Here is a 56,664-nt window from a genome sequence, read left to right as displayed (position 1 = left end):
TTCGTGATACCAGGGGAATCGCCATGAATGCTGCAAAACTCATGACAATCATTTCATGGCAAATCAAATTTTTCCTGTTTTTGATCCATTAACGAGAAATTCTGCCATCTAAGTGCCTAAAAAAGCGAGTTGCTACCAATTCGAAGAATATCCGTTGCACAAAATATGTCTCAATAATACGAATACCGGGGTAAACCCTGATGGCAATGAAAAGTTAATAGATAAGACTAGATAAACATTTCAAAACAAAAGATTGCGGATTTTGAAGTTGTTATCCATAAAACAGCGCGGGTATTCGAGGCGGCACATGAAATCGACTGGCGAGACGCGAGCGGTGCATCGGGCAAGGGGGCGGTCGTGAATCCGGGCGACATCGTGCCGCTTGCGCTGCAGCCCGGCGTGGTTGCGTTGTCGTTCCTGATTGCGTTTTTCGGTTCGTATGTCGCATTGGTGGCCGCGGCGCGGATCCGCGCCAGCGCCCAGGATGGGGTGAACGTGCGCGGCTTCGTGCTGATCGCCGCCGTGTCCATGGGCGGTATCGGCATATGGGGCATGCACTTCATCGGCATGCAGGCGCAGCGGATGCCGTTCGAGGTCGGTTATGCCCTGTGGCTCACCTTGCTGAGCGCGGCGGTGGCGGTGGCGTTCTCCGGCATGGCCTTCTGGTATGTGGGGCGCCAGGCGTTCAGCCTGGGGCGTTGCGTGGTGGCCGGCGTGCTGGCCGGACTGGGCGTGGCGGCGATGCACTACATCGGCATTGGCGCCATGCGCATGCCGGCGATGTTCCTGTGGAACGTGGAGCTGGTGGCGCTGTCCGTGGCGGTGGCGATGGCCAGCGCGATCGCGGCGCTGTGGCTGGCGTTCAACGTCCAGCGCGAATGGCAGCGCGTGGCCGCCGCGGCGGTGATGGGGCTGGCGGTGTGCGGCATGCATTACACGGGGGCCGCGGCCGGCGTGGTGGTCTGTACGACGGCGCAGACATTCGCCGACGTGCAGGTGGGCGGCGTGGCCTTGCCCTATGTGGCGTTCGCCGGCGCGCTGGCGGTCTTGCTGGCCATGCGCTGGCAACTGCATCGCAGCTACCGCGGCCACCAGGACCGCACGGCCCGCCGCATCGATGCCCTGCTGCGCGAGACGACAACCGGACGGCCCGTGCGCGGCCATCCGGGCAGATGAAGGAATCCCGCCGCCGCGGCGGCGGGACGCAAGCGTGGCGTCGCGGTTGGACGCCGTTGATGAGTGAAGTCGTAACAACCTTATCTGGAGGCACAGCATGCTTACCCAATTGAAGAACTTCTGGCACGACGAGGAAGGCGCCACCGCCATCGAATATGGCCTCATCGTGGGCCTGATCGCGGTTGTCATCATTGGCTCGGTGTCGCTGCTGGGCGAGACGCTCAAGGGCTTCTTCGACACCATTCAGACGGAACTGAGCGCGGAAGCGCCGTAGTAGGGGGCCTGGCAGACGCTGGTCGGGCGCCCGCCCGAGGGCGCCGACGGCGTCGGCACGGAAGCAGGAGTGGAAAATTTGTTGAGGGAGCACGTGTGGTGGGCTGTTTATGTCGCCTTCAACTTGCTGGTCGTCTTTTACGATCTGCGCGTGCGCCGCGTGCCGAATCGGCTGCTGATCGCGGCGGCGCTGGCGCAGTGCGCCTGGCTGGCCTGGCACGCATGGGGCGTGCAGGCCACGCCGGCGGCCGGCGCGCGCGGCTGGTCCGATGCCGGGCTGGGTTTCGTGCTGGGCATGGCCTTCGTAATGCTATGGCGCATGCGCCTGATGGGCGCGGGCGACGTCAAGTACCTGGCGGTGCTGGGGCTGGCGATCGGCGCATGGCCCTGGCTGCTGGTGCTGGTCCTGGCCGGGCTGCCCAGTCTTGCGCATGCGCTGGCGCAGGGCTTTCAGGTGGTGCGCGACCCGCGGCGGCCGCGGCGCGGCATCCCGTACGCCGCCTATCTGGCCCTGGCCGCCATCAGTCTGGGGCTTATGCCGTCGAGTTCGCCCTGGTGTTCGTGGTGTTCTTCGTGGTTCTTTACGGCGGTTTGACCTGGGCCTTCATTTTCGCGGCGCAACAGTCGCTCAACCACGCGGCCGAGGAAGGCGCGCGCGCCGCGCTGCAGTGGCCCGGCAGCACCGCGCTCGAGCCGCGCGCGGCGCGCGCAGGCCAATTGGCCGGACAGTACGCCGACTGGGTGCGCCGCATGGGCGGCGCGCCGGCCACCGTCACGGTGTGCGGCAGCGGCGGACCGATCGGCGGCCTGGCGGCCGGCCCGTGCAGCGGCATTGCGTTGGCGGCCGACCAGATCGAAGTGCTGGTGCGCTATCCCTACGCGCAGGCGCCGCTGGTGCCGCTGTTGCCCGGCATGGGCGTGGCGGTGCCCGGCACGCTCAGCGCGCGCGCGTCGGTGCGCGTGGGCGGGCCGGTGGCCGCGGCGGGCGAGGGGGCCTGAGATGCGCGCCATTTCCTTTCCGCCCCGGCGGCGCGCCCAGCGCGGCGCGGCAGCCGTGGAGTTTGCGCTGGTGATCCTGCTGATGCTGGCGCTGATGCTGGGAGTGCTGGGCTATGGCGCCCTGTTCTGGGCCCAGCAGAAACTGAGCAAGGCGGCCGGCGAGGGCGCGCAGGCGCTGCTGCAGGCCAACCTGCGCGGCGCGGCCGCCAGCGGCGTGGCCGGCTGCGAGGCGGCGCGCCAGGAGGCGGGCTGGCTGGCCATCGAGTGCGTCAGCGAGACGCTGGACTGCGCCTGGACGGCCAGCGACGGCGGGCCGGCGGCGTGCGCGCAGGTGCGGGTCCGCTATGAACTGGCAGGCTGGCCGCTGCTGGCCACGCTGCGGGGCGCGGCCGGCGCCGTCCCCGGCGCGCGCGCCTGGTTTCCCGATGTATTGAGTGCGCAAGCCATCGTGCAGATCGCGCAGGAGCCTACGACATGAGTACCGTCGCGAAAATTGCCGCCGCCGTCCTGGCGCTGGTGGCGCTGGGGCTGGGTTATGCCGCCTTCATGCTGGCTACCCGTCCGGCGCCGCCGCCGCCCAAGCCGGTGGTGCAGCGCGCCAGCGCGGCGCTGCCGACCTACCCGGTGGTGGTGGCCGGCAAGCCCATCGCCGCGGGCGACCGCCTGGCCGCCGACCTGTTGAAGATCGAGCGCTGGCCGGTGCAGCCGGCCAATGGATACGCCGAATCCGAGGCGTTGCTGGGGCAAATGGTGCGCCAGGACATCCCCGCGGGCGAGCCCGTGACCGCGCCGATGCTGGCGCGCGGCCTGGCCCGCCACCTCGCGCCCGGCGAGCGCGCCGTCACCATCGCGGTGGACGAACTGAGCGGCGCCCAGAACCGCATCCTGCCCGGCGACCTGGTCGATGTGTTCGTGGTCATGGACCGCGGCATCGAGGTGCCTGGCACGCAGACCCGCCTGCTGCAATCGCGCATCAAGGTGCTGGCCTATGGCCAGCGTTCGGTCGACGGGCCGCCGCAGGGCGAGGAAAAGCCGTCTGTCGCGCAACGCGGCCAGCCGCCCGCGGCGCCGCGCAACGCCATGCTGGCGGTGCCGGTCGAACGCGTGAACGAATTGCTGCTGGCGGCCAAGGCGGGGCGCCTGCAGCTGGTGCTGCGCTCGCCCGAGGATGTCGACGTGCCGGACCTGGCGCTGTTTCCCGAGCGCGCGCCGGTACTGGCGCTGCGCGCGGGCCTGACGGCGGAGCAGCAGCGCGATGGCAAGGATGGCGTGAACCAGGCCTATGCGGGAGAAATACTGCCGCAACTGGCCGGGCCTACCGCCGCGCCCGTGCCCAAGCCGCGCGCGGCGGGCGGCGGGGGCGGACGCAGTATCGAGGTGGTGCGCGGCGGCGACGTGCAGGCAGTGCGCTATTGACGAACAGCTTGCCGCGCCGGCCGGCGCGGCATGACGCAGACAGGAAGCAGGGCGAATGAAACAGCATAAGGTCGGCAGGCACTGGGCAGGATGGGCGATGGCGCTGGCGTGCCTGGGCGCGGCCGCGCCGCTGGCGGCGCAGCCGGCGGCGGCTGGGGCCGCGCAGGCGCGCGAACTGCTGCTGGAGGTCAAGGGCCAGCAGCCGTTGCGCCTGGACGCCGCGCCGTCGCGCGTGGCGATCGCCGATCCGCAGGTCGCCGACGTCAAGGTGCTGGCGCCCGGCGTGGGCCGCCCGGGCGAGGTGCTGCTGATCGGCCGGCAGGCCGGCACCACCGAGCTGCGGGTCTGGAGCCGCGGCTCGCGCGACCCGCAGGTCTGGACCGTGCGCGTGCTGCCGCAAGTGCAGGCCGCGCTGGCGCGGCGCGGCGTCGGCGGCGGCGCGCAGGTCGACATGGCTGGCGACAGCGGCGTGGTCACCGGCATGGCGCCCTCGGCCGAGGCGCATCGCGGCGCGGCCGAGGCTGCCGCGGCCGCCGCGGGCGGCAACGACAAGGTGGTCGACATGTCGCAGATCAACACCAGCGGCGTGGTGCAGGTGGAAGTGAAAGTGGTCGAGCTGGCGCGCTCGGTCATGAAGGATGTCGGGATCAATTTCAGGGCCGACAGCGGCCCGTGGTCGGGCGGCGTGTCGCTGCTGCCGGACCTGGCCAGCGGCGGCATGTTCGGCATGCTGTCCTATACCAGCCGCGATTTCAGCGCGTCGCTGGCGCTGCTGCAAAACAACGGCATGGCGCGCGTCCTGGCCGAGCCGACGCTGCTGGCCATGTCGGGCCAGAGCGCCAGCTTCCTGGCCGGCGGCGAGATTCCGATTCCGGTATCGGCCGGCCTGGGCACGACCTCGGTGCAGTTCAAGCCCTTCGGCATCGGCCTGACGGTCACGCCCACGGTCATCTCGCGCGAGCGCATCGCGCTGAAGGTGGCGCCCGAAGCCAGCGAGCTGGACTACGCCAACGGCATTTCCAGCATCGACAGCAACAATCGCATCACGGTGATCCCGGCGTTGCGAACCCGCAAGGCCGACACCATGGTGGAGCTGGGCGATGGCGAGACATTCGTCATCAGCGGCCTGGTTTCGCGCCAGACCAAGGCCAGCGTCAACAAGGTGCCGCTGTTGGGCGACCTGCCCATCATCGGGGCGTTCTTCCGCAACGTGCAGTATTCCCAGGAGGATCGCGAATTGGTGATCGTGGTCACGCCGCGCCTGGTTCGCCCCATCGCGCGCGGTGTCACGCTGCCCTTGCCGGGCGCGCGCCAGGAGGTCAGCGACGCTGGCTTCAACGCCTGGGGCTATTACCTGCTGGGTCCGATGAGCGGCCAGCAGATGCCGGGCTTTTCACAGTGACGAACATGAAGACACACGCTCGCGAATGGGCGGCTCTGGACAAGAGCGCCTGCTTTCTCTTCTGTTCCGGCGATAACGACGTGGCGCAGCAGCTGGGCCATGCCATCGGCGACCTGGGCCTGCTGACGCAGGAACTGCCCGAGCCCGAACAGCTGGCGCGCCGTCTCGCGGACATCGACCCGCAGGTGGTGTTCCTCGACTTCACCGGCGGACAGGCCGATCCGGGCAAGTTGCTGCTGGCCGCCGACCTGGCGCGCGTGCTGGCGCGGGTGGCGCCGGCCGTGCCGCGCGTGGCGGTCGGCTATCTGGCCCAGCCGGACGGCGCCATTGCCGCCTTGCGCGCCGGGGTGAGCGACTTCGTCGATCCGTCGGTCTCGCCCGACGAGGTGCACGGCGTGGTGCAGCGGCTGGTCTCCAACCGCCGCATCGGCGGCGGCTCGGGCGGCGAGCACCGCAGCGTGCTGATCCTGGGCGCGCGCCCAGGCGTGGGCGCCAGCACGCTGGCCGTGCACATGGCGGGCCTGACGCAGGAGCGCATGGCGCAGGCGGCCCTGGCGCGCCAGGGCGCGGTGGCTGGCAAGCCGGCCCGCTCGGCCGAGGTCATGGCCGCGCAGTTGCCGCTGTCCGACCGCGTCGGCGTGCTGGACCTGGGCTGGCCGATCGGCGATTGCCTGCTTTACCTGAACATCAGCAGCGACTTCGATTTCGCCGAAGCCGCCCGCAACCTGAGCCGTCTGGACGGCACCCTGCTCAATTCGGCCATGGCGCACACCGCGTCGGGCGTCAGCGCGCTGGCGCTGCCGCGCGAGGTCGAGCAGGTGCGCGCGCTGTCGCCCAACGACTCGCTGCTGTTGTTCGAACGCCTGCGCCAGCACTACGGCACGCTGGTCACCGACGCCGGCGGCCTGGCCAATCCCGAGTTCGTCGCCAAGCTGGCGCGCGCCTCGCACGAAACCTGGCTGGTCACCGACCAGAGCGTCAGCGCCCTGGTCTCGCTGGCCGGCGCCGTGCAGGAGCTCGAGCAGTTCCACGTCGAGAAGTCGGCCCTGCGGCTGGTGGTCAACCGCTACGACGAACGCTATGGCATGAGCGCGGCGCAGATCGCCGAACGCTTCGGGCTGGAACTGGCCGGCACGCTGCCCGACCGCACGCTGCCGCTGATGGTCTGCACCAACCAGGGGCGCTTGCTGCACGAGCAGGCCGAACGGGATATCTACGTGCGGGCCGTGCAGACGCTGGTCGACCGGCTGCTGGCCGGCAGCGAGGCGCCGCGCGCGCGGCACAACAGCTGGCTGGCCAACTGGCTGCCCGGCGTGCATCGCTTAACCAATGTCGTTGAGAGCTGACACACATCATGATCATGCCGCCATCCATGGAATTCGGCGCCGCGGGCGGCGGCGAATTCATCGCGTCCGAACGCTTCCAGGACGTCAAGAACCAGGCCTACGAACACCTGCTGTCGCGCATCGAGGAACTCGGCGCCGAGTTCGGCCGCTGGACCCGCGCCGCCATCCAGGAATTCGTGGATATCGAGGTGGCCAGCTTCGTGCGCCTGCGCCGGGTGGCCATCAATGAGGGCGAGCTGGGCCAGGTGGCCGCGGCGCTGACCAAGGAGCTGGCCGGCCTGGGGCCGCTGGAGGACCTGCTGAGCGACCACGACGTCGAGGACATCCTCATCAACGGCAGCGACAACGTGTTCGTGTCGCGCCGCGGCGTGCTGGCCCGCGAGACCGTGCGCTTCTCCGACAACCAGCATGTGTTGCGCATCGTGCGCCGCATCCTGGCCCCGCTGGGTCGCCGGCTGGACGAGTCCAGCCCCATGGTCGACGCGCGCCTGCCCGACGGCGGACGCCTGAACGTGGTGATCGAGCCGCTGTCCGTCGACGGGCCCATGGTGTCGATCCGCAAGTTCCGCCAGGACCCGCTCAAGCCCAATGACCTGCTTACCCTGGGCTCGTTCAACGAGGACATCTTCCGCCTGCTCAATGCGGCGGTGAAAGGCCGCTGCAACATCCTGGTGTCGGGCGGCACCAGCTCGGGCAAGACCTCGCTGCTGAACGCGCTGGCATTCTTCATTCCCGAAACCGAACGCGTCGTCACGGTGGAGGACACGGCCGAGCTGTCGTTGAACCACCCGCATGTGGTGCGCCTGGAGGCGCGCCAGGGCGGCTTCGACGGCGCCGGCGCGGTCAGCATCCGCGACCTGATCCGCAACAGCCTGCGCATGCGGCCCGACCGCGTGGTGGTGGGCGAGGTGCGTGGCGCCGAAGTGATGGACATGCTGCAGGCCATGAACACCGGGCACGAAGGGTCCATGGCCACGATCCACGCCAACTCGCCGCGCGAATGCCTGTACCGGATCGAAATGCTGGCGGGATTCGCCGGCTTCCAGGGCAGCGAGGACAGCCTGCGCCGGCAGATCGCCAGCGCGCTGGACTTCATCGTGCAGATCGGGCGCCTGCCCAACGGCAAGCGGCGCGTCATTTCCATTACCGAAGTGACCGGCATGGGCGACGCGGTGATCGCCACGCAGGAGCTGTACCGCTACGAAGCCTATGCGACGCCCGACGGCGAGGAGAAGGACAACTGGGTGAGCCTGGGCATCCTGCCCCACACGCCCAAGCTGGCGCGCATGCGCAACGAATTGCGCGGCGCGGCGCCCGACAGCGAGCCCGAGGGCGGCGGCGGATTCTGGGGGCGCAGGCGATGAGCCTCATGGCCTGGCTCCTGGGCGCGCTGGCGCTGGCGCTGCTGGCGGCGGCGGCATTGCTGCTGCGGCAGGCGCGCGACGGCGCGCGCCGCCAGGCCAGCGAGGCCTTCCTGGAGCGCCAGCTCGAACTGCGGCCGGGCCAGCCCGAGGCCTCGCAGGCGCCCGCCGCGCGGCGCCGCCTGCCGATCTCGAACGGGGCCTGGCGGCAGCTGCTGCTGCGCGCCGGCGTCGAACCCACGCCGCGCTTTCTCGCCGCCTCGGTCGGCGCGCACGTGGGCGTGCCCGCGCTGGCCTGGCTGTTCGGCGGCTGGATATCGGCGGCGGCCGCCTTGTTGCTGGTCGCGCTGCTGTGGTACTTCCACCTCTGGCTCAAGGCCGACCGCCGGCGCCGGCGCATGGTGCATCAGTTGCCGACATTCCTGGACGCGCTGGTGCGCCTGATCACCATCGGCAACAGCGTCAATGCGGCGTTCCAGAATGCGCTGGGCAGCGTCGAGCAGCCGCTGCTGGAGGTCCTGCAGCGCGCCGACAGCCAGGTGCGCTCGGGCAAGGACCTGGACGCCGCCTTGCACCAGGTGTCGCGCCAGTACCAGCTGCGCGAGTTGTTCCTGGTGTCGGCCGTCATCGCGCTGGCCTTGCGCTTCGGCGGCCGCAGCGACCAGGTGCTCGAGCGCATGGCCGCGTTCATGCGCGACCTGGAGCAAGCGCGCGACGAATTGACCGCCCTGTCGGCCGAGGTGCGCCTGTCGGCCTGGATCCTGGCCTTGCTGCCCATCGGGCTGGCGCTGTTCATCATCATCTTCAACAACCAGCTGTTCATGGGCATGTGGCACGACCCCATGGGCTTTCGACTGCTGGTGTTCGCCATGCTGCTGCAGGCCGGGGGTTCGTACTGGCTGTATCGCATGGCCCGCTCGGTGTAGGACCCGCCATGGACAGACTGCTCGCCGATTCCCAGACCCGCATGCTGCTGGTGGCCGCGCTGCTGGTGCTGATGGTGGCCTGCGCGGTGGTGGGCGTGGCCCTGGTGGCGCGCGCCGGCCGCCAGCAACGCAGCCGCGCGGTCGTCGATCGCGCCCTGGCTGCGCGCGACGGCCACGTCGCCGAGCCGCCGCCGGCCGGCCGCATGGCCGCGGTGGCCAGCGCGGCCGAGCACGCCGGCGCGAAACTGGAGCACGGCAAGCTGGGCGACTCGCTGCTGGCCATCGACGACCGCAAGCTGATCGACGCCTGCGGGTTCCGCAATCCGGCGCGCGCCCGCGCCTGGTTCATGCTGGCGCGCCTGCTGCTGGCCGGCCTGGCGCCCCTGGCGGCGTGGCTGGTCTTGCGCGCGCGCCATGCCGAGATGCCGCTGGCCTATGTCGCGTGCGCCGTCTTCCTGGGCTTCGGGCTGGGCTGGATGGTGCCCAAATGGATGCTGCTGCGGCGCATCGCCAGGCGCCGCGAATGCGCCGAGGCGGAGCTGCCGCTGTTCATCGACCTGCTGCGCCTGCTGCAGGGCGTGGGCCTGTCGGTGGACCAGAGCATGCATGTGCTGATCCAGGATTTCCGCTCCGTCATGCCGGTGCTCGGCGGCGAGTTGAAGATCGCCGCAGAACAGTATGCCCGCGGGCGTACGCGCGAACAGTCGCTCAGCCGCCTGGCGCAGGGGTTCGACAACGACGACCTGAGCGCCATCTGCCGGCTCATCGTGCAGGTGGATCGCCACGGCGGCGCCGTGCAGGATCCGCTGGCGCGCTTCGCCGAGCGCGTGCGCGAGCGGCGCCGGCTCGAATTGAAGGCGCGGGTGGCGCGGCTGACGGTCAAGATGACCGGCGTCATGGTCGTGACGCTGCTGCCCGCGCTGCTGATCATCACCGGCGGCTCGGGCTTTGTCGCCTTGCTGCGCGGCATGTCGCAAGTCATGGGGGAAGGGTAATGAAACGATCACACCGTCTCGGCCTCGCGCTGGCGGCGGCCGCGCCGCTGCTGCTGCTGCTGGGCGGCTGCCAGACCAGCAACGTCGATACGGCCATGCAGCTGATGCAGCAACAGCAGCAGGAACAGGCGCTGGCGCAGCAGCGCGAGGACGCCGACGAGCGCAAGCGCCTGGCCGCCAAACCGGAGCTGGCGCTGTCGCTGATCCGCGAGGCGCAGCGGGAAGGGCGCTACTTCGCCTCGCTGGCCTACCTCGATGCCTACCGCCAGAATTTCGGCGACTCGCCCCAGGTGGCGGTCATGCGCGCCGACGCCTTGCGCATGACGGGCCAGATCGCGCAAAGCGAAAGCGCCTACCGCGCACTGACCGGCACCGACCAGGCAGCCGCCGCCTGGCATGGCCTGGGCCTGCTGGCCGGCGGTCGCGGCGACTTCGACCAGGCGGCCGACTACCTGGCACGCGCGACGCGGCTGCGGCCCACCGACGCCAACATGCTCAACGATCTGGGCTATGCGCTGCTGCGGGCCGGCGATCCGCGCGGCGCGCGCCTGCCGCTGGGGCAGGCGGCCGAGCTGGCGCCCGCCAACGCCAAGGTGCTGGGCAACCTGGCCTTGCTGCTGCTGGTCGAGGGCGACTATGCCGGCGCGCGCCAGGTCATGGACCGCGCGGCGTTGAGTCCACAGGCGCGCCAGCGCGTGCAGGAACTGGCCAGCCAGGCGCGCCACGCCGGCGTGTCCGCGGCCGCCGCGGTGCCGGTGGCGCAGGCCGCCGGCCGCGAGGCCATGGTGATGCCGGTGCTGCAGCGCCCGGTCATGGACCGCTTCGGCAATCCGCCGCTGCTGCAATGACCCCGACAGGAGATTCGCATGACCACCCATGACCTTCCCCGTTTCCTGCTGTGCGCGGCGCTGGCCGGCCTGGCCGCCGGCGCCGCGGCGCAGACCCATCCTCCCTTGACCGCGGCGCCCGCGGCCCCGGCGCCGGCTCCGGCCAGCCCGGCGCCGGCCGCCGAGCGGCCGGTGGTGCGGCAGGTCGCCGCGCCGGCCGCGCCCGCCGCCGCGCCCGCCGCCGCGGCCCCGGCGCCCGATGACGGCGCGGTCGGCGCGGTCACGCGCGGCCTGCTGGCCGCGCAGGCCGACGGCCGGCGCGCCGGGCCGGGCCTGCCCCTGCAGGGGCCGGTGGCCAGCGCCGCGTGGCAGCGCTACCTGGAGAGTTTCAGCCAGCCCATTCCCCAGTGGTTCGGCGAGCGCATCGAGGACAACGTCGGTGGCTCGGGCGGCGGCGGGGGCTGAGGCGCCTGTGTCCATGAACGTCCCCCGCCCGCTGCGCGCGCGGCGCCGCCAGCGCGGCTCCATCCTGATCCCGGCGGCGCTGGCCATCCTGATCGGCGTGGCGCTGCTGGGCGCGGCGCAGCTGGGCTACTTCTTCTATATGAAGCGCGAGCTGCAGAAGACCGCCGATCTGGCCGCGCTGACCGGGGTGCAGGTGCTCAGCCCCGGCGACGAGGCCGCCTGCGCCGCCGCCGGCCAGGCCGTGCGGGCCAGCGTGCGCGCCAATCTGGGCAGCCGCGCCGACGAGGGGCTCAGCATCGAGCCCACCTGCTGGCGCTGGGCCCGCGACGAAGCCGAACTGGCGCCGCGCTATGTGCGCGAACCGGCCGACGCCAGCGAACGCTACAACGCCGTGGCGGTGGTGCTCGGCATGCCGGTGCGGGCATTGTTTCCGTTCCTGGGCGGCCGCACCCTGGAAGTCGAGGCCATCGCCGCGCGCCCGGCCGATCCCATCGCGGCCTTCTCGGTCGGCACGGGCCTGCTGGCCACGGGGTCGGGCGAACTGACCCGGCTGCTCAAGCAGGTCGGGCTGGACATCGGCGGCACCGCCGTGCTGGGCTATGACAGCGGCCTGGCGGGCGTGAAGATCACCCCGGCCGGCCTGCTCAAGGAATTGGGCATCACGGTGCCGGCCGACATTTCGGTGGCCGACTTCAATCAACTGCTCTCGGCCAATGTCAGCGCGCTCGACGGCGTGCTCGACGCCGTGGTGCGCGCCGCCAGCCGCGACAGCCTGCTCGACGCCAACGTAGGTCTGGTGCAGGCCATCGAGACGGCGGTGGGCGTCAAGGACCTGGCGGTACGGCTGGGCTCGGAGACGGCCGAGCGCGCCAGCGGCCTGTTCGCCAACATCCAGGCGCCCGACGCCGCCTCGGCGCTCAATGTCGAACTCGACGCGCTGGAGGTGCTGGCCACCGCCATCGGCGTGGGCACCTCGGGCCATGCCATCGCCTGCGGCGTGGCCGTGCCCCTGCTGATGAGCGGGCCGGCGCGCTGCAGCGTGGTCGAGCCGCCGTCCATCGCCATCGGCGGCGTGGGCGCCACCGCCTATACCTCGCAGATCCGCGTGCATGCGCCGCTCAGGCTGGACACCGGCTCGCTGCTGGGCGGGCTGGTGCGGCTGGACCTCGACATTCCGCTTACCGTCGACGTGGTCAATGGCCATGGCACCATCGAGGCGCTGTGCCACGCGCGCGACGCCGCCGGCCGCGACCTGGCCGTCGTCAGCACCCGCTCGTCGCTGCTCAAGATCTGCCTGGGCGGCCCGCCGGCCGGGCTGACGGGCCCTGAACTGGCCGACTGGCCATTCTCCACCACGGCCAGCTGCGACGAGAACCTGACGCGCAAGCGCCTGCTGGGGCTGGAGCTGAACCTGCTGGGCAAGCGCGTCAACCTCGCCTCGCTCAACCCCGACCCGCCGCTGGTCGTCCCGGCGCTGCAGACCACCAGCGAAGACGACTACTACGCGGGCCAGCGCCGTTCGCTGGGCAACGAACTGGCGCTGGGCGATACGGTGAAGGACCTGGTCGATGCCTTGCTGGCCGCGCTGATCGGCAACTCCCTGCAGGGCGGCGCGGGCCTGGGCGGCGGCGACCAGGGCGAATTGCGCAAGGACCTGGCCGGCAAGATCTGGGCCGACACCGCCGCCGAGGTGGCCGCCTGTGCGCCCGGGGCGTCCGGCAAGGCCGGCTACGACTGCCGGCGCGCCCGCTGGTCGCGCGGCATCGAGAACATCGAGAATTATTCCAACGGCCTGACCGGTTTTCTGGGCGGGCTGAGCGCCAACACGCTGGGCCTGCTGGGCAACCTGGTGACGCTGGACGTGGTGGGATTGCTGGGCAACGTGGTCGGCCTGGTCGGCAACCTGGTCGATCTGCTGGGCGACATCCTGGGCGGCATCCTGGGCGTGCTGTTTCCCACCAACCAGTGCGCGACCTGGTCGCTGCTGGGCGGCTACCAGGGCAGCGAGGCGGGCTGCGTCAACGAGTTGGGCAAGGCCCTGGCCAACAGCACGCCGCCTTCCGGCGGCAATCCCCCCAACGCGATCGTCGTGCTGCTGGGCTATCTGCTCAAGCCGCTGGCCGACATCCTCAACATGATCGGCGCCGACCTGCTGCGGCCCCTCATCGAAAACGTGCTGGGCCTGCGCCTGGGCGTGACCGATGTGCACATGATGTCGATCGATTGCGATGGCAAAGGAGTACAGCTTGTTTATTGATTCGACTTTCCGGAGGCACACATGAGCGACCAGGCACCGGCTTGCGACGCTGTCGATGTGTATGTCTGGGAAGGCACTTCGGACATCGCCTTTCGCGCCGAGCGCGCCCTGGCCGGTTATGAGGCGACGGTCATCCACGTCGACAATTCGGTCGCCCTGCCGCCGTCGCGCGACGCGGCGCGTCCGGCCGTGGGGCTGGTGTCGGTCAGCGTCATGGGCGATGCGCGCTTTGCCGGATTCGACTGGCTGGCCACCCAGGGCATCCCGGTGATCTGGGTGGCCGGCGAGGAACGCAACCACGATCCGCGCTACTACGCGCCGGCGTACTCGTACACCTTGCCCTTGGCCTTCACCGGCGCCGAGCTGCGCCGCCTGCTGTTCCGGCTGGCCGGCGTGGCGCGCGCGGCGGCCGTCGACGAACCGCGCCCGGCGCCTGCGATGATCGCGGTTTCGCCCGCCATGCGCGGCCTGCTGGCCGAGGCCGAGATGTTCGCCGACGCGCGCGCCAACGTGCTGGTCCACGGCGAGACCGGCGTCGGCAAGGAGCGCATCGCGCGCCTGCTGCACGACCAGTCGTCCTGGGCCGGCGGACCGTTCGTGGCGGTGAACTGCGGCGCCATTCCGGAAGGCCTGTTCGAGGCCCATTTCTTCGGCCACGCCAAGGGCGCGTTCACCGGCGCCGTCGGCGCGCACAAAGGCTACTTCGAGCAGGCCAGCGGCGGCACGCTGTTCCTGGACGAAATCGGCGACCTGCCTTCGTACCAGCAGGTCAAGCTGCTGCGCGTGCTCGAGCAAAGCTCGGTGACGCGGCTCGGCTCCACCGTGGCGATCCCGGTCGAGTTCCGGCTGGTCGCGGCGACCAACAAGGACTTGCGCGCCCTGGTGGCGCAGGGCGAGTTCCGCGCCGACCTGTACTATCGCCTGGCCGTCATCGAGCTGCACATTCCCAATCTCGAAGCGCGCGGCGGCGCCGAAAAAACGGCGATCTTCGCCGCCTTGCTCAGGCAGCAGGGCATCGAGGACGAGCCGCCGGCCTGGCTGTTGCAGCGCGTGGCCGCCGCGCGCTATCCGGGCAACGTGCGCGAGCTGTCGAACCTGGCCGAACGCGTCGCCATACTGCGGCGCCAATTGCGCGCCTGGGACCAGCCGCGCATCGAGCAGGTGTTCGAGCGCCACGCCCAGGCCACCCCGCTGGCGCCCGCCACCCCCGGCGATGCCGACGCGCCGGCCTTCAACGCGGCCGAGCGCGCCGAGCGCGAGCGCGTGCTGGCCGCCCTGGAGGCCAATGGCTGGCGCCGCCAGGACACCGCGCACCACCTGGGGATCAGCCGCAAAGTGCTGTGGGAGAAAATGCGCAAGCTGCGGCTGGGCGAAGCGCAGGCCGAAACGGCCGATGGCGTGGCCGATCCGTAACCGACCGGGTTGGGCCACGGGTCTTACGAAACCGCACGATAAGTTGCTATAGTTGAAAGATTATTGCTGAGGGGAAGGAATGAAAATCCGCTATCTGGGCGCCGGCGCGCGACTGACCGTCGCCGGCCTGGCCCTGTCCAGCCTGGCCGCCTGCGCCAGCGCGCAATCGGAAAGCCGGCCGGTGGTGCAGCAGGTCGAGGAAAAACAGGCTGCCGCCGCGCCGGTCGAGCCGCCGGCCCCCGCGCCCGCCGCGCGTCCCGCCTCCACGGTCAGCGAGCTGCAAGGCCTGATCCAGGCGCGCCAGGTGTCGGAATTGCGTACGACCTACAACGGCAGTTATGGCGCCAGCCTGCTCTACAAGCCGGACGAGCTCACCTATTATGTCGCGCTTTTCCAACAAAAGGATTTCTGGCGCGTACTCAAGACCAAGTCGGTGAACCAGGCCGAGTCCACCTACCGCGCGTTCGCCAGCAAGACGGCGGAACTGGCCGAGGTCGATATCCAGCGTATCCGCCTGCAGGCCGAGTACGCGCATGCGGAGAAGCAGCTCGGCGCGCGCAACGCCGAACTGACGGCGCTGCAGGCCGACCAGGCGCTGCGCCAGCAGCAGGAGCAGCAGGTCGCGGTGCGGCAGGCCCAGTCGCGCCAGGAAGCGGATTCGCTGTCCGAACAGCGCCAGGAAGTGCGCAGCCAGCTGCGCGCCATGCAGCGCCAGATCGACGCCTTGCAGGCCGAGCAGGCGCGCGTCGCGGCGCCGGCCAGGCGCGGCAAGTAAGACAGGCCGGACGGCGCGGCAGCCCGCCGCGCCGTATGGCGGGGCGGGGCATAGGCGGCTACGCTTGTATTATTGCCGGTTCGCCCTCATATAGACGCCATGGCACTCAAAGTATTCGATCTGCAGTGTGAGCAAGGCCACGTGTTCGAAGGCTGGTTCGGCTCGCACGAAGACTACGACGCCCAGCAGGCGCGCGGCCAGATCGCGTGCCCGGTCTGCGAGTCGTCCCGCATTACCAAGCGCCTGTCCGCGCCGCGCCTGAACGTGGCGCACCTGCATCAGCCCGCTGCGGCGCCGGCGCCTGCCCCGCAGTCCGAGGCCGCGCGCATGGCGCGCCTGCAGGCGGCGGTGCTGCGCCAGGTGCGCGAGCTGGTGCGCAACACCGAGAACGTCGGCGCGCGCTTTGCCCAAGAGGCGCGCCGCATTCACGAAGGCGAGGCCGACGAGCGGCCGATCCGCGGCACCGCCACGCCCCAGGAGCGCGCCGAGCTGGCCGACGACGGCATCGACGTCGTCAGCCTGCCGGCTTTTCTCGACGACGAGCGCATGCAATAAGCGCCGGCCGGGAACGCGGGCGCGGCCCGCGCCATCCAATGCGTGGAGGCCACCACCATGCACCCGTCACCACTGCAATCCCAGGCGCCGGCTCCCGAGCTGGCCGCCGACGCCCAACTGGCCGCGCGCGCGGCCGCTGGCGAGGACAGCGCGTTCGAAACCATCATGCGGCGCCACAACCGCCTGCTGTTTCGCACCGCCCGCAGCATCCTGCACAGCGACGCCGAAGCCGAGGACGCGCTGCAGGAGGCCTATCTGCGCGCCTGGCGCGCGCTGGGCAGCTTTCGCGCCGACGCCCGGCTGTCCACCTGGCTGGTGCGCATCGTCATCAACGAATCGCTGGGCCGGCTGCGGCGCGGGCAGGCGCAGGTCATTCCCCTGGATGCCGCCATGGAATCGACCGAACTGCAGAACCAGGAGTGGCTGCACGACGCCATCGATCAGCAGCCGGATCGCCAGGCCATGCGCGCCGAGATCCGCCGCCTGATGGAAGCGCGCATCGATCTCCTGCCCGACGCGTTCCGCAGCGTGTTCGTGCTGCGCGCCGTCGAGGAGCTGAGCGTGGAAGAGGTCGCGCAGGCGCTCGATATTCCCGAGGCGACCGTGCGCACACGCTTTTTCCGCGCCCGCGGCCTGCTGCGCGAAGGCCTGTCGCGCGACGTCGACATGGCGATCGGCGACGCGTTCTCGTTCGACGGGCAGCGCTGCGACCGTATCGTGGCCGCCGTGCTGGCGCGGCGGGGCGAGCGCGCCGGCGCCTGACCGGCGCAGGAACGGCAGGGGCGGCCGCCTCATCCAACAGGCAGGACTGTTCGCCAAAGCGGATGGTCCGGCGCCGGTTCGCCGGCGCCGCGGCCGCGGGCCGGCATTTCCGTCCAGCCCGGCCGTCCATCGCCACGGAGACAGCCATGTCGTTCCTGCAGATATCCAGCCCCTGTGCGGCGCGCCGCCGCTTCCTCGGCCATGGTGGCCTGGTTCTTTCGGCCGCCGCGGTCGCGCTGCTGGCCGGCAAGGATGCGCTGGCCGCGCAAGCCGGGTCGGGCTCCAGCCAGGATGTACAGATCCTCAATACCGCGCTGGCGGCCGAGCTCGAGGCCATCGCCGCCTACCAGCTGGGCGCCGAGAGCAAGCTGCTGGACAAGCCCGTGCTCGCGCTGGCGCTGACCTTCCAGGGCCATCACAAGGAGCATGCCGACGTGCTGGGCAAGACCGTGGAAAAACTGGGCGGCCAGCCGGTGGCGGCCAAGCGCAACTATGCGTTCCCGACCAGCCAGTTGAAGTCGCAGGCCGACGTATTGCGTTTCGCCGCGAAGCTGGAGCAGGGCGCCGTCAGCGCCTACCTGGGCGCCGTGCCGCTGTTCGCCAATCGCGACCTGTCCAAGGCCGCGGCCAGCATACTGGGCGACGAAGCGATGCACTGGGCCGTGCTGCGCCAGGCGCTGGGCGAGCCCCCGGTCCCTTCGGCCTTCGTATCATGAACGCGGGCCTGGCCTGGCGGGCCGGCGCGCTGTGCCTGGCCCTGGCCGCGCCGGCGGCCGCGCGGGCCGCAGCGCCCGACCCGGTGCGCGGCGAGCAGGTCTACGCGCGCTGCCTGGCCTGCCACGCGCTGGCCTACGACCGGGTGGGGCCGCGCCACTGCGGCCTGCTCGGGCGCAAGGCCGGCAGCGTGCCCGGCTTCGCCTATACGCAAGCCATGGAAGACTCCGGCCTGACCTGGGACGCCGCCACGCTCGACCGCTTCCTGGCCGATCCCTTGAAGACGGTGCCAGGCACCGCCATGACTTACGCGGGCGTGCCGGATGCGGGCGAGCGCGCCGACCTCATCGCCTACTTGCGCGCGGCCGCCGCCTCGCCGGCGTGCGCGGGCGTGGCCACGCCGCATTAGATTCGGTGCCTGTCCCGCCGGGAGCGTGGTGTGCCTGTCCCGGCGGGGACAGGCACACTGCACGGGCAGGCGCCAATCCCCATGCGGGACAGGTACCCCGCCCGGCGCAAAAAAAACGGGCCGCGCATGCGGCCCGTTTCGGTTGCGCCTGCGAGCGGCGCGCGCATCAGTTGACGCGGCTGCGGTACTCGTTGGTGCGGGTATCGATTTCGATCTTGTCGCCGATCGCGCAGAACAGCGGCACGCTCAGTTCGAAGCCGGTGTTGATCTTGGCGGGCTTGAGCACCTTGCCCGAGGTGTCGCCGCGCACGGCGGGTTCGGTGTAGGTGATCTCGCGCACCAGGATGGTGGGCAGCTCGACCGAGATGGCGCGGCCGTCGTAGAAGACCACCTCGACGGGCATGGCTTCTTCCAGGTAGTTCAGCGCGTCGCCCATGCTGTCGGCTTCGATTTCGTACTGGTTGTACTCTTCGTCCATGAAGACGTACATCGGATCGCCGAAGTACGAGTACGTGCATTCCTTGCGTTCCAGCACTACGACGTCGAACTTCTCGTCGGCCTTGTAGACCGACTCGCTGCCCGAGCCGGTCAGCAGGTTCTTGAACTTCAGCTTGACGACGGCGGCGTTGCGGCCGGACTTGTTGTATTCGGTCTTCTGGACGACGAGCGGGTCCTTGCCGACCATGATCACGTTGCCGACTCGCAATTCCTGAGCGGTTTTCATCGATTAAAACTCCGGGGTGATTTGCGCACTCGCCGTGCTTGCGCGCTGTGCTTTCAGGCAACCGCTGCGCCCCGGGAGGCTGTCAAAGTGAGGCCTTGAGCACCGGCCGATCCGGGCAAAGCAACTCAGATAACTCTCTATTCTAGCTTGTCTTGGCCAGTTCCGCGCAGAAATCCGCGAGAGCGTCCCCCAAATCGGGGCGCGCCGCCTGGGCGGCGTCCCAGGCGCGCGCCGCCTGGTTCCACTCTCCCCAGGCGGGTTCGGCCAGCGCGCCGGCCAGGGCCTGTTGCGGCGCCGGCGCGCCGGGCGCCTGGTTCCAGGCGCGCATCAGCGCATGGGCGGCCGCCGGCGCCGGGTAGCGCGCCAGCCACGCCTGCAGCTTCTCGAGGTGGGCGTTCTCGGCTTGCGCGTAGATCTGCCACAGCAGCGGGCGGGCGGCCCAGGCGGCGCGCACGAACGAGTCCTCGCCGCGCACGCAATTCAGGTCGGCGCACCACAGCAGGCGGTCGAAGTCCGGCTGGCTGACATAGGGCACCCGCGCGAGCGTCAGCTGGCCGTGCTGCCCGGGTTCGGGCAGTCCGGGCGCCACGCCTTGCGGCACCAACAGCAGCGTGGGGCGCGCGTCCTGCATCAGCGCGTGCGCCAGCGCCTGGTAGGGAGCGTCCGGGTAGCAGAACAGGTTCACCAGCCGCGCGCCGTCGTCCCGGCGGGCCAGGGCCGCCTCGTCCAGGCCCAGCGCGCGCAGCAGCGTCCGTTGTTGCGCGCGCGAGGTCTGCAGGGCGTCGCGGTCGCGGCTCAGCCCCGGCTCGCGGATCAGGCCGCCGGTGGCGGCGCTGAAGCCGGGAAAGAAGAAATGCTTGACCAGGCCGTCGGCGCGCTGCGAGGGCAGGCCGTGGCAGGTTTCCACCCAGGCTTCGGCGCTGAGATATTCCAGGTTGATCCACACCGGCTGGACCCGCCGCATGGCCGCGACGTACGCGGGCGGCGGATCGCAGGCGAAGGCCTCGATCACCACGTCGCCGGGCGTTTGCGGCCATTCGGCACGGTCGTCCCAGCGCAGGATTTCTATCGTGTCGCATACCTGCTGGTCGCGGTCCGGCACGATGCCGGGCTGGATGCGCGCGAACGCCGCCAGGTCATCCACCCACAGGCGCACCTGCCAGCGTCGCCCGTGCGCCAGGCGGCGCGCCAGGCGCCAGCACACGCCGATATCGCCCAGGTTGTCGATGACGCGGCAGAAAATATCGGCGCGCATGGCGGCGCGATCCGGTCAGTGGAACTTGGCCGGCACCGCTTCGGCGTCTTCCGGCAGTTCCGCGTGCACCAGTTCGCCCAGCGGATTGGGAAAGTGCGGCGCGCCGCAGTCCTCGCAATACTCGGGCGGCAGTACGCCCGGGATGCGGCGCACGTCGCTCACGCCGTATTCCTTGAGCAGGGCCGCGATCTCGTCGACCGCGTCGGGCTGGCCCTCGTCGGCCGGGATGTCGTCCTCGCGCCCGTACAGCGGCCACACACAGCCGTAATAGACGTCGTTGCTGTTGCGCGCGGTAAAGCCGATACGGTATTCGTCGATGCGGGCTTCGCCGCAGCCCGCCACCACCGCGCGCATCTGCGAGGGCTCGAGGCTGACCGCGCTTTCCAGCCAGGCGATGGCGGCGCGCAGGGACAGCGGCCGCACCCGGCGGTCGGCTTCGCGGTTGCTCACGTAATAGGCGTCGGGCAGCAGGCATTCGATGCCGCAGCCCGGCAGCAGCGCGGCCAGCGTGGGCTGGGCCTGTTCCACCCATTGCGCCAGGCAGGCGTCGCGGCTGGCCTGCGGGTCGTCCCAGCGCTCCTGCCAGCGGAACACCGGCGCGCGCTCGGGCACGGCCACGGCCGCCACCACGTAGCGCGTGTCGGCCAGCATGTTGGCGGTTTCCACGTCGTCGTTCAAGGCGGGCTTGGCGGTTTCCGCGCCCAGCGCCTGCGTGCCCAGGCGGTGCAGCCATTGCCAGGTCTCGGCGAAGGTGCGCGGCATCTGGTCGATGCTGACCAGGTGCGGCATCAGGGCCACGCGCACGCCGTCGGCCAGGATGTGGCCATGCAGCTGCGCCAGCAGCGCCTGCTGGGCCGGCGCCGGAATCGGCCCGGTGGGAATCGTGTAGCGCGTCCACGCCACGACGGGCGCCACCAGCAGCACTACGTCATGGCGGGTGCCGTTCTTTTCGATCTGCATCGATTCGGACAGCGTCTCGGACTGCTCGATCAGCACTTCGTAGGCGCCGGGATCGGTTTGCGCGAGATTGTCCAGCGCGCTTTCCAGCGGCGCGTCATGGCCGCTGCGCAGCAGCTTGGTGATGGCCTCCGCCAACTGTGCCTCCCAGTACAGGTCTTCGACCTTGCTGCCTGAGCGGTCGAGCGCGTGGGCCAGCGCCACCAGGCGCGAAGCGTCGCGGTTCAGCCGGGGAGAGGATTGACTGCGGGTACGGGCCATGAGGTGAGATCAGACGAAATAAAGTGGCGAACCTCATAGTGTACCTGTCCGGGCCGCCGGGGCCGTGCTGTGTTGTTGCTATATTGGCAATAGTCTATGGATAGTCATGGGATTTATTGCTGGGCTGAAAATTCCGACAATAAGCCATCCCTATTTGCCGGAGGTCGCCATGCGCCTGCCCACCTTGTTCGTTTCCCATGGTTCCCCCATGCTCGCGGTCGAGCCAGGCCGCACCGGCCCCGCGCTGGCTGCCTGGAGCGACGGGCTGCCCGAGCGCCCGCGCGCGGTGCTGGTGGTTTCGCCGCACTGGATGGGGCAGGGCCTGGCGGTCTCGACCCGCGACCGCCAGGTCGCCTGGCACGATTTCGGCGGCTTTCCCGCCGACCTGTACCAGCTGCAGTACCCGGCCGAGGGCTCGCCCCGGTTGGCGCAACAGGTGGTGGACGTGCTCGCGCACGCCGGCATCCAGGCCGGCAACGATGCGCGGCGTCCGCTCGACCATGGCGCCTGGGTGCCGTTGCGCTACCTGTATCCGCACGCCGACCTGCCGGTCGTGCAGCTGTCGCTGGACATGGAGCGCGACGCGCGCGGCCAGTATGCGCTGGGCCAGGCGCTGGCGCCGCTGCGCGATGACGGCGTGCTGGTGATCGGATCGGGTTCGCTGACGCACAATCTGCGCGACGTGCGCATGCCGCACGGAGCGCCGCCCGCGGATTACGTGGCGCCGTTTCAGCAATGGTATGCCGAGCATCTGGCCGCGGGCGACGTCGAGGCGCTGCTGGACTGGCAGGCGCGCGCGCCGGGCGCTGCCCGCGCCCATCCGCACGACGACCACCTGATGCCGCTGTACGTGGCGCTGGGGGCGGGCGGCATGCCTGCGCGCCGCCTCAACGACGAGGTCGCGTACGGCGCGCTGGCCATGGACGCCTACCAGTTCGGCGCCTGAGCCGCGACCGGCCGCATGATCCGCGCCGTGTGATCCCGTCCAACGAAAAAACCCTCCGGCCAGCAGGCCGGAGGGTTCGGGTCGCGCAGGTCTTGAGGCGGGACGCCGTCAGGCGGCCAGCAACTGACGCAGTACGAACGGCAGGATGCCGCCGTGCTGGTAGTAATCGACCTCGATGGGCGTGTCGATGCGCAGCAGCACCGTCACGTCCTGGCGCGAGCCATCGGCGCGGTGGATCGTCAGGGTGACGTCCTGCATCGGCTTGATGCCGCCCTCCAGGCCCGTGACGTCGAACGTCTCGTTGCCCACGATGCCCAGCGACTGCGCGCTGTCGCCGCCCTTGAACTGCAGCGGCAGCACGCCCATGCCCACCAGGTTGCTGCGGTGGATGCGCTCGAAGCTGCGCGCGATCACGGCCTTCACGCCCAGCAGCTGCGTTCCCTTGGCGGCCCAGTCGCGCGACGACCCGGTACCGTACTCCTCGCCGCCGAACACCACCGAGGACGTGCCTTGCGCCACGTACTTCATGGCGGCGTCGTAGATCGACATCTGCTCGCCGGTGGGCTGGAACAGCGTCTCGCCGCCTTCGAAGCGGCTGCCGTCCGGACGGGCCGGGATCATGAGGTTCTTGATGCGCACGTTGGCGAACGTGCCGCGCATCATGATCTCGTGGTTGCCGCGCCGCGAACCGTAGCTGTTGAAGTCGGCCTTCATCACGCCGTTCTCCTTGAGCCACTTGCCGGCCGGCGAGGTCTCCTTGATGGAGCCGGCCGGCGAGATGTGGTCGGTGGTCACCGAGTCGCCGAAGATGCCCAGCGCGCGCGCGCCCTTGACCGCCGGCATTGCGGCGGGCGTCATTCCAAAGCCTTCGAAGAACGGCGGTTCGGCGATGTAGGTCGATTCGGGCCAGTTGTAGGTCTCGCCCGTCACGCCCTTGATGTTCTCCCACAGCTTGCCGGGGTTGCTCTTGACCTGGCTGTAGTTTTCCTTGAAGGCGGTCGGATTCATGGCGAACTTGAGCAGCGCCTGGATCTCCTCGCTGCTCGGCCAGATGTCGCCCAGCCACACGTCGCCGTTCTTGCCGCGGCCCACCGGTTCGGTCATCAGGTCGCGCGTGACCGTGCCGGCCAGCGCGTACGCCACCACCAGCGGCGGCGAGGCCAGGAAGTTGGCCTTGATGTTCGGGTGGATGCGGGCCTCGAAGTTGCGGTTGCCCGACAGCACGGCCGAGCACACCAGGTCGTTGCCCAGGATGGCTTCGTTCAGGTCGGCGGTCAGGTCGCCCGCGTTGCCGATGCAGGTGGTGCAGCCGTAGGCCGCCACGTCGAAGCCCAGCTTTTCGAGATAGGGCAGCAGGCCGGTCTTGGTCAGGTATTCCGTGACCACGCGCGATCCGGGCGCCAGCGAGGTCTTGATGTGCTTGGGCACCTTCAGGCCGGCCTCGACCGCCTTCTTGGCCAGCAGGCCGGCGGCCAGCAGCACGCTGGGGTTCGACGTGTTGGTGCACGACGTGATGGCGGCGATCAGGATGTCGCCGTTCTTGACCTTGGTGCCGGCGCTGGTCGTGTAGGCCTGGTGCAGCTTGTCGGCCGGCTGGTTGAAGCCGTTTTCGGCGATGGGCTTGGAGAACAGCTCGGTGAAGGTGTTCTTGACGTTGCCGATCTCGATGCGGTCCTGCGGGCGCTTGGGGCCGGCCAGCGACGGCGCCACGGTGCCCAGGTCCAGCGTCAGCAGCTTGGTGTAGTTGATGTCCTTGGCCTTGGGCACGCCGAACATCTTCTGCGCCTTGAAATAGGCCTCGAGGGCGGCGATTTCCTCGGCAGTGCGGCCGGTGCCTTCAAAGTAGTCGATGGTGCGTTCGTCGACCGGGAAAAAGCCCATGGTCGCGCCGTACTCGGGCGCCATGTTGCCGATGGTGGCCCGGTCGGTGACCGACAGGCTGGCGGTGCCTTCGCCGCAGAATTCGACGAACTTGCCCACCACCTTCTCGCGGCGCAGCATCTCGGTGATGGTCAGCACCAGGTCGGTGGCGGTCACGCCGCCGCGCAGCTTGCCCTTGAGCTCCACGCCGACCACGTCCGGCGTCAGGAAATAGACCGGCTGGCCCAGCATGCCGGCCTCGGCCTCGATGCCGCCCACGCCCCAGCCGACCACGCCGATGCCGTTGATCATGGTGGTGTGGCTGTCGGTGCCCACCAGCGAGTCGGGGTAGTAGACGCCGTTGTTCTTGTCACGGTGCACGCCGCGCGCCAGGTACTCGAGGTTGACCTGGTGCACGATGCCGAAGCCCGGAGGCACCACGCCGAAGGTGTCGAAGGCCTGCATGCCCCACTTCATGAACTGGTAGCGCTCGCGGTTGCGCTGGAACTCCAGCTTCATGTTCAGGTCGAGCGCGTTCTTGGTGCCGAAGTAATCGATCATGACCGAGTGGTCCACCACCAGGTCCACCGGCACCAGCGGCTCGATGCGCTTGGGGTCCTTGCCCATCTTGGCAGCCACCGAACGCATGGCGGCGATATCGGCCAGCAGCGGCACGCCGGTGAAGTCCTGCAGCACCACCCGCGCCACCACGAAGGGGATCTCGTCCTCGCGCTTGGCGTTGGCCTGCCAGTTGGCCAATTGGCGCACGTGCTCTTGCGTGACCTTGGCGCCGTCACAGTTGCGCAGCACCGATTCGAGCACGATGCGGATGGACACCGGCAAGCGCTGTACATCCACGCCCAGGGCCTTGCCCAGGGCCGGCAGCGAATAGAGCTGACAGGTTTTCTTGCCGATCTTGAAAGTCTTGAGAGTGTCGAACGTATTGTGCGGCATGATGGACTCCGTGATGTGACCGCGTAAAGCCGCCATTTTCAGGCGTTTTGACGCGCTTGTCATGCAATGCGGGACAAAGCGGGGGTTGGGTTGATGTCTTGTGTCTTATATAAGACTTGATCGATGCGTCAAAAGTTCCCGCGCGAGGCGGGAGCCGGGCCGACGTGCTCCCATGGTTTTACCAAGATCCGGCTATCGGCGGCATGACAGCGCGCAAGCAGCGGGCCGGTCGCCGACTCAGAACAGCCAGCCGCCGCGGTTCAGCTCGCGCTCGCAGCCCTTGTACTGGGCGCCGAAGCGTTCGGCGCGCGCCTGCACCTGCTGCGCCACCCGCTTGAGCCAGGCCTTGCGGTCGTAGCTGCGGTTGCGATAGCCGGTCCAGCCCTCATGGTAGTTCAGGTATTGGCCGTAGGCGTCCCATTTCGAGACGCCGTTGATGCGCTGGGTCTTGCTCATGTACCAGCCCATGAAGTCCAGCGCGTCGGAAAAGTTGTCGCGGCTGGCCAGCCAGCCGCCGGCCTCGCGCTTGTAGTCGGCCCAGGTTTCGTCCTTGGCCTGCGCATAGCCATAGGCCGAGCTGACCCGGCCCCAGGGAATGAACCCGAGGAAGTAGTAGCGCGGCGGCAGGGCGTCGTGCCGAAAGCTGGATTCCTGGTACATCATCGCGATCGGCACATTGACCGGCGCGCCCCATTTCTTCTGCACATCGAGGGCGGCATCGTGCCAGGAGGGCTTCTCGCGGAAGATGGCGCAGATGTTCTCGGGGTCGGCCGGAGGGCGCGTGCTGGCGCAGCCCGCCAGGGCAAGAAGGGTGGGCAGCAGGATCCAGCGTTCGAACATTGCGTCTCGTCTCTCCAGTCACTGCGGCATTCTAAGTGTTCTCCGGGCCATGTCCCGTCCAAGAACAGGGCCGATTTCCCGTCTTTTGTGCGAAAGGTCTTTGCATGTCCCGGCGTTGCCGCCGCGCGACGGATTTTTTATTTTGAATGAGAACGATTTGATTTATTAGTTAAGATGGCAGGCTCTCATGCACGCAAGCCGGTGGGCGGTGGCCATGGCCGGCCCGCGCACGGCAGGCCGCTTGCGTGGCCGCACATCCCCCTACGGACAACCACCATGAAGCCATTACCGCTCGCTTATCTCGCCGTGCTGCTGCCCTGGTACGCAGGCGTCATCCAGGCGCAAGCCGCGCCCGCCGCCGGCGGCGATGCCTCGATCACCCTGGACGCCGTCAGGGTCGAGGCCAGCGCCGACGCCTCCGCCGGCGGCCTGGCGCCGGCGTTCGCGGGAGGCCAGGTCGCCACGGGCGCGAAGGTCGGCATCCTCGGCACGCGCGACAACCTGGAAACCCCGTTCTCCATCACCGCCTACACCAACGAACTGATCCAGGACCGCCAGGCCAAGGGGGTGGGCGACGTCCTGCAGAACGACCCCGGCGTGCGGGTGGCGCGCGGGTTCGGCAACTTCCAGGAGTCGTATTTCATCCGCGGCTTCATCCTCAGCTCGGACGACATCGCGTACAACGGCCTCTACGGCCTGTTGCCGCGCCAGTACATCTCGACCCAGCTGTTCGAGCGCGTCGAGGTGCTGCGCGGCGCCTCGGCGTTTCTTACCGGCGCGCCGCCGTCCGGCGGCGGGATCGGCGGGGTGATCAACCTGGTTCCCAAGCGCGCGCCCAACGAGCCGCTGACGCGCTTTTCGGCCGGCTACGGCAGCGACAGCATGCTCGAGGCCTCGGCCGACATCGGCCGGCGCTTCGGCCCGGACGACAGCGTCGGGATCCGCATCAACGCCGCCCAGCGCGGCGGCGAGACCGCCATCGACGGCGAGCGCACCCGCACCACGGTGTTCGCGCTGGGCTTGGACTGGCGCGGCGAGCGCGCGCGCCTGTCGGCCGATATCGGCTACCAGGACAACCGCCTGAAGCGGGCGCGCCCCAATGTCACGCTGGCCGGCGATGCCGCCAAGGTGCCGGGCGCGCCCGACGCCGGCTCCAACTATGCCCAGCCCTGGTCGTACTCCAACGAGCGCGACGTGTTCGGCACGTTGCGCGGCGAATATGACTTCAACGACCGCATAACGGGCTGGGCCGCCTATGGCATGCGCCAGAGCAAGGAGGAGAACTCGCTGGCCAACCTGAATGGCGTCAACGGCGCGGGGCAGGGCAAGTTCTACCGCTTCGACAACGCCCGCGAGGATACCGTCAACACGGGCGAGATCGGCCTGCGCGCCAAGGCGCGCACCGGCCCGGTGGGACACGAACTGGTCGCCTCGGCGTCCTATTTCGACCTCGAGAAGAAGAACGCCTATGTCATGGACTTCTTCAACCAGTTCGACACCAGCATCTACGACCCCGTCAGCTACGCCAAGCCGGCCATCAGCAGCACCGCGTTTCGCGGCAACGACATGGACGATCCCGCCAAGCAGGGCGTCATCCGGCTGGCCAGCTATGCGCTGGGCGACACCATGTCGTTCTTCGACGACAAGGTGTTGCTGACCGCCGGCATCCGCCACCAGCGCCTCTACCAGCGCGACTACAGCTACGACACGGGCATCGGCGGCACGCCCTACGAGCAAAGCCACAACTCGCCCGCCGCCGGCCTGGTGGTGCGCGTGACTCCCCAGGTGTCGCTGTACGCCAACTACATCGAGGCCCTGTCGGCGGGCGACACCGCGCCGCAGACCGCCAACGGCCTGCCGGTGGTCAACCACGGCGAATCGCTGGCGCCCTATGTGTCCAAGCAGAAGGAAGTGGGCGTCAAGTTCGAGCACGACGGCCTGGGCGGCGGCCTGGCGCTCTTTTCCACCGACAAGCCGCGCGGGTTCGTGGGCGATGACCAGGTCTTCCGCGCTTCGGGCAAGGACCGCCACCGCGGGGTCGAACTGACGACTTACGGCGAGCTCACGCGCAGCGTGCGCGTGCTGGGCGGGCTGACCTGGCTGGACGCCAAGCAGCTCAGCACCGGCAACGCCGCCACCGACGGCAAGCGCGTCATCGGCGTGCCGCGCTTCCAGGCCAACCTCGGCGTGGAGTGGGACATCCCCGGCGTGCAGGGCCTGACCGTGGACGGACGCGTGGTCTATACGGGCTCGTCCTATGCGGATGCGGCCAACACCCTGGAGGTGCCGGGCTGGACGCGCCTGGACGCCGGCCTGCGCTACATGACCGATATCGGCGGCCATCTGGTGACCTGGCGCGCCCGCGTCGAGAACATCGCCAACCGCGACTACTGGTCCTCCGTGGGCGGCTACCCCGGCAATGGCTACCTGGTGCTGGGCGGTCCGCGCACCTTCACGCTGTCGGCTTCGATGGAGTTCTGACGCCGCGGGCGGCGTGCAACGGAATGACGCCTGGCGTAAGCTAGGCGCCATGCAGGAGCCTCCGCAGAGAACCCGGCAGGAGCATCGATGCGGCTGCCTGCCTGGCCGCAGGACCGAGGCTGACGTCCTGCATAGGTTGAAACTCAATGCGGAGGGATGCGATGGAACCCGCTCGTGCGACGGATATCGAGGTCTTGTTCTTTGACGTGCTGGGAACCGTCGTCGATTGGCGCGGCAGCATCGCGGACGAGGTCGCCGCATTCCTCAAGCGCCATGCGCTGCCTCATGTCGATGCCCATCAATTCGCGGATGCCTGGGTCGGGCAATATGATGCCGCCATCGAGCCGATCCGCGCCGGACAGCGAGCCTTTGCCCCTCTCGATATCATCAACATGGAGAATCTGCAGGCTTGCCTGGCGCAGTTCGATCTGACGCCATCGCGGTTCGCTCGCAGCGAACTGGAAACCCTGAACCATGCATGGCACAAGCTGCGGCCTTGGCCCGATTCGGTAGCAGGTATCGCTCAGCTGAAGCAGCGCTTTATCGTTGCGCCTTTGTCCGATGGGCATACCAGGTTGCTGGTCGACATGGCCAGGCACGCTGGCCTGCCGTGGGACATGGTTTTTGGTGCGGACGCTTCCCGATCCTATAAGCCTGCACCCCAAGCCTATCTGCATGCCTGTGCATTGTTGGACGTGCCCCCGCAACGCGCCATGCTGGTCGCCGCGCATGGCTACGATCTGGATGCGGCTCGCTCATGCGGGCTGAAAACAGCCTATGTCCAGCGCCAGCGCGCAGCGGATCCGTCGAAGGCAGGTTATCGGGGGGCGCCTGAAAATTGGGACTACCAGGCTGGCAGCCTGACCGAGTTGGCGCAGTTGCTGGCCAAGGCCGCCTGATCGTGTCAGCGGTTGGGCAGCACAAACTCCACCCGGCGGTTCTGGGCGCGTCCTTGCGGATTGTCCGCCCCGTTGGCGAGCTGGTTTGGCTGTACGGGCCTGGCAGCCCCCAGGCCCCTGACCGACAGTTTCGCCGCGTCTACCCCGTGAGCGCCCAGCCACTGCGCAACGGCCTGGGCCCGTCGCAATGACAGGCCCTTGTTATAGGAGTCCGAGCCCTTGGAGTCCGTGTGACCTTCAATGGCGACGATGCCGGTGGCGGGGGATTTGATCAGCTTCGCGATGTCCTGCAGAGTGGGTTCGGCCGCGGCGAGTATGTCGGCCTTGTCGAAATCGAAGAGTACGTCGCCCATCATGGCGATGGTGACGGCATCCTTGCCCTGCCGTACCGACACGCCTTCATGGCGCGCGGCCAGCGCACCCACTTGGGCGCTCAGGTCCGATATGCCGCCGTCGGTGTCGGACGGCAAGCCCTTCAGGTCCAGGATGGTCGCCTGCAAGCCCAGTATCGTGCTCTTATAGGGCGGCTCTTGCGCCATGGAACCGCTGGAGACGGCAAGCAGCGCCAGCGCCGCCAGCAACGTTGGCCCGGCAGGATGGGTCGCCATCTCAGCGGTCGGTGATCTGGATGGCGTCGAAAGTCTCGACACCCGGGATCGTCAGCGAAACCTCTTTGATTTCCTTGGGCGGGGCGGGAAACTTGCCCTGCCAGCTGCCCGCGATGGGCGCATCGCTTGACGTCCGTATCAGTACCTTGGGATTCGTCAGCGGTACATCGTTGCTATCTTTCAATAGCAGGTGTTTCTTATTGCCTGCGATCACGTAAAAGCTGTTCTCGTAGTCGCTTTTGCTGATCTGCGAGTAGATCGTCTCCGTCTTGCCCATGACAACGGGCTTGAACCGGATCTTGATGGACAGGATCTCGCCACTGCGCACGGCGTCGATCACTTGTCCTTCGGCGCTGCCGGAGTTGGTCAGGCCAGTGGCCAGAGGGGTGGAGGGCTCGGCTTGAGCGGCGCTCGCCAATGCCATGCAGAATCCAAGAACGCAGGCCATGGTGGTCTTGCTGGTCGAAGCCACAATAGATTCCTTTGCTGTCGAGAAACTGGAAGAGGATTTGCCAAGGCAATGGTGTAACCCTCCAAACCCGTCTTGCCTGCAAGAATATGATTCTGTTTATTGGGCGTCGGTTGCAATCTTTTTGAAATGTTTCATGCGCGGTCTGCACGAAAACGCGGGCATGCCGCCCCCAAGGGGGCCTGGGTCTTCAGGGCTGCAAGCGCGTACAGCAAAAAGAAAGGCCCGCCTTGCGGCGGGCCCTTTGTCATGGCCGAAGACCGGCTCAGACCTCGATCACGTCGGCCACATCCTTGTAGTCGGGGATGCGGTCGAAGTTCAGGTACTGGTAGATCTGGTCGCCGCTCTTGTTGATGACGCCCATATCGGCCATGTACTCCTCGCGGGTCGGGATGCGGCCCAGGCGCGAGCAGATCGCCGCCAGTTCCGCCGAGCCCAGGTACACGTTGGTGTTCTTGCCCAGGCGGTTGGGGAAGTTGCGCGTGCTGGTGGACATGACCGTCGCGCCCTCGCGCACTTGCGCCTGGTTGCCCATGCACAGCGAGCAGCCCGGCATTTCGGTGCGCGCGCCGGCCGTGCCGAAGACGCCGTAGTGGCCTTCCTCGGTGAGCTGCTGCGCGTCCATCTTGGTCGGCGGCGCCACCCACAGCTTGACCGGAATGTCGCGCTTGCCTTCCAGCAGCTTGGACGCCGCGCGGAAATGGCCGATGTTGGTCATGCAGCTGCCGATGAACACTTCGTCGATCTTGGCGCCGGCGACATCCGACAGCGTCTTGACGTCGTCGGGGTCGTTCGGGCAGGCCACGATGGGCTCGTGGATGTCGGCCAGGTCGATCTCGATCACGGCGGCGTAGTCGGCGTCGGCGTCCGGCTCCAGCAGCTTGGGATCGGCCAGCCAGGCTTCCATGGCCTTGATGCGGCGGCCCAGCGAGCGTTCGTCTTCATAGCCGTTGGCGATCATCCACTTCAGCATCACGATGTTGCTGTTGATGTACTCGATGATCGGCTCTTTGTGCAGGCGCACCGAGCAGCCGGCGGCCGAGCGTTCGGCCGAGGCGTCGGACAGCTCGAAGGCTTGCTCGACCTTCAGGTCGGGCAGACCTTCGATTTCCAGGATGCGGCCCGAGAAGATGTTCTTCTTGCCTTGCTTGGCCACGGTCAGCAGGCCTTGCTTGATGGCATACAGCGGGATCGCATTGACCAGGTCGCGCAGCGTGACGCCGGGTTGCATCTTGCCCTTGAAGCGCACCAGCACCGATTCCGGCATGTCCAGCGGCATCACGCCGGTCGCCGCGGCGAAGGCCACCAGGCCCGAGCCGGCGGGGAACGAAATGCCGATCGGGAAGCGCGTGTGCGAGTCGCCGCCGGTGCCGACCGTGTCGGGCAGCAGCATGCGGTTCAGCCACGAGTGGATGACGCCGTCGCCGGGGCGCAGCGAAATGCCGCCGCGCGTGCTGATGAACTGCGGCAGGGTGTGGTGCGTCTTGACGTCCACCGGCTTGGGATAGGCGGCGGTATGGCAGAACGACTGCATCACCAGGTCGGCCGAGAAGCCCAGGCAGGCCAGGTCCTTCAGCTCGTCGCGGGTCATCGGGCCGGTGGTGTCCTGGCTGCCCACCGAGGTCATCTTCGGCTCGCAATAGGTGCCCGGGCGGATGCCCTGGCCTTCCGGCAGGCCGCAGGCGCGGCCGACCATCTTCTGGGCCAGCGTGTAGCCCTTGCCGGTGTCGGCCGGGTTATTGGGCAGGCGGAACAGGGTGGAGGGCGGCAGGCCCAGGGCCTCGCGCGCCTTGGCGGTCAGGCCGCGGCCGATGATCAGCGGAATGCGGCCGCCGGCGCGCACTTCGTCGAACAGCACGTCCGACTTGACCGTGAACTCGGCGATGGTCTCGCCATTCTTGATGGCCTTGCCGTCGTACGGGCGCAGTTCCACCACGTCGCCCATTTCCATTTTCGAGACGTCCAGCTCGATCGGCAGGGCGCCGGCGTCTTCCATCGTGTTGTAGAAGATGGGCGCGATCTTGCTACCCAGGCAGACGCCGCCGAAGCGCTTGTTGGGCACGAACGGGATATCTTCGCCGGTGAACCAGAGCACCGAGTTGGTGGCCGATTTGCGCGATGAGCCGGTGCCGACCACGTCGCCGACGTAGGCGACCAGGTGGCCTTTTTCCTTCAGCGATTCGATGAACTGCACGGGACCGCGCTTGCCGTCTTCCTCGGGCTCGAACGCCGCGCCGTCGCGCTTGTTCTTCAGCATCGCCAGGGCGTGCATCGGGATATCGGGGCGCGTGGTGGCGTCGGGGGCGGGCGACAGGTCGTCCGTGTTGGTTTCGCCGGGTACCTTGAAGACCGTGACGGTCAGGCTTTGCGGCACTTCCGGACGGCTGGTGAACCATTCGGCATCGGCCCAGCTCTGCAGCACCGACTTGGCGTTGGCGTTGCCCTTGTCCGCCTTCTCCTTGACGTCGTGGAAGGCGTCGAACATCAGCAGGGTCTTCTTCAGCGCGTCTGCGGCGATGGTGCCGACCTCGGCGTCGTCCAGCAGTTGCACCAGCGGGCCGATGTTGTAGCCGCCGAGCATCGTGCCCAGCAGTTCGGTCGCCTTGGCGCGGTCGATCAGGGCACACGATTCGGTGCCGAAGGCCACGGCGGCCAGGTACGAGGCCTTGACCTTGGCGGCGTCGTCCACGCCGGCGGGCACGCGGTAGGTCAGCAGCTCCAGCAGATTCTGCGCCTCGCCATCCGGCGGGTTTTTCAGCAGCTCGATCAGGTCAGCGGTTTGTTGCGCGGACAGCGGCAGCGGCGGAATGCCCAGGGCTGCGCGGTCGGCGACGTGTTGACGGTACGTTTCCAGCATGGATGGCCTGCGTAATAGTCGGGTTGGAACAAGGGTTGTAGCCGGGATTGTAGAGGGATAGGGGCAATGCCGCAAATGTCTTATATCTTATATAAGACTTGCCTGGCAGCACATCGGGGCCTATCCCGGCGTAGAATGCCCGTTGGACCCGCAGGGCGTTGTTTTTATTGTTGTTTCGGTATCAATATGGCCTATTTCCGTCGCTACACCACGCCCCATCCCTATGGGCAGACCCTGCGCGCTGGCGCCGCGGCCGGCCGCGCCAGCGCCGCGCGCGACGGCTTGCGGGCGCTGGATGGGCCGTTCGTGGTGGCCGACCTGGAAACCACCGGGCTGTCCGTTGCCACGTGCGAAATCCTCGAATTCGCCGCCGTGCGCGTCAGCGCATGCGGGCAGATCGAGCGCGAGTTCACCCAGGTGGTGCGCACCGACGGCAGGGTGCCGCCGTTCATTTCGCGCCTGACCGGCATCACCCAGGCCGAAGTCGAGCGCGATGGCGTGCCGGTGCGGCAGGCGTTCGGCGACTTCCTCGACTTCATCGAGGGCGGGCCGCTGTTTTTCCATAACGCTTCGTTCGATCGCCGCTTCCTGCAGGCCGCGGCCGATCGCACCGGCCTGCCGTTCGAGGCGCAGACCCATTGCACGCTGATGCTGGCGCGCCAGGCCTGGCCCGAGCTGCCGTCGCACAAGCTGAACGTGCTGGCCCGCCATCTCGGCGCGTCCGAGCCGACCCACCGGGCCCTGGCCGACGTGCGCACCACCGTGGCCGTGGCGTTGGCTGCGCGTGCGCGGCTGGCGGCGCAGGGCTGAGGGGCGGGCGCCATGGCGGCAAGCGATACCCCGGGCGCTTCGGCGGGCGAGTTCGACGCCATTCGCGACGCCGTGCGCGGCTTTGCCGCCGAGCGCCAGTGGGAGCCGTTCCATTCGCCCAAGAACCTGGCCATGGCGCTGGCCGGCGAGGCCGGCGAGCTGGTCGCCGTCTTCCAGTGGCTGACCGAGGCCGGCTCGCGCGAGCTGACGCCGTCGCAGCGCCAGGCGGCCGCCGACGAAATCGCCGACGTGCAGCTGTACCTGGTTGCGCTGGCCGATCAGCTTGGGCTGGACATCCCCGCCGCCGTGGCCGCCAAGATGCGCAAGAACGCGCTCAAGTATCCGGCCGAGCGCTTTCGCGGCAGCGCCCGCAAGTACAACGACGAAAGCGGGCGCTGAGCGGGCCTACAGCACCTTCTGCTCGTGGTGGACCTGGGGCGGCTCGGCAAAGCACTCGCCCACCAGCTTGCGCCATTCCTGGAAATCGGCCGATTGGCGGAAATCCACCATATGGTTGTCCACCGTCTCCCAGTCCACCACCAGGGTGTAGCGCTGCGGCGCCTCGATCGAGCGGTGCAGCGCCACGCCGTGGCAGCCACGCGCGCGCATGAACAGCGGCCTGGCCTGCGCCACGCCTGCTTCGAAATCGGCCTCGCGGCCGGGTTGCACCAGGATGCTGGCAATTTCCTGAATCATTGAAGCGTCTCCCCTTGGTTGGGCCGCCGGCCTGGCGGCATCGCGGCAGTATGACGCAAAAGTGCCTGCGCCGGCGCCCGCGCGGGAGGCTGGGCGTATGATGCAGGTTCGACCGCGAGCCCAAGGAGGCGCGTCATGCATTACCTGCTTTTCTACGATGTGATCCCGGACTACCCGGCGCGCCGCGCGCAGTACCGGGCCGAGCACCTGGCGCTGGCCCGCGCCGCGGCGCAACGTGGCGAACTGGTGCTGGCCGGCGCGCTGGCCGACCCCATCGACGGCGCCGTGCTGTTGTTCACCGGCGATACGCCGGCCGCCGCCGAAGCGTTCGCGGCCGCCGACCCGTACGTGCGCGAAGGACTGGTAACCCATTGGCGCGTGCGTCCATGGACCACGGTGGTGGGCGAACAGGCCAGCCAGCCGGTGCCCGACTGATTCTTCCCATCCTCCCTATTCCCTGCATCCAGTCCAGTGCGGGCGCGCCGCGCCCCTGACCGCGCATCATGCCTCTGTCCCATTTGTTGTTGGCGTTATCGGTGGTTTTCATCTGGGGCACGAACTTCGTCGTCATCAAGTGGGCGCTGGCGGATTTTCCGCCGTTCCTGTTCGCGGCCCTGCGCTTTCTGCTGTCGGTGCTGCCCTGGGTCCTGCTGTTTCGCCGCCCCGCGGTGCCCTGGAGCCGGCTGGCTGCCTTCGGCGTCCTGCTGGGCGTGGGGCAGTTCGGCGTCCTGTACTGGGCGATGCAGCGCGACATCACGCCGGGGATGGCCTCCCTGCTGGTCCAGTCCCAGGTCTTCTTCACCATCCTGATGTCCATGGCATTCACGGGCGAGCGCATGCGCCTGTGGCAGGCGCTGGCCCTGGCGCTGGCGGTGGCCGGCTATGCGGTGGTGGCCTGGTACAGCGTTGCCGATCCCGGCGCGGCCATCACCTTGCTGGGCGTGGGCCTGGTGCTGCTCGCCGGATTGAGCTGGGCCTGCGCCAACATGGTGGCGCGCACGGCGGGGCGGGTCAACATGGTGGGGTTCATCGCCTGGAGCAGCCTGTTCGCCGTGCCCCCCATCCTGCTCATCAGCCTTTTGGCCGAGGGGCCTGCTGCCATCGCCCAGGCCGTGATCCATGCCTCGCCGGCGGCCTGGACGGCGGTGCTGTGGCAGGCCGTGGGCAATACCGTATTCGGCTTCGGCGCCTGGAACTGGCTGCTTGCCCGCCATCCCGCCACGACCGTCGCGCCCATGGCGCTGCTGGTGCCGGTGTTCGGCATGCTGGCCTCGACGCTGCTGCTGGATGAAAGCCTGCCCGGCTGGAAGCTGTCCGCGGCCGCGCTGGTGCTGGGCGGGCTGGCCCTCAACCTTTATGCGGGGCGGCTGGACGCCGCCGCGCGCATGGCGCGGGCCGGCCGCTGAATCATGAGCATCCTGCAGCACGTGTTGTTCCTGGCCTGCGTCGCGCTGGCCACTTACGCGCAAACCATGACGGGCTTTGCCTTCGGGCTGGTGCTGCTGGGGCTGACCGGCCTGCTGGCCGTCGCGCCCTTGCCGGACATGGCCAATACGGTGAGCATTCTTACCCTGGTCAACGCGCTGGTGGTCATCGGCCGCGCGCGGCCGCAGGTCGACTGGACGCTGGTGCGGCCGGCCCTGGTCAGCAGCCTGGCCGGCGTCGCGCTGGGCGTCTTCATGCTCGACTGGATCTCCGGCAGCGCCGCCGTGCTGCTGCAGTGGCTGCTGGGGCTGACCATCCTGGCGTGCGCGATCCAGCTGGTGGCGCGCGCGCGGCCGCTGGCGCGCGTCTCGTCGCGGCGCAGCTTCGTGGGCTTCGGCGTGGTGTCGGGCGTGCTGGGCGGGCTGTTCTCCAGCGCCGGCCCTCCGATGGTGTATCACCTGTACCGCCAGCCGCTGCCGCTGGCCACCATACGCAACAGCCTGCTGATCCTGTTCTCGTGCAATGCCATGACGCGGCTGGCCCTGGTCGGCGCGCAGGGCAGTCTGCACACCATCACCTTCTGGCTCAGCCTGGAGGCATTCCCGGTCGTGGTCGCGCTCACCTGGCTGGTGCGCCGCTACGCATCGGCGCGCTCCATCCACACGGTCAAGCGCCTGGTCTTCGTGTTGCTGGTGGCCGCCGGGCTGGGCCTGCTGGTGCCGGCCAGCGGCGCGCTGTGGACCATGTGGCATTGATCGCAGCACTGCGAAAGTCGGGCCGTTGGGATGATCGCGCTTAGGCATGAGCGCAAAACGGCTGGAGCCGCGCAGCGTTCCACGCCATAAGCATGAAGCCGCACGGCGGTGCTCATGCGCCTGCGATCGTGCAAACGGCGCGGGGGCACCGTCGCGTCCGCTTGCGGCTTAGTTCGCACGGGGCAGGGCCGCTCCGCCAAAACTCATGCAAACGCCCCGATCGGCCTTTTGCCGGATTCCGGCAGGCTGGGCGCGCGGCAATCATTGCCTCACCGGCGCTTGAGTTCTGTTGCACAAAACAAAGGGGAGCCAGGCGGCGGTCCGCCTGCCGGTCGGAAATCGGCGAGCGTGTTCCGTCGCTTTACGGAATCGGAGGAACCCTGAAATGAAGAAGATCGCAACTTTGGCGGCGTTGGCGGCATCCGCCGCGCTGGTTGGTCCGGCCCTGGCCGGCGGCAGTCACAGCAGCAGCGGCGTCGGCGCCTATGGCGGCTCGGTCAAGGGATCGGTGGAATCGATCTCCAACGGCAGCGCGGCGGCCGCCAGCCAGGTCATGGGCACCGGCTTTTCCAAGCAATTCGCCAGCGGCGAAACCAGCGGCTACGCCAGCATGGGCGGCGCCATTCATCGCGACGGGGTCGAGGTATGGACCGATACGTCGCAATACTCGAAGACCAACGGTTTTGGCATGACCGGCGGCAATGCGCCCGCGCAGATCGGCGACGTCATCGTCAACGGCGCCGGCGCCTTCGCCGAGAGCAATACCGAAGCGATCGCCAAGGGCAAGTTCCAGATGTTCCAGATCGGCCGGATCGGCGGCTACGGGCATCGCTGAAACACGTCAACCCAGAACGCCGGACGGTTCCGGCCGTCCGGTACAAGGGGGCATCATGAAGACCATGCTAGTCGTACTTTCGCTGTCGCTGGCCTCGTTCGGCGCCGCCGCGCAGACCAGCACCAGCAACGCCACGTCGTCGACCAGCGCTTCGGCGGGCGTGAACGCCGCGGGCAATAGCCAGGGTGTGACATTCAACTCGGACAACAGCGGCTCCAGTTCCCTGAAGACGGTGCCCGCGGTGGGTGCGGCAGCCTTCTACGGTTCGTTCTCGACCGACAGTTGCATGGTGTCGGGCGGGGCCGGAGGCGCGGTGCTGGGGTTCGGCATGAATTTCGCGGTGCCGGTGGAAGACCAGAATTGCAGTCTGCGGCGCAACTTCGAACGCACCATGCAAGCGGCCGCCTCGACCAAGGATGACTCGAAGGCGCGCAAGCTGGAGACCGCCGCGATAGACATGCTGTGCCAGACCGACGATGCCACCCGCGCCGCGCTGTCGGCGCAGGGGCTGTGTTCGGATCTCACGCCGGTGGCCGTCGTGCCGTCGGTGCGCCGCCAGGTGCCGGTCAACGCGGCCGCGGCGCGCGCCCGCATCGACGATCTGTATACGCCGGGCTGATCGCCCGCCCGTTTCAGCGCGGCTGCGGCGGCGCGCTGGCCATGGCGGCCGGCGCGTCCGGCGCCAGCGGCGCCTGGGGCTCGCGCAACAGCATCGTGCTGGGCGGCGCCATGTCCAGGCCGGCCTCGGCCAGTTGCTTCAGGACGCGGAACCACAGATCGCTGCGCACGGTATAGGCCGAGCGCGGCGAGCTCACATAGCCCTTGGCGTTGAAGATCAGGTGGCCGGCCTCGATGCCGTCCAGGTAGACCGCGGCGGCGGGATTGTCGAGGATATCGCCGTGCGCCTCGAAAATCTCCAGCATCAGGGTGCGCACCTGTTCGGCGTCGACCGACAGCGGCATCGGCAGCCTGATCTGAACCAGTCCCAGCGGATTGGCATGCGTGACGTTGCGCACCGTCTTGGTGATGAACTCCGAATTGGGCACGATGACCGTGGAGCGGTCTCCCATCTGGATTTCGGTGGCGCGTACGTTGATGCGCAGGATGTCGCCCTCGACGCCGCCCAGCGAGACCCAGTCGCCCACTTTCACCGGCCGCTCCGCCAGCAGGATCAGGCCCGAAACGAAATTCTGCACCACCGCCTGCAGGCCGAAACCGATGCCCACCGACAGCGCGCTGGCGATCCACGCCACGCGTTCCAGCCCCAGGCCGAGCGCGGACAGGCCCAGCGCGGCGGCGGTCACCACGCCGGCATAGCCGAACAGCGTGGCCGCGGAAATCTGCATGCCCGGATCGAGTTCGGTGGTCGGCAGGTAGCGGGTGGTCAGCCAGCGCTTGAGCAGCCGCACGATCAGCAGGCTGAGCGCCAGGACCAGCAGGGCCTGCAGCAGCGCGGCGGGCCGGATCTGCACCTCGCCGATCTGCAGCCCCTTGTGCACCTGGTCCAGACGGTGCACCAGGTCCATCGGGCCCTCGCCGAAGGGCGACAGCAGCAGCACCACCGCGGCCAGCATGACCGCCACGCGGCAAGCCCCCGACAGCAGCACCGCCGCCTGCGTGCGCAGGCGCAACTGGGCGCCGGCATCGCTGTCGCGGTTCGAGCCCAGCAGGGTGCTGAAACCGTCGTCGATCAGCACGACCAGCAGATAGGTCGAGCACAGCACGACCAGCGTCCACATGGCCTGCTTGATGAGGAATGTGCCGAATGCGGCATAGCCGATGACCAGCGTGAGCAGGCCGGTACAGAGCACCGACCACAGCGTGGTGTTGAGCACCGCCAGCCAGAATGGCCGCGGCGGGGCGCGATTGTCCTCGCTCTCCAGCGCAAGCTGGCGGCGCACGCGCTCGGCGCGGGCCAGCGCCGCCAGCAGCACCAGTCCCAGCACGGCGGCCATCACCACGCCCAGCGTGATCGTGCTGGTCAGGCTGGAGTTCAGCAGCACCGGCAGGCGCTCGGCCAGCCAGATCGCCACCACCAGCAGGCCCAGCGTCGGCGGCACCCAGCCCAGGGCGCGCGCAACCTGGTCGGGAATCGGCGGCAGCCGCCAGGTCGGGCGCACCGTCGACAGCAGCGCCTGGCCCAGCCCGCCGACGTAGCCGCCGAAGCATACGGTGGCGACCAGGTTGGACAGCAAGGTCTCGGTACTGTCCGACAGGCTGGCGCTCCAGGAAACGCCCATGCGCAGCAATTGCGCGATGAGCCCGGGCGTGGCCACCCACATCAGGACGATGGTCAGGGCCAGGAAAGAGCGGCGCAGACGGCCCGGCGGCAACTTGGTGGCGGTCAGCTGCAGGATGACCCGGCCGATCCAGGCGCGCAGCGCCACCACCGCGGCCATGCCGACCAGCAGTACGCCCCAGATCCAGGCCGGCGTCTGCACGGCCGCTTCGGCCAGTTCGTCGCGCAGCGCCGCCAGGCGCGTCAGGTCGCGCGGGATCTCGGCGCGCCATTCGGTCCAGAAATCGCTCGAGACGACCGAGTCGCGCCGTTCGCCCAGCCGCACCTGGAATTGATTGCGCCGCAGCGCCGAAATCTGCTCGGCCGTCTGGCCGGCTTCGACCGACAGCAGGCGCGCCAGCTTGATCTGCGCGTCCAGGTTGCGGTGCGACTTTTCCAATTGGGCCCGTTGCTGGGCCACGTCGGGGGCTTCCTTGGCGCCTTCGGCCACGGCCCCCAGCTCGCTCAGCCGGGCCGAAACGCTGGCCAGTTGCGGGCTCAGCGTTTCGGCCAGCGCGTCCGCCTTGGCCTGGATGTCCAGCACGTCCGAGCGGTTCTTGACCAGTTGGGGATCGTCGGCCTTGTCGTCGAGCTGCTTGCGGATGTCATCGACCTGCTTGCGCGCCTGGGTGAGGATGGCGTCGGCGTCGGCCGGGCTAGGGGGTTGGGCGCCGGCCGGCATCGCGGCAAACAGCGTCGCCAGGGCCAGCAGCAGCATGGCCAGCAAGGTGCGCGGCGCCAGGCGGCGCGAGGGAAATGACGGATTCATGGTCATGGCCGTTACTGCCGTCGTTGGGGACGCATCGTCCCCGCCGGCGGCAGGTGAAACGAGGGTTTTCCAGGATCACCGGAGAAGGGCAGTTTACGCGCTTGGCGGCCGGCGGCTGCGACCGCTCGCAAGCGCTGGTTGCGCGGCGTATCAGCGGGACGGCTTGCGGGCGGGCTGGCCGTTTCCCAGTACCTCGGTGGCCACTTCCAGCCAGGCGCGCGCTGCGTGGGACAGATAGCGGTCGCGCACGCGAATATGGCCGATTTCCCATTGCAGGCCGGCCTTGGCCAGGCGAGCCGTGCTCAGCCCGCGCGTCTTCAGGCGCTGTACCAGCGGTTCGGGCAGCAGCGCCACGCCCAGGTCGGCCGAGGCCATCGCGGCCAGGAAGTCCCAGTGCGCGCTCTGCGCCGCGATGCGCGGCGCAAAGCCGGCCTGTGCGCAGGCCTGGCGCAGGCGGCGGGTCAGCGCGAAATCGTCGGTGGGCAGCAGCAGCGGCAGGTCGCGCAGCGCCGTCAGCGGCAGGGCGGTCTTGCCTGCCCAGGCGGCCGCCGGCGGGCCGATCACCCATAGCGCATAGCTGCCGAACCGGGTGGCCTGCAGCGGGCCGGGGTCCTGTATCGGCAGGACGGTGGCGCCTACCTCCAGTTCGCCGGCGGCCACCAGCCGCTCGACCGCCTGGCCGGTGTCCTCGCGCAGGCTCAGGCGAATATGCGGATGGCGTTCGCGAAAGCGCTTGACGACCGGCGTGAACAGCAGGTTGATCATCGGCGGGATGCCGACCTCCAGCTCGCCGCGCTGCAGGTCGACCGCTTCGCGCACCTCCGCGTCCAGCTGGCGCATGGCGCCCAGGATGTGCAGGCCGCGTTCGTAGACGATGCGGCCGGTATCGGTGGGGCGGGCCGTGTGCCCGTCGCGGATCAGCAGCGGCGTGCCGACCTCATCCTCCAGCTGGCGGATCATCTTGCTGACTGTCGACTGGGTCACGAACAGCGCGCGCGCCGCCTGCGTGAAGCTGGCCGTGCGCACCGTCTCGACGAAGTAGCGCAAGGCGCGCACGTCCATGGGCGGAAACTCGCAAACGATGAAAAAAACGAATCGATTGGATGATTTTAAGTCATTACGAGATTTGCCGCGGGCTGCCTATACTGCGGAAAAATTTGGTCGCACCGGCCATCCGGTGGACGTTTTGACGGAAAACGCCGCGGCAGACGGCGCCCGGGCACAGGAGGCGCGACGCAATCCCACCCGGACTGCGCGCCGTGGCCACCATTGATGTCTGGAGACAGCATGCATCTCGAACGTATTCGCCATCCCGGCCTGCGCGCCCGGTTGGCTTCCCCCCAGGAAGCGGCCCGGCTGGTCCACGACGGCATGACCGTCGGCATGAGCGGGTTCACGCGCGCGGGCGACTGCAAATCGGTGCCGGCGGCGCTGGCCGAAAGAGCCGCCGCCGAGCCGCTGCGCATCACGCTGCTGACCGGCGCCTCGCTGGGGCATGACACCGACAAGCTGCTGGCGCAGGCCGGCGTGCTGGCGCGCCGCATGCCGTTCCAGGTCGACACCACGCTGCGGCGCAAGATCAACCAGGGCGAGATCGCCTTTGTCGACCAGCACTTGTCCGAAACCGTCGAGCAGTTGCGCGCCGGCCATATCGGCCCCATCGACATCGCCATCGTCGAGGCGGCTGCCATCACCGAAGACGGCGGCATCGTGCCGACCATGTCGGTCGGCAACTCGGCCTCGTTCGTCGAGCAGGCCCGCCTGGTCATCGTCGAGCTCAATCTCGGCGTGCCCGCGGCCATCGAAGGCCTGCACGACATCGTGATCCCGGGCGCGCGGCCCGGCCGCCAGCCCCTGCCGCTGGTGTCGGTCGACCAGCGCATCGGCGCGCCCTGCATCGCGGTGGACCCCGACAAGATCGCCGCCATCGTCGTCACCAACGAACCGGACAGTCCCTCAAACGCCTTGCCGCCCGACGAGGAGACCGGCGCCATCGCCGGCCACATCGTCGGCTTCCTGCGCCAGGAAGTGAACCAGGGGCGCCTGAGCCGCTCGCTGCTGCCCCTGCAGGCCGGCATCGGCACGATCGCCAATGCCGTGCTGCACGGGTTCGGCGAGTCGGAATTCGAGGGGCTCACCATGTACTCGGAAGTGCTGCAGGACAGCGCGATCGAACTCCTGGACCAGGGCAAGCTGAGTTTCGCCTCGGCCTCGTCCATCACGGTCTCGCTGCCGGTGTACGAACGCATCCTGGGCAACCTCGAGCACTACCGCCAGCGCATCGTGCTGCGCCCGCAGGAAATCAGCAACGCGCCCGAGCTGGTGCGCCGCCTGGGCGTGATCGCCATCAACACGGCGCTGGAGTTCGACATCTACGGCAACGTCAACTCCACCCATGTGGGCGGCACCCATATGATGAACGGCATCGGCGGTTCGGGGGACTTTGCGCGCAACGCGCACCTGTCCATCTTCGTGACCAAGTCCATGGCCAGGAACGGCGATATTTCCAGCGTGGTGCCCATGGTCTCGCATGTGGACCACAACGAGCACGACGTCGATATCCTGGTGACCGAGTGCGGGCTGGCGGACCTGCGCGGCCTGGCGCCGCGCGAGCGCGCTCGCGCCATCATCGCCCATTGCGTGCATCCCTCGTACCGCGATGCGCTGCGCGATTACTTCGAGCGCGCCTGCAGGCGCGGCGGGCAAACGCCCCATCTGCTGGAGGAGGCCTTCTCCTGGCACCAGCGCTACAACGAAACCGACACGATGCGGCTGGCGGCGCCGGCGGCCCGGCGCGTGGCCTGAATGTGCGGCGGGCCCCCATGAGGGGGCCCGCGCAGGCAAGCCGGCTGGGTCAGCGCGCGGCCGCGGCCGACGTGGCCGGCGCCGGCGCGTCCGCCTCGTCGTCCTTGAAGCGGCGCAGCAGCGTCGCGGCCAGCGGGCCGGAAATGTTGTGCCAGACGCTGAAGATCGCGCTGGGCACGGCGGCCAGCGGCGAGAAGTGCGCGGTGGCCAGCGCCACCCCCAGTCCCGAGTTCTGCATGCCCACCTCGATCGAAAGCGTCTTGCGCTTGGCCACGCCCAGCCCGCAGGCCCTGCCCAGCAGATAGCCGATCAGCAGGCCCAGGCCGTTGTGCAGCACGACCACGGCGAAAATCATCAATCCGCTGGTGGCGATACGGGCCTGGTTGCCGGCCACGACCGCCGCCACGATGGCCACGATGGCGGCCACCGACACCAGCGGCAGCGCGTCCACGCACACCTTGACCTTCTCGCGCAGCAGGTACTGCGCCAGCACTCCCAGCACGATGGGCAGGATGACCACCTGCACGATGGACCAGAACATGGCCGCGGCGCTGACCTCGATCCATTGGCTGGCCAGCAGGTAGATCAGGGCCGGCGTGACGATGGGCGCGAGCAGCGTCGTCACCGAAGTGATGGCCACCGACAACGCGACGTCGCCGCGGGCCAGGAACGTCATGACATTGGAAGCCGTGCCGCCCGGGCAGCAGCCCACCAGGATGACGCCGACCGCCACTTCGGGCGGGAGATCCAGCACGGCGGTCAGCAGCCAGGCCAGCGAGGGCATGATGATGAACTGGCCGAGCACGCCGATCAGCACGTCGCGCGGGCGATGCAGCACCTCGCGGAAGTCGTCTTTCGACAGGGTCAGGCCCATGCCGAACATGATCAGGCCCAGCAGGGGAACGATGTATTGCCCCAGCCACTTGAAGTGCTCGGGCGAGTAATAGGCAAGCGCTGCGAACAGCAGCACCCAGATGGCGAAGGTATTGCCGACGAAGCGGCTCAGGCGGGCGATGGCCTGCATGGCGTGGTGATTCCTTGAAGCATGGCCCGCCGGCGCGGGTGCGCGGCGGCATTGCCGCGCGGGCGGCGGGCCGGTGAAAAACATGGCGAATGCGGCGGGCGTACGCGCGTCGGCGGGTGGCCGGGGGCGTACGCGTGCGCGAGGGTGGGCGCATGCGCGGCTGCCCGCCGTGTACGCGGGCAGCCTGGCCGTCAGGGGCAGGATTCTACGCCGCTGGCCTGGCGCGCCGGCGCCGTGGCGGCGTGCCGGCCTCGTGCGCCAGCGTGGCGCGCGCCAGCGCCAGCTCGTCGTGCAGCCATTGGCGCAAGGCCTGCAGCGGCGGCCAGTCGCTCAGTTCGGGCCGGTAGACCAGGTGGAAGGTTTGCCGCTGCTCGGCGGCGATGGCCAGCGGCGACAGGCGCACCAGGCGGCCCGCGGCCAGCGCATCGGCGGCCAGCAGTTCGCGCACCAGCGCCAGCCCCAGGTTCTGTTCGGCCGCCTGGGCCAGCATGCCGGCGTCGTTGAACAGCGCGACCGGCTTGATCGTGGCGCGCACGCCGGCCGCCTGGAACCACGCCTGCCACAACCCCTGTTCTCCCAGCAGCGGCTCGTGGGCCAGCCGCTGCGGGTCCGCGCCCGCCAGGCGCCGCGCTGTGGCCGGAGCCGCCACCAGGATCATGCGCGTGGGCGTATCGAACAGCGGCTCGGACTGCTGGCCGGCCCAGGGCCCGCGCCCGAAGCGCAGGGCGGCGTGAAAGCCCTCGCGGTGCAGGTCCACGACCTGCTGCGAGGTTTCGATCTCCAGGGCGATGTCCGGGTGGTGCGCATGCCAGCGCGCCATGCGCGGCAGCAGCCACAGCTGTGCCAGCGAAGGCAGGACCGAAATGCGCAGGCGCAGTCCGGAGCCGGCCGCTGCTGCGGCGGCGGCCTGGACGCCTTCGTCCAGCAGCGCCAGGGCGGGCTCGGTGGCGCGCAGCAGCGCCTGCCCGGCGGGATTGAGCACCAGGCGGCGCGCACGGCGATCGAACAGGGCGAAGCCCAGCTGGGTTTCCAGCGTGCGGATCTGCTGGCTGACGGCGCTGTGCGTCAAATGCAGCTGCAGCGCCGCCGCGCGCAGGTTCTGCAGGTCGGCGACGACGCGGAACACGGGCAGGACATTCAGGGGCAGGCGGCTCATGCTGGTAAGCATAACTGACCATCATGGGCGGAACAATTCGATTTTCAATGGGTCTTTGGACGCATATCCTGAACATCTAGACCTGTACACGGAGATTCCCATGGCTGAGACCACCTGCTCCCCCGTCATCCTGTCACCCTGCACGCTGTGCGCCGGCGCCGAGCCCGCGTCCGGGTGGCGCGCTCGCCTGCGGGCCTGGATCGCACGCCGCCGCCAGGCGCGCATTCTGGCCGAGGTCATGGAAATGGACGAACACATGCTCAGCGATATCGGCGCGCCGCCATGGGTCAAGGTCGAGGCCGCCGCGCGGCAGGCGCGCCAACGATGCGGCCCGTCGCGTTCCTGGTAAGGCGCGGACATGGCGGCCACGGTCCGGCCGCCGCCGGGACGCAAGCCCGCCGCCATGGGCCGGGCCGGCTCCATGCAAGCCGTGGTTCGCATGCCTATATATAAGAAAGAAGGGCGTCCTCCGGGGCCGTGCGCAAGGCGCGCGCGGCCGCGGCGGCCCCCCGCGCAAGGCGGGGCAGCCGCCGCCAACCAGGGTTTTGTTGCGGCGTTTTGACAGCCCGTGCAAACGTGCTATAGTTCGCCCCCTTCGCAGTTCGGGTTGTCCCGGATGCGAAGCCGGAACCGCGAATCATGCGGTTTGCAGGTTCTCCGCCCAGGTGCGGGAGCCGGCAAGCCAGGGCAGGAGGCGCGGGCAGCACCGGGCGGGGCGAGCGGGATTATGCCGATGTGGCGGTTCCCGGGGTTCTGGCAGGTGTTGTTACATGACGGTTAACGAATCGCTGCCTTCGGGTTGCAAATTCTGCAAAAGTCGTGTTATAGTTTCGGGCTTGGCAGTTGCCGAAACCCAAGGGTTAACCCTGATGCCGATAGGCGCGGGTGCTGGGGGTTTCGAGAAGTGCCAGGTGAGAGGCGCAGGCCTTGAGGAAGGGGGTGAGTCAGGTACGGAGCAGGCGAGGCCGACTTGACAAGCTGAAAAAACTTCTTCATAATCTCGTTTCTCTGCTGCTGAAAACGCAGCGCCGGTCGGAAGGCCGGTTGGCAGGACCGCTCTTTAACAATTTAACAACCGATAAGTGTGGGCACTTGGTGCGAGCGCACGATGGCGGCTACGGTCGTCATCGAAAGCAAAGCATTATCAAGTGCTCACTGAATGAAGTAAGGTTTTTTAAACCTCACTTCCTTTGAGCAAGCGATACGGATCCTGGTTTCGATCAGGGTCCACACACAGAGATTGAACTGAAGAGTTTGATCCTGGCTCAGATTGAACGCTGGCGGGATGCTTTACACATGCAAGTCGGACGGCAGCACGGGCTTCGGCCTGGTGGCGAGTGGCGAACGGGTGAGTAATGTATCGGAACGTGCCCAGTAGCGGGGGATAACTACGCGAAAGCGTGGCTAATACCGCATACGCCCTACGGGGGAAAGCGGGGGACCTTCGGGCCTCGCACTATTGGAGCGGCCGATATCGGATTAGCTAGTTGGTGGGGTAACGGCCTACCAAGGCGACGATCCGTAGCTGGTTTGAGAGGACGACCAGCCACACTGGGACTGAGACACGGCCCAGACTCCTACGGGAGGCAGCAGTGGGGAATTTTGGACAATGGGGGCAACCCTGATCCAGCCATCCCGCGTGTGCGATGAAGGCCTTCGGGTTGTAAAGCACTTTTGGCAGGAAAGAAACGGCACGGGCTAATATCCTGTGCAACTGACGGTACCTGCAGAATAAGCACCGGCTAACTACGTGCCAGCAGCCGCGGTAATACGTAGGGTGCAAGCGTTAATCGGAATTACTGGGCGTAAAGCGTGCGCAGGCGGTTCGGAAAGAAAGATGTGAAATCCCAGGGCTTAACCTTGGAACTGCATTTTTAACTACCGGGCTAGAGTGTGTCAGAGGGAGGTGGAATTCCGCGTGTAGCAGTGAAATGCGTAGATATGCGGAGGAACACCGATGGCGAAGGCAGCCTCCTGGGATAACACTGACGCTCATGCACGAAAGCGTGGGGAGCAAACAGGATTAGATACCCTGGTAGTCCACGCCCTAAACGATGTCAACTAGCTGTTGGGGCCTTCGGGCCTTGGTAGCGCAGCTAACGCGTGAAGTTGACCGCCTGGGGAGTACGGTCGCAAGATTAAAACTCAAAGGAATTGACGGGGACCCGCACAAGCGGTGGATGATGTGGATTAATTCGATGCAACGCGAAAAACCTTACCTACCCTTGACATGTCTGGAATCCCGAAGAGATTTGGGAGTGCTCGCAAGAGAACCGGAACACAGGTGCTGCATGGCTGTCGTCAGCTCGTGTCGTGAGATGTTGGGTTAAGTCCCGCAACGAGCGCAACCCTTGTCATTAGTTGCTACGAAAGGGCACTCTAATGAGACTGCCGGTGACAAACCGGAGGAAGGTGGGGATGACGTCAAGTCCTCATGGCCCTTATGGGTAGGGCTTCACACGTCATACAATGGTCGGGACAGAGGGTCGCCAACCCGCGAGGGGGAGCCAATCCCAGAAACCCGATCGTAGTCCGGATCGCAGTCTGCAACTCGACTGCGTGAAGTCGGAATCGCTAGTAATCGCGGATCAGCATGTCGCGGTGAATACGTTCCCGGGTCTTGTACACACCGCCCGTCACACCATGGGAGTGGGTTTTACCAGAAGTAGTTAGCCTAACCGCAAGGGGGGCGATTACCACGGTAGGATTCATGACTGGGGTGAAGTCGTAACAAGGTAGCCGTATCGGAAGGTGCGGCTGGATCACCTCCTTTAAGAGCTTGAGTGCTCGTGTCAAGTGTCCACGCTTATCGGTTGTTGTTATATAGCTGCTGGATCGGTGGCTGCTGATCCGAGAGAGAAAGGTTTCGCGGGTCTGTAGCTCAGTCGGTTAGAGCACCGTCTTGATAAGGCGGGGGTCGTTGGTTCGAATCCAACCAGACCCACCAAGGTTTCCTGAGAGGGAAATGGGGGTGTAGCTCAGCTGGGAGAGCGCCTGCTTTGCAAGCAGGATGTCATCGGTTCGATCCCGTTCACCTCCACCAGAGCCCGTCTTGAAGATGGGAGCGGGTTGGCAGGCGAGACCAGGAAGGCGAGAGAGCAACGCTTAGTGCTGCGAGTCAGTGTTAAGCGTTGGGTTTTGGCCCGACAGCTATATATGTTCTTTAACAATTTGGAAGAAGCACAACGTAAAGTGTTCGTTTAGTAGTCGACGCGAGTCGATGAAGACGGATACGGGTTGTGATTGCATGATTTTGTTCCAAGTCTCAAGAACTGGCTGGGCGCGCAAGCGTTTGGTCAGGTGCTTTGAACTTATGAACGGCACAAGCGCGAATGAACAGCACCTATAAGACTTTAGTGTTATAGGATCAAGCGACTAAGTGCATATGGTGGATGCCTTGGCGATCACAGGCGATGAAGGACGTAGTAGCCTGCGAAAAGCTGCGGGGAGCTGGCAAACAAGCATTGATCCGCAGATATCCGAATGGGGAAACCCACCGCGCAAGCGGTATCCCTGGCTGAATACATAGGCCAGTGGAGGCGAACCGGGTGAACTGAAACATCTCAGTAGCTCGAGGAAAAGAAATCAACCGAGATTCCGAAAGTAGTGGCGAGCGAAATCGGAAGAGCCTTTACGATTTAGCATTTTGCATAGTCGAACGGAATGGAAAGTCCGGCCGTAGCAGGTGATAGCCCTGTAGACGAAATGCAGAGTGTGGAACTAGGCGTAAGAGAAGTAGGGCGGGACACGTGAAATCCTGTCTGAAGATGGGGGGACCATCCTCCAAGGCTAAATACTCGTGATCGACCGATAGTGAACCAGTACCGTGAGGGAAAGGCGAAAAGAACCCCGGAAGGGGAGTGAAATAGATCCTGAAACCGTATGCATACAAACAGTCGGAGCCTCTTTATGGGGTGACGGCGTACCTTTTGTATAATGGGTCAGCGACTTACATTCAGTGGCGAGCTTAACCGAATAGGGAAGGCGTAGCGAAAGCGAGTCCGAATAGGGCGTCCAGTCGCTGGGTGTAGACCCGAAACCAGATGATCTACCCATGGCCAGGTTGAAGGCACGGTAACACGTGCTGGAGGACCGAACCCACTAGTGTTGAAAAACTAGGGGATGAGCTGTGGATAGGGGTGAAAGGCTAAACAAATCTGGAAATAGCTGGTTCTCTCCGAAAACTATTTAGGTAGTGCCTCAAGTATTACTGCAGGGGGTAGAGCACTGTTATGGCTAGGGGGTCATGGCGACTTACCAAACCATGGCAAACTCCGAATACCTGCAAGTACAGCTTGGGAGACAGAGCACCGGGTGCTAACGTCCGGACTCAAGAGGGAAACAACCCAGACCGCCAGCTAAGGTCCCGAATTATCGCTAAGTGGGAAACGAAGTGGGAAGGCATAGACAGTCAGGAGGTTGGCTTAGAAGCAGCCACCCTTTAAAGAAAGCGTAATAGCTCACTGATCGAGTCGTCCTGCGCGGAAGATGTAACGGGGCTAAGCGATAAACCGAAGCTGCGGGTGTGCACTTTTAGTGCACGCGGTAGGAGAGCGTTCTGTAAGCCTGCGAAGGTGGCTTGTAAAGGCTGCTGGAGGTATCAGAAGTGCGAATGCTGACATGAGTAGCGATAAAGGGGGTGAAAAGCCCCCTCGCCGTAAGTCCAAGGTTTCCTGCGCAACGTTCATCGGCGCAGGGTGAGTCGGCCCCTAAGGCGAGGCAGAGATGCGTAGCTGATGGGAAGCTGGTTAATATTCCAGCACCGTCGTACAGTGCGATGGGGGGACGGATCGCGGAAGGTCATCAGGGTGTTGGATGTCCCTGTTGCTGCATTGAAGATGGCGCTTAGGCAAATCCGGGCGCGAGAATCAAGGGTGTGGCACGAGCGAGCAAGTCTCGCGAAGTGATTGGAAGTGGTTCCAAGAAAAGCCTCTAAGCTTCAGCTGTACGAGACCGTACCGCAAACCGACACAGGTGGACGGGATGAATATTCCAAGGCGCTTGAGAGAACTCAGGAGAAGGAACTCGGCAAATTGATACCGTAACTTCGGGAGAAGGTATACCCTGGTAGTGTGAAGCGCCTGCGCGCTGAGCATGAAGGGGTCGCAGAGAATCGGTGGCTGCGACTGTTTATTAAAAACACAGCACTCTGCAAAGACGAAAGTCGACGTATAGGGTGTGACGCCTGCCCGGTGCCGGAAGGTTAAGTGATGGGGTGCAAGCTCTTGATCGAAGCCCCGGTAAACGGCGGCCGTAACTATAACGGTCCTAAGGTAGCGAAATTCCTTGTCGGGTAAGTTCCGACCTGCACGAATGGCGTAACGATGGCCACACTGTCTCCTCCTGAGACTCAGCGAAGTTGAAGTGTTTGTGATGATGCAATCTACCCGCGGCTAGACGGAAAGACCCCATGAACCTTTACTGTAGCTTTGCATTGGACTGTGAACCGGCCTGTGTAGGATAGGTGGGAGGCGCAGAACTCGAGTCGCCAGATTCGAGGGAGCCATCCTTGAAATACCACCCTGGTTTGTTTGCGGTTCTAACCTTGGTCCGTTATCCGGATCGGGGACAGTGCATGGTAGGCAGTTTGACTGGGGCGGTCTCCTCCCAAAGCGTAACGGAGGAGTTCGAAGGTACGCTAGGTACGGTCGGAAATCGTGCTGATAGTGCAATGGCATAAGCGTGCTTGACTGTGAGACTGACAAGTCGAACAGGTGCGAAAGCAGGACATAGTGATCCGGTGGTTCTGAATGGAAGGGCCATCGCTCAACGGATAAAAGGTACTCTGGGGATAACAGGCTGATACCGCCCAAGAGTTCATATCGACGGCGGTGTTTGGCACCTCGATGTCGGCTCATCTCATCCTGGGGCTGTAGCCGGTCCCAAGGGTATGGCTGTTCGCCATTTAAAGAGGTACGTGAGCTGGGTTTAAAACGTCGTGAGACAGTTTGGTCCCTATCTGCCGTGGGCGTTGGATACTTGACGGAGCCTGCTCCTAGTACGAGAGGACCGGAGTGGACGTACCTCTGGTGTACCGGTTGTCATGCCAATGGCATTGCCGGGTAGCTAAGTACGGAAGAGATAACCGCTGAAGGCATCTAAGCGGGAAACTCGTCTGAAGATTAGGTATCCCGGGGACTAGATCCCCCTGAAGGGTCGTTCGAGACCAGGACGTTGATAGGTCGGGTGTGGAAGCGCAGTAATGCGTTAAGCTAACCGATACTAATTGCCCGTGAGGCTTGATCCTATAACTCTCAAGTCTTAATTATTACCGCTGGACAGTAAGCGCCAGCGCCGTTCATACCAACACAACATACACACGCAACCCGCGTCGCTGCCAGTCCCAACCGACTGCCAGGCGCACGCTGTGCTTCTTCCAGATTCAAGCCGTTGACCATGCGTCAACCGCTTAGCCGGTTACGCCTGACGACCATAGCAAGGTGGTCCCACTCCTTCCCATCCCGAACAGGACAGTGAAACGCCTTCGCGCCGATGATAGTGGATGTACATCTGTGAAAGTAGGTCATCGTCAGGCTTTTATTGCTCAAAACCCCGCAGCCTCACGGCTCGCGGGGTTTTGTTTTTGGGGGGACGTCCAGGCGCCCGCACCTCGCCGGGTGCCTGTCCCCGCAGGGGGACGGGCACCTGCAGACATCCCCTGCTTCTGACCGTGCTGCCTGCAGCGTGTGTCAGTCCCCGTGCGGGGACAGACACCCGCTGTGGAATCCTGCCTCGGCATCGCACCCGCCAACCGTGACGGCAGGCGCCCATGCGCGCGCATCCGCCGCACGTCGCCGGGTGCCTGTCCCCGAAGGGGGACTGGCACCTGCAGACATCCCTGCTTCTGACCGTGCTGCCTGCAGCGTGTGTCAGTCCCCGTGCGGGGACAGACACTCGCCGTGGAATCAAGCCTCGGCATCGCACCCGCCAACCGTGACCGCGGGCAGGCGCCCATGCGCCCGCATCCGCCGCACGCCGCCGGGTGCCTGTCCCCGCAGGGGGACGGGCACCTGCAGACATCCCCAGCTTCTGACCGTGCTGCCTGCAGCGTGTGTCAGTCCCCGTGCGGGGACAGACACCCGCCGTGGAGTCCTGCCTCGGCATCGCACCCGCCAACCGTGACCGCGGGCAGGTGCCCAGGCGCCCGCATCCGCCGCACCTCGCCGGGTGCCTGTCCCCGCAGGGGGACGGGCACCTGCTTGCCCATGGCGCCGTCAGCGGATGTCGCCGTCCACGTAGTACCAGCGTTGCTCTTCTTTGACGAAGCGGCTCAGCTCATGCAGGCGCGTGGCGCGGCCGGCCTGGCGCAGGCGGGCGACGAATTCGACGGTGGCGTGGGTGTCGTCCTGTTGCTGACTGGCCTTGATTTGCAGGCCCAGCCATTTGATGTCGGCGGCGTTGGGTTCGAGTTCGGACGGGCGGGTGTCCGGATGCCAGGTCTGCAGTAGATAGTCCAACTGATCGAGCACGAAGGCGCTGTAGCGCGAGCGCATCAGCGATTCGGCATCGGGAGCTTGCAGGAACAGGGCGCCGGCGTGCCAGCGGCCGCAGCAGTCGGGGTAGGCGCGCGGTTTGCCGCAGGGGCAAGCGGCCGGGGATGAAGGGTGCTTTTTCACGGCGTCATTGTGGCAGGCGGCAGGCGCCGGGCGCGGTTCGGGGCGTGATGCGTGGCGCAGGCGCGCCCGGCGGGGCTTTTCTGCCTGGCCACGCGCATGCGGGTCCGCCGCGGTCAGGCCTGCAGGTCCTGGTATTCGGGGTGGCGTTTCAGGTAGACCGCCGCGTAGGAGCACTGCGGGACGACTTTCCAGCCGCGTTGGCGGGCGGTGTCCAGGGCGGCGCGCGTCAGCTCGGCGGCGATGCCGCGGCCGCCGACCGGGGCGGGAACGCCGGTGTGCACGATGGTCATGATGTGGTCGCGCAGGACGTAGTCCAGCTCGCAGCGCTGGCCGTCGACGGTGGTTTCAAAGCGGGACTGGGTTTCGCGATGCGCGATGTCGCTCATGGATGGGGGCTTCCTTGTTGGCGAAGAATGGCCAGGATGGCTGTCAGTTGTGCGTCGCGCGTGGCGCTCAGCTCGGCAATGGAGCGCTGGCCTGCTTCCGCGGCGACGCCCTGGATCAGTTTACGCTGCAATGCGGGCGTGAGTTCCGGCTTGCCCAGGTCGTCCCACCAGGTCTGGACGGGACCCCGCAGGTGGTCGAGGAAGTGGGCGAGCCCGCCTTCGCCGCCGCCCAGGTGGAATGTCATGTGCGGGCCGTACAGGGCCCAGCGCAGGCCGGGGCCCTGGGTGACGGCGGCGTCGATGTCGGCGACGCTGGCAACGCCTTCGGCGACGAGGTGGATGGCTTCGCGCCACAGGGCCGCCTGCAGGCGGTTGGCGACGTGTCCGGGGATTTCCTTGTCGATGCGGATGGGGTATTTGCCCAGGCTGCGGTAGAAGGCCATGGCGCGTTCGATCGCGGCCGGGGCGGTCTGCCTGCCGGCGACGACTTCGACCAGCGGGATCAGGTGCGGCGGATTGAAGGGATGGCCGATGACGCAGCGCTCGGGGTGCCGGCAGCCGGCCTGCAGGGCGCTCATGGGCAGCCCGGAGCTGCTGGAGGCGATGATGGCGTGCGGCGGCAGCGCGGCGTCCATGCGGGTGAACAGGTCGGCCTTGAAGTCCGGGCGCTCCGGCGCACTCTCCTGCACGAAGTCGGCCTCCTGCAAGGCCTCCTGCAGATCGGCGTCGAACCGCACGGCGCCGGGATCGGCGCCGTCCTGGATGGCGCCGGCGGCGGCCAGGGCCGGCCAGATGTCGGCGATGCGCCCGCGCAGCGATTCGGCCGCGCCGGGCGCGGGGTCGGTGACGGTGACCCGCAGGCCGCGGGCGGCGAACAGGGCGGCCCAGCTTGCGCCGATGGTGCCGGCGCCGACGACGGCGACGCGGGCAATGGGCGGGGAAACGACGTGTTCGGGTGGGTTCATGTCGGGCTCCGGGCATAGGCGTGCGTCGCGCACGGGCGCACGCGCCTATCTTGGGCGCGTCGGCGACGCGGCGCAAGCGGGCGCTGGACGGCGGCGGCACGACGGCGCTATGGTGGAGCGCTGCGCCCGCAGCGCTCGCCGCGGTCGGGGCGCGTCATGCACGCATCGAGGAGGAATCCCTGTGAGTCAGCTCTGGCGCATGTCGGCAAGCGATTTGGCGCAGGCGATCCGCGCGCGCGAGGTGTCGGCGCGCGCCGCGGCCGAGGCGGCCTTGCGGCGGCTGGATGAGGTCAATCCGCGCCTGAATGCCGTGGTGGACTGGCGTCCCGACGAGGTGCTGGCCCAAGCCGATGAGATCGATGCGGCGCTTGCGCGCGGCGATGATCCCGGACCCCTGGCGGGAGTGCCGGTGACGGTCAAGATCAATATCGACCAAGCGGGCTTTGCGACCAGCAACGGCGTCGCGTTGCAGAAAGACGTGATTGCCCAGGCCAACAGTCCGGTGGTGGACAACCTGCGGCGCGCCGGCGCGGTCATCCTGGGGCGCACCAATGCGCCAGCGTTCTCGCTGCGCTGGTTCACGTCCAATCTGCTGCATGGCCGCACGCTCAATCCGCGCAATGCGGCCCTGACGCCGGGCGGCTCTTCGGGCGGCGCGGCCAGCGCGGTGGCCGCGGGCATAGGCCAGTTGGCGCACGGTACGGATATCGCCGGCTCGATCCGCTATCCCGCCTATGCCTGCGGGGTCCACGGGCTGCGGCCTTCGCTGGGGCGCGTGGCGGCGTACAACGCGGCTTTGCCGGAGCGCTCGCTGGGCGGGCAGATTACCGCGGTGTCCGGGCCGCTGGCGCGCACGGTGGCCGATCTACGCCTGGGGCTGGCCGCGATGGCGGCCAGGGACGCGCGCGACCCGTGGTGGATGCCGGTACCCCTGGAGGGGCCGCCGGCGCCGCGCCGGGCCGCGCTGTGCGTATCGCCGGACGGGCTGGAGACCCAGCCGGCGGTGTGCGCGGCGCTCTACGAGGCGGCGGCGCGCCTGCGCGACGCGGGCTGGCAGGTCGAGGAGACCTGCGCCATTCCGCCGCTGCAGGAGGCGGCCGATCTGCAGATCCGCATGTGGCTGGCCGACGGCTACGAGGCGCTGCTGCGCGCCGCGCAGCAGGAGGGCGACCCCGGCGCGCTGGTGGCGCTGCGCGGCCAGCAGGAGGCGGCGCGGGCGCTCGATCTGCCCGGGTACACGGCGACCCTGACGCGTCGGGCGACGCTGACGCGCCTTTGGCAGCTGTTCTTCGAAGACTATCCCGTGCTGTTGCTGCCGGTGTCGGCCGAGCCGCCGTTTGCCGACGACCTGGATTTGCAGGGCGCCGATGCATACCGGCGCGTCTGGCGCGCCCAGCTGACCCAGGTCGGCCTGCCGTTCATGGGATTGCCGGGGCTGGCCCTGGCGATGCCGGGCGTGGGCGCGGCGCCGCTGGGCGTGCAGGTGGTGGCGGCGCGTTTCCGGGAAGACCTGTGCCTGGCGGCGGGCGCCGATATCGAGGCGCGCGGCGCGCCGGTGACGCTGGCCGGGCCTTGAGGCCGCGGCCCGGCGTCGTGGCCTACATGCCCAGCAGCAGCATGGCCCACAGGGAGATCATGGCCAGCAGGCCGAGCCAGCAGGCACCCCAGAAGCCGATGATGGGCCATTTGACGTCCAGCGGCACACGCTTCGGATCGACATGCGCCAGCTGCTTGTTGGCATGGCCGATCAGCCACCACTTGGTGCGCGGAAAGGCCAGGCGCAGGAAGTAGTCCAGCATGATCGAAGCCTGGATCGCGAACGGATACTGCTTGAACGGCCGATGCTGCAGCAGCGGGTGGCGCAGTTCCTCGTTGGCGCGGCGCGCCTTGAACAGGAACAGCACCAGGCCGCTGATCGTGCAGGTGATGAAGCACAGGACGAACAGGCTGAACAGGAAGGTG

General features: G+C 67.4%; 50 protein-coding genes, 2 tRNA genes and 3 rRNA genes (1 of these 55 only partly in view). 38 read left to right on the top strand and 17 right to left on the bottom strand.

The features are described from left to right. The first annotated feature begins 357 nt into the window (after positions 1 to 357). From EL288_RS15290 to EL288_RS15195, 20 genes are all read left to right on the top strand, one after another. Positions 358 to 1,176, top strand: coding sequence for an MHYT domain-containing protein (locus EL288_RS15290; protein ID WP_033447078.1), 819 nt, complete (start codon positions 358 to 360; stop codon positions 1,174 to 1,176). A 97-nt stretch (positions 1,177 to 1,273) separates the two neighbouring features. Next, complete coding sequence (locus EL288_RS15285; protein WP_003810167.1) at positions 1,274 to 1,450, top strand: Flp family type IVb pilin; 177 nt, start codon at positions 1,274 to 1,276, stop codon at positions 1,448 to 1,450. Between the two features lie 69 nt (positions 1,451 to 1,519). Beyond that, positions 1,520 to 2,044, top strand: a complete 525-nt coding sequence (locus EL288_RS15280; RefSeq protein WP_003810168.1) for a prepilin peptidase — start codon at positions 1,520 to 1,522, stop codon at positions 2,042 to 2,044. Then, on the top strand, positions 2,005 to 2,448 hold the full coding sequence (locus EL288_RS15275) for a TadE/TadG family type IV pilus assembly protein (protein ID WP_010930679.1): 444 nt from the start codon (positions 2,005 to 2,007) through the stop codon (positions 2,446 to 2,448). Before EL288_RS15280 ends, EL288_RS15275 begins: the two co-directional genes overlap by 40 nt. A 1-nt stretch (position 2,449) precedes the next feature. After that, positions 2,450 to 2,926: a TadE/TadG family type IV pilus assembly protein gene (locus EL288_RS15270; RefSeq protein WP_003810171.1), complete on the top strand. Its 477-nt coding sequence runs from the start codon at positions 2,450 to 2,452 to the stop codon at positions 2,924 to 2,926. Then, positions 2,923 to 3,864, top strand: coding sequence for a Flp pilus assembly protein CpaB (cpaB, locus tag EL288_RS15265; protein WP_003810173.1), 942 nt, complete (start codon positions 2,923 to 2,925; stop codon positions 3,862 to 3,864). Before EL288_RS15270 ends, cpaB begins: the two co-directional genes overlap by 4 nt. Positions 3,865 to 3,919: 55 nt before the next feature. Continuing rightward, entirely contained in the window at positions 3,920 to 5,266 is a 1,347-nt protein-coding gene (locus EL288_RS15260) for a type II and III secretion system protein family protein (protein WP_003810175.1), read from the top strand. Continuing rightward, positions 5,263 to 6,612: a hypothetical protein gene (locus EL288_RS15255; protein ID WP_003810177.1), complete on the top strand. Its 1,350-nt coding sequence runs from the start codon at positions 5,263 to 5,265 to the stop codon at positions 6,610 to 6,612. The genes EL288_RS15260 and EL288_RS15255 overlap by 4 nt, the downstream gene beginning before the upstream one ends. 8 nt (positions 6,613 to 6,620) lie before the next feature. Further along, positions 6,621 to 7,976, top strand: a complete 1,356-nt coding sequence (locus EL288_RS15250; RefSeq protein ID WP_003810179.1) for a CpaF family protein — start codon at positions 6,621 to 6,623, stop codon at positions 7,974 to 7,976. Next, complete coding sequence (locus tag EL288_RS15245; protein WP_003810181.1) at positions 7,973 to 8,899, top strand: type II secretion system F family protein; 927 nt, start codon at positions 7,973 to 7,975, stop codon at positions 8,897 to 8,899. Before EL288_RS15250 ends, EL288_RS15245 begins: the two co-directional genes overlap by 4 nt. A gap of 8 nt (positions 8,900 to 8,907) precedes the next feature. Beyond that, on the top strand, positions 8,908 to 9,894 hold the full coding sequence (locus tag EL288_RS15240; RefSeq protein ID WP_003810184.1) for a type II secretion system F family protein: 987 nt from the start codon (positions 8,908 to 8,910) through the stop codon (positions 9,892 to 9,894). Beyond that, positions 9,894 to 10,742, top strand: coding sequence for a tetratricopeptide repeat protein (locus EL288_RS15235; RefSeq protein WP_033459628.1), 849 nt, complete (start codon positions 9,894 to 9,896; stop codon positions 10,740 to 10,742). The genes EL288_RS15240 and EL288_RS15235 overlap by 1 nt, the downstream gene beginning before the upstream one ends. Before the next feature lie 18 nt (positions 10,743 to 10,760). After that, a complete protein-coding gene (locus EL288_RS15230; RefSeq protein ID WP_033455657.1) occupies positions 10,761 to 11,186 on the top strand; it encodes a DUF3613 domain-containing protein in 426 nt (141 codons plus the stop codon). Between the two features lie 13 nt (positions 11,187 to 11,199). Continuing rightward, entirely contained in the window at positions 11,200 to 13,443 is a 2,244-nt protein-coding gene (locus EL288_RS15225; RefSeq protein ID WP_003810187.1) for a TadG family pilus assembly protein, read from the top strand. Positions 13,444 to 13,464: 21 nt separating this feature from the next. After that, positions 13,465 to 14,856: a sigma 54-interacting transcriptional regulator gene (locus EL288_RS15220; RefSeq protein ID WP_003810188.1), complete on the top strand. Its 1,392-nt coding sequence runs from the start codon at positions 13,465 to 13,467 to the stop codon at positions 14,854 to 14,856. Positions 14,857 to 14,935: 79 nt separating this feature from the next. Continuing rightward, positions 14,936 to 15,631, top strand: a complete 696-nt coding sequence (locus EL288_RS15215; RefSeq protein WP_003810189.1) for a DUF2968 domain-containing protein — start codon at positions 14,936 to 14,938, stop codon at positions 15,629 to 15,631. 99 nt (positions 15,632 to 15,730) lie between these two features. Then, positions 15,731 to 16,186 carry a DUF1178 family protein gene (locus EL288_RS15210; protein WP_033446597.1) on the top strand — a complete coding sequence of 152 codons (456 nt, stop codon included), beginning with the start codon at positions 15,731 to 15,733 and terminating at the stop codon, positions 16,184 to 16,186. 57 nt (positions 16,187 to 16,243) lie between these two features. Then, complete coding sequence (locus tag EL288_RS15205; RefSeq protein ID WP_033446600.1) at positions 16,244 to 16,948, top strand: RNA polymerase sigma factor; 705 nt, start codon at positions 16,244 to 16,246, stop codon at positions 16,946 to 16,948. 146 nt (positions 16,949 to 17,094) lie between these two features. Continuing rightward, positions 17,095 to 17,664, top strand: a complete 570-nt coding sequence (locus tag EL288_RS15200; protein WP_003810192.1) for a ferritin-like domain-containing protein — start codon at positions 17,095 to 17,097, stop codon at positions 17,662 to 17,664. After that, positions 17,661 to 18,071: a c-type cytochrome gene (locus tag EL288_RS15195; RefSeq protein ID WP_015064146.1), complete on the top strand. Its 411-nt coding sequence runs from the start codon at positions 17,661 to 17,663 to the stop codon at positions 18,069 to 18,071. The genes EL288_RS15200 and EL288_RS15195 overlap by 4 nt, the downstream gene beginning before the upstream one ends. Positions 18,072 to 18,237: 166 nt before the next feature. Here the strand turns inward: EL288_RS15195 and efp are convergent, their stop codons facing one another. From efp to EL288_RS15180, 3 genes are all read right to left on the bottom strand, one after another. After that, complete coding sequence (efp, locus tag EL288_RS15190) at positions 18,238 to 18,795, bottom strand: elongation factor P (RefSeq protein ID WP_003810194.1); 558 nt, start codon at positions 18,793 to 18,795, stop codon at positions 18,238 to 18,240. 142 nt (positions 18,796 to 18,937) lie between these two features. Next, positions 18,938 to 20,050, bottom strand: coding sequence for an elongation factor P maturation arginine rhamnosyltransferase EarP (gene earP, locus EL288_RS15185; protein WP_003810195.1), 1,113 nt, complete (start codon positions 20,048 to 20,050; stop codon positions 18,938 to 18,940). A 15-nt stretch (positions 20,051 to 20,065) separates the two neighbouring features. Further along, positions 20,066 to 21,268 (bottom strand): DUF2863 family protein, encoded by a 1,203-nt coding sequence (locus EL288_RS15180; protein ID WP_003810196.1) that lies wholly within the window; start codon positions 21,266 to 21,268, stop codon positions 20,066 to 20,068. A gap of 169 nt (positions 21,269 to 21,437) precedes the next feature. Here EL288_RS15180 and EL288_RS15175 point away from each other — a divergent pair, with 169 nt between their 5' ends. Then, complete coding sequence (locus EL288_RS15175) at positions 21,438 to 22,214, top strand: DODA-type extradiol aromatic ring-opening family dioxygenase (protein WP_162835061.1); 777 nt, start codon at positions 21,438 to 21,440, stop codon at positions 22,212 to 22,214. A gap of 108 nt (positions 22,215 to 22,322) precedes the next feature. Here the strand turns inward: EL288_RS15175 and acnA are convergent, their stop codons facing one another. Further along, entirely contained in the window at positions 22,323 to 25,028 is a 2,706-nt protein-coding gene (acnA, locus tag EL288_RS15170; protein ID WP_003810198.1) for an aconitate hydratase AcnA, read from the bottom strand. 237 nt (positions 25,029 to 25,265) lie between these two features. Continuing rightward, positions 25,266 to 25,868, bottom strand: coding sequence for a transglycosylase SLT domain-containing protein (locus EL288_RS15165; RefSeq protein ID WP_033459454.1), 603 nt, complete (start codon positions 25,866 to 25,868; stop codon positions 25,266 to 25,268). Positions 25,869 to 26,144: 276 nt separating this feature from the next. Between EL288_RS15165 and EL288_RS15160 the strand changes: the two genes are divergently transcribed. Together EL288_RS15160 and EL288_RS15155 are read left to right on the top strand one after the other, a co-directional pair. Next, positions 26,145 to 28,349 (top strand): TonB-dependent receptor, encoded by a 2,205-nt coding sequence (locus EL288_RS15160; RefSeq protein ID WP_003810200.1) that lies wholly within the window; start codon positions 26,145 to 26,147, stop codon positions 28,347 to 28,349. A gap of 161 nt (positions 28,350 to 28,510) precedes the next feature. Next, positions 28,511 to 29,248 (top strand): haloacid dehalogenase type II, encoded by a 738-nt coding sequence (locus EL288_RS15155; protein WP_003810201.1) that lies wholly within the window; start codon positions 28,511 to 28,513, stop codon positions 29,246 to 29,248. A gap of 5 nt (positions 29,249 to 29,253) precedes the next feature. Here EL288_RS15155 and EL288_RS15150 read toward each other — a convergent pair whose 3' ends face one another. The 3 genes from EL288_RS15150 to acnB all read right to left on the bottom strand — a co-directional run bounded on the left by EL288_RS15150 (position 29,254) and on the right by acnB (position 33,182). Continuing rightward, positions 29,254 to 29,856, bottom strand: coding sequence for an OmpA family protein (locus EL288_RS15150; RefSeq protein ID WP_033455978.1), 603 nt, complete (start codon positions 29,854 to 29,856; stop codon positions 29,254 to 29,256). Between the two features lies 1 nt (position 29,857). After that, positions 29,858 to 30,196 carry a hypothetical protein gene (locus EL288_RS15145; RefSeq protein WP_003810203.1) on the bottom strand — a complete coding sequence of 113 codons (339 nt, stop codon included), beginning with the start codon at positions 30,194 to 30,196 and terminating at the stop codon, positions 29,858 to 29,860. A gap of 394 nt (positions 30,197 to 30,590) precedes the next feature. Next, the gene (gene acnB / locus EL288_RS15140; protein ID WP_003810204.1) at positions 30,591 to 33,182 is read right to left on the bottom strand and encodes a bifunctional aconitate hydratase 2/2-methylisocitrate dehydratase; all 2,592 of its coding nucleotides are present in this window, start codon (positions 33,180 to 33,182) and stop codon (positions 30,591 to 30,593) included. A 66-nt stretch (positions 33,183 to 33,248) separates the two neighbouring features. Between acnB and EL288_RS15135 the strand changes: the two genes are divergently transcribed. Further along, positions 33,249 to 33,992 carry a 3'-5' exonuclease gene (locus EL288_RS15135; protein ID WP_003810205.1) on the top strand — a complete coding sequence of 248 codons (744 nt, stop codon included), beginning with the start codon at positions 33,249 to 33,251 and terminating at the stop codon, positions 33,990 to 33,992. Between the two features lie 12 nt (positions 33,993 to 34,004). Continuing rightward, on the top strand, positions 34,005 to 34,391 hold the full coding sequence (locus tag EL288_RS15130) for a nucleotide pyrophosphohydrolase (RefSeq protein ID WP_003810206.1): 387 nt from the start codon (positions 34,005 to 34,007) through the stop codon (positions 34,389 to 34,391). Positions 34,392 to 34,397: 6 nt separating this feature from the next. On the opposite strand, the gene EL288_RS15125 is transcribed toward EL288_RS15130, so the two are convergent. Further along, positions 34,398 to 34,688: an antibiotic biosynthesis monooxygenase family protein gene (locus EL288_RS15125; protein WP_003810207.1), complete on the bottom strand. Its 291-nt coding sequence runs from the start codon at positions 34,686 to 34,688 to the stop codon at positions 34,398 to 34,400. A 135-nt stretch (positions 34,689 to 34,823) separates the two neighbouring features. On the opposite strand from EL288_RS15125, the gene EL288_RS15120 reads away from it, so the two are divergent. The 5 genes from EL288_RS15120 (at position 34,824) to EL288_RS15100 (ending at position 38,322) form a co-directional block, all read left to right on the top strand. Further along, entirely contained in the window at positions 34,824 to 35,123 is a 300-nt protein-coding gene (locus tag EL288_RS15120) for a YciI-like protein (RefSeq protein WP_003810208.1), read from the top strand. Between the two features lie 68 nt (positions 35,124 to 35,191). Further along, the gene (locus EL288_RS15115) at positions 35,192 to 36,094 is read left to right on the top strand and encodes an EamA family transporter (protein ID WP_126621980.1); all 903 of its coding nucleotides are present in this window, start codon (positions 35,192 to 35,194) and stop codon (positions 36,092 to 36,094) included. 3 nt (positions 36,095 to 36,097) lie between these two features. After that, entirely contained in the window at positions 36,098 to 36,868 is a 771-nt protein-coding gene (locus tag EL288_RS15110) for a TSUP family transporter (protein WP_003810210.1), read from the top strand. Positions 36,869 to 37,253: 385 nt separating this feature from the next. Beyond that, positions 37,254 to 37,703, top strand: a complete 450-nt coding sequence (locus EL288_RS15105; RefSeq protein ID WP_003810211.1) for a hypothetical protein — start codon at positions 37,254 to 37,256, stop codon at positions 37,701 to 37,703. 55 nt (positions 37,704 to 37,758) lie between these two features. Next, entirely contained in the window at positions 37,759 to 38,322 is a 564-nt protein-coding gene (locus EL288_RS15100) for a hypothetical protein (protein WP_003810214.1), read from the top strand. A gap of 13 nt (positions 38,323 to 38,335) precedes the next feature. Here EL288_RS15100 and EL288_RS15095 read toward each other — a convergent pair whose 3' ends face one another. Then, positions 38,336 to 40,756, bottom strand: a complete 2,421-nt coding sequence (locus EL288_RS15095; protein ID WP_033459451.1) for a DUF3772 domain-containing protein — start codon at positions 40,754 to 40,756, stop codon at positions 38,336 to 38,338. 144 nt (positions 40,757 to 40,900) lie between these two features. Then, positions 40,901 to 41,812, bottom strand: coding sequence for a LysR family transcriptional regulator (locus EL288_RS15090; protein WP_010926318.1), 912 nt, complete (start codon positions 41,810 to 41,812; stop codon positions 40,901 to 40,903). Between the two features lie 225 nt (positions 41,813 to 42,037). On the opposite strand from EL288_RS15090, the gene EL288_RS15085 reads away from it, so the two are divergent. Further along, positions 42,038 to 43,555 (top strand): acetyl-CoA hydrolase/transferase family protein, encoded by a 1,518-nt coding sequence (locus EL288_RS15085; RefSeq protein WP_003810219.1) that lies wholly within the window; start codon positions 42,038 to 42,040, stop codon positions 43,553 to 43,555. A gap of 49 nt (positions 43,556 to 43,604) precedes the next feature. Here the strand turns inward: EL288_RS15085 and EL288_RS15080 are convergent, their stop codons facing one another. Together EL288_RS15080 and EL288_RS15075 are read right to left on the bottom strand one after the other, a co-directional pair. Beyond that, entirely contained in the window at positions 43,605 to 44,579 is a 975-nt protein-coding gene (locus tag EL288_RS15080) for a bile acid:sodium symporter family protein (protein ID WP_042144000.1), read from the bottom strand. 205 nt (positions 44,580 to 44,784) lie between these two features. After that, positions 44,785 to 45,747: a LysR substrate-binding domain-containing protein gene (locus EL288_RS15075; RefSeq protein WP_003810223.1), complete on the bottom strand. Its 963-nt coding sequence runs from the start codon at positions 45,745 to 45,747 to the stop codon at positions 44,785 to 44,787. An 88-nt stretch (positions 45,748 to 45,835) separates the two neighbouring features. Between EL288_RS15075 and EL288_RS15070 the strand changes: the two genes are divergently transcribed. From EL288_RS15070 to rrf, 6 genes are all read left to right on the top strand, one after another. Further along, on the top strand, positions 45,836 to 46,084 hold the full coding sequence (locus tag EL288_RS15070; protein WP_019248843.1) for a DUF1127 domain-containing protein: 249 nt from the start codon (positions 45,836 to 45,838) through the stop codon (positions 46,082 to 46,084). An 893-nt stretch (positions 46,085 to 46,977) separates the two neighbouring features. Further along, positions 46,978 to 48,508, top strand: a 16S ribosomal RNA gene (locus EL288_RS15065). A gap of 97 nt (positions 48,509 to 48,605) precedes the next feature. After that, positions 48,606 to 48,682: transfer RNA gene (locus EL288_RS15060), tRNA-Ile, on the top strand. Between the two features lie 20 nt (positions 48,683 to 48,702). Continuing rightward, positions 48,703 to 48,778 (top strand) — tRNA-Ala (locus tag EL288_RS15055). 322 nt (positions 48,779 to 49,100) lie between these two features. Then, positions 49,101 to 51,982: ribosomal RNA gene (locus EL288_RS15050) — 23S ribosomal RNA — on the top strand. 175 nt (positions 51,983 to 52,157) lie between these two features. Next, positions 52,158 to 52,270, top strand: a 5S ribosomal RNA gene (gene rrf, locus EL288_RS15045). Together the 16S, 23S and 5S rRNA genes with 2 tRNA genes alongside form the textbook arrangement of a ribosomal RNA operon. 679 nt (positions 52,271 to 52,949) lie before the next feature. Here rrf and EL288_RS15040 read toward each other — a convergent pair. From EL288_RS15040 to EL288_RS15030, 3 genes are all read right to left on the bottom strand, one after another. Beyond that, a complete protein-coding gene (locus tag EL288_RS15040; protein ID WP_003810229.1) occupies positions 52,950 to 53,351 on the bottom strand; it encodes a YchJ family protein in 402 nt (133 codons plus the stop codon). A 113-nt stretch (positions 53,352 to 53,464) separates the two neighbouring features. Continuing rightward, the gene (locus EL288_RS15035; protein WP_003810239.1) at positions 53,465 to 53,737 is read right to left on the bottom strand and encodes a GNAT family N-acetyltransferase; all 273 of its coding nucleotides are present in this window, start codon (positions 53,735 to 53,737) and stop codon (positions 53,465 to 53,467) included. Beyond that, positions 53,734 to 54,702 (bottom strand): 3-hydroxyacyl-CoA dehydrogenase NAD-binding domain-containing protein, encoded by a 969-nt coding sequence (locus EL288_RS15030; protein ID WP_033452462.1) that lies wholly within the window; start codon positions 54,700 to 54,702, stop codon positions 53,734 to 53,736. The genes EL288_RS15035 and EL288_RS15030 overlap by 4 nt, the downstream gene beginning before the upstream one ends. Before the next feature lie 181 nt (positions 54,703 to 54,883). On the opposite strand from EL288_RS15030, the gene EL288_RS15025 reads away from it, so the two are divergent. Beyond that, the gene (locus EL288_RS15025) at positions 54,884 to 56,278 is read left to right on the top strand and encodes an amidase family protein (RefSeq protein ID WP_003810245.1); all 1,395 of its coding nucleotides are present in this window, start codon (positions 54,884 to 54,886) and stop codon (positions 56,276 to 56,278) included. 22 nt (positions 56,279 to 56,300) lie between these two features. Here EL288_RS15025 and EL288_RS15020 read toward each other — a convergent pair whose 3' ends face one another. Beyond that, on the bottom strand, positions 56,301 to 56,664 hold the 3' portion of the coding sequence (locus tag EL288_RS15020; protein WP_003810249.1) for a hypothetical protein. Its footprint extends 32 nt past the window's final position; the window shows 364 of its 396 coding nt (coding positions 33–396); its start codon lies beyond the right edge, outside the window; it ends in the stop codon at positions 56,301 to 56,303.

Origin of the sequence: Bordetella bronchiseptica (genome assembly GCF_900636925.1) — a bacterium.
GTDB lineage: Bacteria > Pseudomonadota > Gammaproteobacteria > Burkholderiales > Burkholderiaceae_B > Bordetella > Bordetella pertussis.
This window is presented reverse-complemented; position numbering and strand designations above follow the sequence as displayed.

Coding starts and splice junctions, on each gene's coding strand:
- cpaB (WP_003810173.1), top strand. CDS start 2,923: ATGAGTACCGTCGCGAAAATTGCCGCCGCCGTCCTGGCGCTGGTGGCG.
- EL288_RS15260 (WP_003810175.1), top strand. CDS start 3,920: ATGAAACAGCATAAGGTCGGCAGGCACTGGGCAGGATGGGCGATGGCG.
- EL288_RS15215 (WP_003810189.1), top strand. CDS start 14,936: ATGAAAATCCGCTATCTGGGCGCCGGCGCGCGACTGACCGTCGCCGGC.
- EL288_RS15095 (WP_033459451.1), bottom strand. CDS start 40,756: ATGACCATGAATCCGTCATTTCCCTCGCGCCGCCTGGCGCCGCGCACC.
- EL288_RS15105 (WP_003810211.1), top strand. CDS start 37,254: ATGAAGAAGATCGCAACTTTGGCGGCGTTGGCGGCATCCGCCGCGCTG.
- EL288_RS15135 (WP_003810205.1), top strand. CDS start 33,249: ATGCCGCAAATGTCTTATATCTTATATAAGACTTGCCTGGCAGCACAT.
- EL288_RS15210 (WP_033446597.1), top strand. CDS start 15,731: ATGGCACTCAAAGTATTCGATCTGCAGTGTGAGCAAGGCCACGTGTTC.
- EL288_RS15030 (WP_033452462.1), bottom strand. CDS start 54,702: ATGAACCCACCCGAACACGTCGTTTCCCCGCCCATTGCCCGCGTCGCC.
- EL288_RS15285 (WP_003810167.1), top strand. CDS start 1,274: ATGCTTACCCAATTGAAGAACTTCTGGCACGACGAGGAAGGCGCCACC.
- EL288_RS15165 (WP_033459454.1), bottom strand. CDS start 25,868: ATGTTCGAACGCTGGATCCTGCTGCCCACCCTTCTTGCCCTGGCGGGC.
- EL288_RS15035 (WP_003810239.1), bottom strand. CDS start 53,737: ATGAGCGACATCGCGCATCGCGAAACCCAGTCCCGCTTTGAAACCACC.
- EL288_RS15070 (WP_019248843.1), top strand. CDS start 45,836: ATGGCTGAGACCACCTGCTCCCCCGTCATCCTGTCACCCTGCACGCTG.
- EL288_RS15150 (WP_033455978.1), bottom strand. CDS start 29,856: ATGGCGACCCATCCTGCCGGGCCAACGTTGCTGGCGGCGCTGGCGCTG.
- acnA (WP_003810198.1), bottom strand. CDS start 25,028: ATGCCGCACAATACGTTCGACACTCTCAAGACTTTCAAGATCGGCAAG.
- EL288_RS15270 (WP_003810171.1), top strand. CDS start 2,450: ATGCGCGCCATTTCCTTTCCGCCCCGGCGGCGCGCCCAGCGCGGCGCG.
- EL288_RS15075 (WP_003810223.1), bottom strand. CDS start 45,747: ATGCTTACCAGCATGAGCCGCCTGCCCCTGAATGTCCTGCCCGTGTTC.
- EL288_RS15125 (WP_003810207.1), bottom strand. CDS start 34,688: ATGATTCAGGAAATTGCCAGCATCCTGGTGCAACCCGGCCGCGAGGCC.
- EL288_RS15080 (WP_042144000.1), bottom strand. CDS start 44,579: ATGCAGGCCATCGCCCGCCTGAGCCGCTTCGTCGGCAATACCTTCGCC.
- acnB (WP_003810204.1), bottom strand. CDS start 33,182: ATGCTGGAAACGTACCGTCAACACGTCGCCGACCGCGCAGCCCTGGGC.
- EL288_RS15115 (WP_126621980.1), top strand. CDS start 35,192: ATGCCTCTGTCCCATTTGTTGTTGGCGTTATCGGTGGTTTTCATCTGG.
- EL288_RS15155 (WP_003810201.1), top strand. CDS start 28,511: ATGGAACCCGCTCGTGCGACGGATATCGAGGTCTTGTTCTTTGACGTG.
- EL288_RS15090 (WP_010926318.1), bottom strand. CDS start 41,812: ATGGACGTGCGCGCCTTGCGCTACTTCGTCGAGACGGTGCGCACGGCC.
- EL288_RS15240 (WP_003810184.1), top strand. CDS start 8,908: ATGGACAGACTGCTCGCCGATTCCCAGACCCGCATGCTGCTGGTGGCC.
- EL288_RS15225 (WP_003810187.1), top strand. CDS start 11,200: ATGAACGTCCCCCGCCCGCTGCGCGCGCGGCGCCGCCAGCGCGGCTCC.
- EL288_RS15235 (WP_033459628.1), top strand. CDS start 9,894: ATGAAACGATCACACCGTCTCGGCCTCGCGCTGGCGGCGGCCGCGCCG.
- EL288_RS15110 (WP_003810210.1), top strand. CDS start 36,098: ATGAGCATCCTGCAGCACGTGTTGTTCCTGGCCTGCGTCGCGCTGGCC.
- EL288_RS15160 (WP_003810200.1), top strand. CDS start 26,145: ATGAAGCCATTACCGCTCGCTTATCTCGCCGTGCTGCTGCCCTGGTAC.
- EL288_RS15195 (WP_015064146.1), top strand. CDS start 17,661: ATGAACGCGGGCCTGGCCTGGCGGGCCGGCGCGCTGTGCCTGGCCCTG.
- EL288_RS15130 (WP_003810206.1), top strand. CDS start 34,005: ATGGCGGCAAGCGATACCCCGGGCGCTTCGGCGGGCGAGTTCGACGCC.
- EL288_RS15175 (WP_162835061.1), top strand. CDS start 21,438: ATGCGCCTGCCCACCTTGTTCGTTTCCCATGGTTCCCCCATGCTCGCG.
- EL288_RS15245 (WP_003810181.1), top strand. CDS start 7,973: ATGAGCCTCATGGCCTGGCTCCTGGGCGCGCTGGCGCTGGCGCTGCTG.
- EL288_RS15205 (WP_033446600.1), top strand. CDS start 16,244: ATGCACCCGTCACCACTGCAATCCCAGGCGCCGGCTCCCGAGCTGGCC.
- EL288_RS15220 (WP_003810188.1), top strand. CDS start 13,465: ATGAGCGACCAGGCACCGGCTTGCGACGCTGTCGATGTGTATGTCTGG.
- EL288_RS15100 (WP_003810214.1), top strand. CDS start 37,759: ATGAAGACCATGCTAGTCGTACTTTCGCTGTCGCTGGCCTCGTTCGGC.
- EL288_RS15180 (WP_003810196.1), bottom strand. CDS start 21,268: ATGGCCCGTACCCGCAGTCAATCCTCTCCCCGGCTGAACCGCGACGCT.
- efp (WP_003810194.1), bottom strand. CDS start 18,795: ATGAAAACCGCTCAGGAATTGCGAGTCGGCAACGTGATCATGGTCGGC.
- EL288_RS15085 (WP_003810219.1), top strand. CDS start 42,038: ATGCATCTCGAACGTATTCGCCATCCCGGCCTGCGCGCCCGGTTGGCT.
- earP (WP_003810195.1), bottom strand. CDS start 20,050: ATGCGCGCCGATATTTTCTGCCGCGTCATCGACAACCTGGGCGATATC.
- EL288_RS15250 (WP_003810179.1), top strand. CDS start 6,621: ATGATCATGCCGCCATCCATGGAATTCGGCGCCGCGGGCGGCGGCGAA.
- EL288_RS15120 (WP_003810208.1), top strand. CDS start 34,824: ATGCATTACCTGCTTTTCTACGATGTGATCCCGGACTACCCGGCGCGC.
- EL288_RS15200 (WP_003810192.1), top strand. CDS start 17,095: ATGTCGTTCCTGCAGATATCCAGCCCCTGTGCGGCGCGCCGCCGCTTC.
- EL288_RS15230 (WP_033455657.1), top strand. CDS start 10,761: ATGACCACCCATGACCTTCCCCGTTTCCTGCTGTGCGCGGCGCTGGCC.